At 38.4% G+C, this 57,671-nt stretch carries 48 protein-coding genes, 4 tRNA genes and 6 pseudogenes (1 of these 58 running past the window's edge); 4 read left to right on the top strand and 54 right to left on the bottom strand.

Features of this window, described 5'->3' with window-relative positions:
• From BLP58_RS05070 to BLP58_RS05040, 7 genes are all read right to left on the bottom strand, one after another.
• Positions 1-187 carry the beginning of a type III restriction-modification system endonuclease gene (locus tag BLP58_RS05070; RefSeq protein ID WP_013854592.1) on the bottom strand. Its footprint begins 2,789 nt before the window's first position, so only the first 187 of its 2,976 coding nucleotides appear in the window; its start codon is at positions 185-187; its stop codon lies off the left edge, out of view.
• A 3-nt stretch (positions 188-190) separates the two neighbouring features.
• Positions 191-943, bottom strand: coding sequence for a hypothetical protein (locus BLP58_RS12745; protein WP_404804741.1), 753 nt, complete (start codon positions 941-943; stop codon positions 191-193).
• Positions 944-974: 31 nt separating this feature from the next.
• A complete protein-coding gene (locus BLP58_RS12740; RefSeq protein ID WP_074484249.1) occupies positions 975-2,096 on the bottom strand; it encodes a site-specific DNA-methyltransferase in 1,122 nt (373 codons plus the stop codon).
• 10 nt (positions 2,097-2,106) lie between these two features.
• The gene (locus tag BLP58_RS05055; RefSeq protein WP_013854594.1) at positions 2,107-2,352 is read right to left on the bottom strand and encodes a helix-turn-helix domain-containing protein; all 246 of its coding nucleotides are present in this window, start codon (positions 2,350-2,352) and stop codon (positions 2,107-2,109) included.
• Positions 2,333-3,022 carry a DUF2326 domain-containing protein gene (locus BLP58_RS12320; RefSeq protein WP_013854595.1) on the bottom strand — a complete coding sequence of 230 codons (690 nt, stop codon included), beginning with the start codon at positions 3,020-3,022 and terminating at the stop codon, positions 2,333-2,335. The genes BLP58_RS05055 and BLP58_RS12320 overlap by 20 nt, the downstream gene beginning before the upstream one ends.
• Before the next feature lie 507 nt (positions 3,023-3,529).
• Positions 3,530-3,826, bottom strand: coding sequence for a CPBP family intramembrane glutamic endopeptidase (locus tag BLP58_RS05045; RefSeq protein ID WP_074484248.1), 297 nt, complete (start codon positions 3,824-3,826; stop codon positions 3,530-3,532).
• 551 nt (positions 3,827-4,377) lie between these two features.
• Positions 4,378-4,824, bottom strand: coding sequence for a HEPN domain-containing protein (locus BLP58_RS05040; RefSeq protein ID WP_003674720.1), 447 nt, complete (start codon positions 4,822-4,824; stop codon positions 4,378-4,380).
• Between the two features lie 208 nt (positions 4,825-5,032).
• On the opposite strand from BLP58_RS05040, the gene BLP58_RS05035 reads away from it, so the two are divergent.
• Entirely contained in the window at positions 5,033-5,233 is a 201-nt protein-coding gene (locus BLP58_RS05035) for a cold-shock protein (protein ID WP_013854598.1), read from the top strand.
• Between the two features lie 94 nt (positions 5,234-5,327).
• Here BLP58_RS05035 and BLP58_RS05030 read toward each other — a convergent pair whose 3' ends face one another.
• The 3 genes from BLP58_RS05030 to rlmD form a co-directional block, all read right to left on the bottom strand.
• Positions 5,328-6,659 (bottom strand): ISL3 family transposase, encoded by a 1,332-nt coding sequence (locus BLP58_RS05030; protein ID WP_013854599.1) that lies wholly within the window; start codon positions 6,657-6,659, stop codon positions 5,328-5,330.
• Positions 6,660-6,754: 95 nt separating this feature from the next.
• Positions 6,755-7,678 (bottom strand): IS30 family transposase, encoded by a 924-nt coding sequence (locus BLP58_RS05025; protein ID WP_013854600.1) that lies wholly within the window; start codon positions 7,676-7,678, stop codon positions 6,755-6,757.
• 441 nt (positions 7,679-8,119) lie between these two features.
• Positions 8,120-9,490 (bottom strand): 23S rRNA (uracil(1939)-C(5))-methyltransferase RlmD, encoded by a 1,371-nt coding sequence (rlmD, locus tag BLP58_RS05020; RefSeq protein ID WP_013854601.1) that lies wholly within the window; start codon positions 9,488-9,490, stop codon positions 8,120-8,122.
• 365 nt (positions 9,491-9,855) lie between these two features.
• On the opposite strand from rlmD, the gene nhaC reads away from it, so the two are divergent.
• On the top strand, positions 9,856-11,232 hold the full coding sequence (gene nhaC, locus BLP58_RS05015; protein ID WP_013854602.1) for a Na+/H+ antiporter NhaC: 1,377 nt from the start codon (positions 9,856-9,858) through the stop codon (positions 11,230-11,232).
• 36 nt (positions 11,233-11,268) lie between these two features.
• Here nhaC and BLP58_RS05010 read toward each other — a convergent pair whose 3' ends face one another.
• Complete coding sequence (locus BLP58_RS05010) at positions 11,269-11,610, bottom strand: hypothetical protein (protein WP_003626893.1); 342 nt, start codon at positions 11,608-11,610, stop codon at positions 11,269-11,271.
• Between the two features lie 181 nt (positions 11,611-11,791).
• Between BLP58_RS05010 and BLP58_RS05005 the strand changes: the two genes are divergently transcribed.
• Positions 11,792-12,496 (top strand): Bax inhibitor-1/YccA family protein, encoded by a 705-nt coding sequence (locus BLP58_RS05005; protein WP_003626896.1) that lies wholly within the window; start codon positions 11,792-11,794, stop codon positions 12,494-12,496.
• 43 nt (positions 12,497-12,539) lie between these two features.
• Here the strand turns inward: BLP58_RS05005 and BLP58_RS05000 are convergent, their stop codons facing one another.
• From BLP58_RS05000 to BLP58_RS04910, 19 genes and pseudogenes are all read right to left on the bottom strand, one after another.
• Positions 12,540-13,232: a TMEM175 family protein gene (locus tag BLP58_RS05000; protein ID WP_013854603.1), complete on the bottom strand. Its 693-nt coding sequence runs from the start codon at positions 13,230-13,232 to the stop codon at positions 12,540-12,542.
• Positions 13,233-13,298: 66 nt separating this feature from the next.
• Positions 13,299-14,219, bottom strand: a complete 921-nt coding sequence (locus BLP58_RS04995) for a diacylglycerol kinase family lipid kinase (protein WP_013854604.1) — start codon at positions 14,217-14,219, stop codon at positions 13,299-13,301.
• Between the two features lie 23 nt (positions 14,220-14,242).
• On the bottom strand, positions 14,243-15,673 hold the full coding sequence (gene gatB, locus BLP58_RS04990) for an Asp-tRNA(Asn)/Glu-tRNA(Gln) amidotransferase subunit GatB (RefSeq protein ID WP_013854605.1): 1,431 nt from the start codon (positions 15,671-15,673) through the stop codon (positions 14,243-14,245).
• 4 nt (positions 15,674-15,677) lie between these two features.
• Entirely contained in the window at positions 15,678-17,117 is a 1,440-nt protein-coding gene (gene gatA / locus BLP58_RS04985; RefSeq protein WP_013854606.1) for an Asp-tRNA(Asn)/Glu-tRNA(Gln) amidotransferase subunit GatA, read from the bottom strand.
• The gene (gene gatC / locus BLP58_RS04980) at positions 17,117-17,425 is read right to left on the bottom strand and encodes an Asp-tRNA(Asn)/Glu-tRNA(Gln) amidotransferase subunit GatC (RefSeq protein ID WP_013854607.1); all 309 of its coding nucleotides are present in this window, start codon (positions 17,423-17,425) and stop codon (positions 17,117-17,119) included. The genes gatA and gatC overlap by 1 nt, the downstream gene beginning before the upstream one ends.
• Positions 17,426-17,438: 13 nt before the next feature.
• Positions 17,439-18,587, bottom strand: coding sequence for a CamS family sex pheromone protein (locus BLP58_RS04975; RefSeq protein ID WP_013854608.1), 1,149 nt, complete (start codon positions 18,585-18,587; stop codon positions 17,439-17,441).
• Between the two features lie 13 nt (positions 18,588-18,600).
• On the bottom strand, positions 18,601-20,607 hold the full coding sequence (ligA, locus tag BLP58_RS04970; RefSeq protein WP_013854609.1) for an NAD-dependent DNA ligase LigA: 2,007 nt from the start codon (positions 20,605-20,607) through the stop codon (positions 18,601-18,603).
• Positions 20,608-20,640: 33 nt separating this feature from the next.
• Complete coding sequence (gene pcrA / locus BLP58_RS04965; RefSeq protein ID WP_013854610.1) at positions 20,641-22,887, bottom strand: DNA helicase PcrA; 2,247 nt, start codon at positions 22,885-22,887, stop codon at positions 20,641-20,643.
• An 83-nt stretch (positions 22,888-22,970) separates the two neighbouring features.
• A complete protein-coding gene (locus BLP58_RS04960; RefSeq protein ID WP_013854611.1) occupies positions 22,971-23,618 on the bottom strand; it encodes a glycoside hydrolase family 73 protein in 648 nt (215 codons plus the stop codon).
• Positions 23,619-23,702: 84 nt separating this feature from the next.
• Positions 23,703-23,787 (bottom strand) — tRNA-Leu (locus BLP58_RS04955).
• Between the two features lie 58 nt (positions 23,788-23,845).
• Positions 23,846-24,322 carry a SprT family protein gene (locus BLP58_RS04950; RefSeq protein WP_025084125.1) on the bottom strand — a complete coding sequence of 159 codons (477 nt, stop codon included), beginning with the start codon at positions 24,320-24,322 and terminating at the stop codon, positions 23,846-23,848.
• On the bottom strand, positions 24,319-25,017 hold the full coding sequence (locus BLP58_RS04945) for a glycosyltransferase family 32 protein (RefSeq protein ID WP_013854613.1): 699 nt from the start codon (positions 25,015-25,017) through the stop codon (positions 24,319-24,321). The genes BLP58_RS04950 and BLP58_RS04945 overlap by 4 nt, the downstream gene beginning before the upstream one ends.
• A 3-nt stretch (positions 25,018-25,020) precedes the next feature.
• Positions 25,021-26,451, bottom strand: coding sequence for an oligosaccharide flippase family protein (locus BLP58_RS04940; protein WP_013854614.1), 1,431 nt, complete (start codon positions 26,449-26,451; stop codon positions 25,021-25,023).
• Between the two features lie 4 nt (positions 26,452-26,455).
• Positions 26,456-27,610 (bottom strand): CDP-glycerol--glycerophosphate glycerophosphotransferase, encoded by a 1,155-nt coding sequence (locus BLP58_RS04935; protein ID WP_013854615.1) that lies wholly within the window; start codon positions 27,608-27,610, stop codon positions 26,456-26,458.
• An 85-nt stretch (positions 27,611-27,695) separates the two neighbouring features.
• The gene (locus BLP58_RS04930; RefSeq protein ID WP_025084124.1) at positions 27,696-30,365 is read right to left on the bottom strand and encodes a calcium-translocating P-type ATPase, PMCA-type; all 2,670 of its coding nucleotides are present in this window, start codon (positions 30,363-30,365) and stop codon (positions 27,696-27,698) included.
• A gap of 190 nt (positions 30,366-30,555) precedes the next feature.
• On the bottom strand, positions 30,556-31,386 hold the full coding sequence (nadE, locus tag BLP58_RS04925; protein WP_013854617.1) for an NAD(+) synthase: 831 nt from the start codon (positions 31,384-31,386) through the stop codon (positions 30,556-30,558).
• Positions 31,383-32,860: pseudogene (locus BLP58_RS04920) on the bottom strand (nicotinate phosphoribosyltransferase). Before BLP58_RS04920 ends, nadE begins: the two are co-directional and overlap by 4 nt.
• 97 nt (positions 32,861-32,957) lie before the next feature.
• A complete protein-coding gene (locus BLP58_RS04915) occupies positions 32,958-34,049 on the bottom strand; it encodes a glycosyltransferase family 4 protein (RefSeq protein ID WP_013854618.1) in 1,092 nt (363 codons plus the stop codon).
• A 4-nt stretch (positions 34,050-34,053) separates the two neighbouring features.
• Positions 34,054-34,785: a WecB/TagA/CpsF family glycosyltransferase gene (locus BLP58_RS04910; protein WP_013854619.1), complete on the bottom strand. Its 732-nt coding sequence runs from the start codon at positions 34,783-34,785 to the stop codon at positions 34,054-34,056.
• A 130-nt stretch (positions 34,786-34,915) separates the two neighbouring features.
• Between BLP58_RS04910 and tagD the strand changes: the two genes are divergently transcribed.
• A complete protein-coding gene (gene tagD / locus BLP58_RS04905) occupies positions 34,916-35,302 on the top strand; it encodes a glycerol-3-phosphate cytidylyltransferase (RefSeq protein ID WP_013854620.1) in 387 nt (128 codons plus the stop codon).
• Positions 35,303-35,340: 38 nt separating this feature from the next.
• On the opposite strand, the gene BLP58_RS04900 is transcribed toward tagD, so the two are convergent.
• The 24 genes and pseudogenes from BLP58_RS04900 to BLP58_RS04785 all read right to left on the bottom strand — a co-directional run bounded on the left by BLP58_RS04900 (position 35,341) and on the right by BLP58_RS04785 (position 57,402).
• The gene (locus BLP58_RS04900) at positions 35,341-36,042 is read right to left on the bottom strand and encodes a GntR family transcriptional regulator (RefSeq protein ID WP_025084123.1); all 702 of its coding nucleotides are present in this window, start codon (positions 36,040-36,042) and stop codon (positions 35,341-35,343) included.
• Positions 36,043-36,130: 88 nt separating this feature from the next.
• Positions 36,131-37,249: a hypothetical protein gene (locus tag BLP58_RS04895; RefSeq protein WP_013854622.1), complete on the bottom strand. Its 1,119-nt coding sequence runs from the start codon at positions 37,247-37,249 to the stop codon at positions 36,131-36,133.
• A 137-nt stretch (positions 37,250-37,386) separates the two neighbouring features.
• Positions 37,387-37,458, bottom strand: a tRNA-Gln gene (locus BLP58_RS04890).
• 34 nt (positions 37,459-37,492) lie between these two features.
• A tRNA-Tyr gene (locus BLP58_RS04885) sits at positions 37,493-37,574 on the bottom strand.
• A 176-nt stretch (positions 37,575-37,750) separates the two neighbouring features.
• Entirely contained in the window at positions 37,751-39,283 is a 1,533-nt protein-coding gene (locus tag BLP58_RS04880; RefSeq protein ID WP_013854623.1) for an SLAP domain-containing protein, read from the bottom strand.
• Between the two features lie 284 nt (positions 39,284-39,567).
• A pseudogene (locus BLP58_RS04875) lies at positions 39,568-40,607 on the bottom strand (PTS sugar transporter subunit IIC).
• Between the two features lie 246 nt (positions 40,608-40,853).
• A tRNA-Gln gene (locus BLP58_RS04870) sits at positions 40,854-40,925 on the bottom strand.
• 123 nt (positions 40,926-41,048) lie between these two features.
• Positions 41,049-41,186, bottom strand: a pseudogene (locus BLP58_RS04865) (sugar ABC transporter ATP-binding protein); the annotation flags it as partial.
• Between the two features lie 14 nt (positions 41,187-41,200).
• Positions 41,201-42,493: a glycoside hydrolase family 32 protein gene (locus tag BLP58_RS04860; RefSeq protein WP_013854625.1), complete on the bottom strand. Its 1,293-nt coding sequence runs from the start codon at positions 42,491-42,493 to the stop codon at positions 41,201-41,203.
• Positions 42,493-43,338: pseudogene (locus BLP58_RS04855) on the bottom strand (carbohydrate ABC transporter permease). The gene BLP58_RS04860 and the pseudogene BLP58_RS04855 overlap by 1 nt, the downstream one beginning before the upstream one ends.
• Positions 43,339-43,342: 4 nt before the next feature.
• The gene (locus BLP58_RS04850; protein WP_013854626.1) at positions 43,343-44,227 is read right to left on the bottom strand and encodes a carbohydrate ABC transporter permease; all 885 of its coding nucleotides are present in this window, start codon (positions 44,225-44,227) and stop codon (positions 43,343-43,345) included.
• A 20-nt stretch (positions 44,228-44,247) separates the two neighbouring features.
• Positions 44,248-45,537 (bottom strand): annotated as a pseudogene (locus BLP58_RS04845) (ABC transporter substrate-binding protein).
• 198 nt (positions 45,538-45,735) lie between these two features.
• Positions 45,736-46,707 (bottom strand): LacI family DNA-binding transcriptional regulator, encoded by a 972-nt coding sequence (locus BLP58_RS04840; RefSeq protein ID WP_013854627.1) that lies wholly within the window; start codon positions 46,705-46,707, stop codon positions 45,736-45,738.
• A gap of 301 nt (positions 46,708-47,008) precedes the next feature.
• Positions 47,009-47,704 (bottom strand): glycerophosphodiester phosphodiesterase family protein, encoded by a 696-nt coding sequence (locus tag BLP58_RS04835; RefSeq protein WP_013854628.1) that lies wholly within the window; start codon positions 47,702-47,704, stop codon positions 47,009-47,011.
• A 51-nt stretch (positions 47,705-47,755) separates the two neighbouring features.
• Positions 47,756-48,415 (bottom strand): putative quinol monooxygenase, encoded by a 660-nt coding sequence (locus BLP58_RS04830; RefSeq protein WP_013854629.1) that lies wholly within the window; start codon positions 48,413-48,415, stop codon positions 47,756-47,758.
• Positions 48,416-48,481: 66 nt separating this feature from the next.
• Complete coding sequence (locus BLP58_RS04825; protein WP_025084122.1) at positions 48,482-49,069, bottom strand: histidine phosphatase family protein; 588 nt, start codon at positions 49,067-49,069, stop codon at positions 48,482-48,484.
• On the bottom strand, positions 49,070-49,648 hold the full coding sequence (locus BLP58_RS04820; RefSeq protein ID WP_013854631.1) for a histidine phosphatase family protein: 579 nt from the start codon (positions 49,646-49,648) through the stop codon (positions 49,070-49,072).
• Between the two features lie 69 nt (positions 49,649-49,717).
• Positions 49,718-50,776 (bottom strand): SEC10/PgrA surface exclusion domain-containing protein, encoded by a 1,059-nt coding sequence (locus BLP58_RS04815; protein ID WP_013854632.1) that lies wholly within the window; start codon positions 50,774-50,776, stop codon positions 49,718-49,720.
• A gap of 138 nt (positions 50,777-50,914) precedes the next feature.
• Positions 50,915-51,619 carry an aggregation-promoting factor gene (gene apf, locus BLP58_RS04810; protein WP_013854633.1) on the bottom strand — a complete coding sequence of 235 codons (705 nt, stop codon included), beginning with the start codon at positions 51,617-51,619 and terminating at the stop codon, positions 50,915-50,917.
• Positions 51,620-51,957: 338 nt separating this feature from the next.
• Positions 51,958-52,857 (bottom strand): DUF7916 family protein, encoded by a 900-nt coding sequence (locus BLP58_RS04805; RefSeq protein ID WP_025084121.1) that lies wholly within the window; start codon positions 52,855-52,857, stop codon positions 51,958-51,960.
• Positions 52,858-54,195: pseudogene (locus BLP58_RS12315) on the bottom strand (PTS sugar transporter subunit IIC).
• A 387-nt stretch (positions 54,196-54,582) separates the two neighbouring features.
• A complete protein-coding gene (locus BLP58_RS04795; protein WP_013854636.1) occupies positions 54,583-55,980 on the bottom strand; it encodes an ATP-binding protein in 1,398 nt (465 codons plus the stop codon).
• A gap of 124 nt (positions 55,981-56,104) precedes the next feature.
• Positions 56,105-56,980, bottom strand: a complete 876-nt coding sequence (locus BLP58_RS04790) for a metallophosphoesterase family protein (protein WP_013854637.1) — start codon at positions 56,978-56,980, stop codon at positions 56,105-56,107.
• Positions 56,981-57,018: 38 nt separating this feature from the next.
• Positions 57,019-57,402 carry a hypothetical protein gene (locus BLP58_RS04785; protein WP_013854638.1) on the bottom strand — a complete coding sequence of 128 codons (384 nt, stop codon included), beginning with the start codon at positions 57,400-57,402 and terminating at the stop codon, positions 57,019-57,021.
• Between the last annotated feature and the right edge of the window lie 269 nt (positions 57,403-57,671).

Genomic DNA, 57,671 nt, shown 5'->3' with positions numbered 1-57,671 from the left:
TGCCAGTACCTGTTTCCATCTTGATATCGATATTAGCTTTATCGTTATAACGATATTTAATTAAAGGATTGGCATAAATGTAATTAGCATTAGGATCACTGGACATCGTGTCCATACCAGGAAAAGCTTTATCAATGGCTGCCAGGGCAGCGGTTTGGTGTTGTAAAGTTTCTAATTTAATCTTCATGGCTTAGTACCTCTTGATTAAAGTTACTTTACTGTCTAATTGCTTCAAACCATTTTCAAGTTCACGTAGTTCAGCTACATTAAATGAATAACCAAATAGTACAACAGACTGTATTTCTAATTGGTAAGTTCCAAGTTTATTTAACAGCTCTTTAGTTTGCTCTGCTCTCCAACCTTCATTAATTAAGTACAGACGATTGTCTTCAACTTTGTAAGCAGTATAATTACTAAATTTAATTTCTTCAACATCAGCATCAAATGAATAGCCATCTTTAGCTAACCAAGTTGCTAGAATGGTTTCTTCACCTGTAGCATCCCCATCAACGGCCAAGGCATGACTAGAAAATCCATCCACCATATTAGTGAATAAATTAGTATTATTTGGATCAAAGTCATCAATCTCTTCAAGCGTTTGTTTAACTGGCTTTACTACTCGATAATGTTTAAAACTTCCATCAAAGTTTTCTGGCAGAGTTAATTCGTTATCTTCACGAATCTTTTTGGCAGCACGACGAATACGTTCACGAGAGATTTCGTCGATGGATTTAAAGCCAGCATCATATGCCGCTTGGCCTCCCTTAGTTGGTACTTCTTTACCATCCTTATTAATGTGATAAGTTTTCTCTGGAAGTTGCACCATGATGAATTTGCGATGACCATCATCTTCAGAATTCAGCTGCATAACCGCATCGGCGGTTGTAGATGAGCCTGCGAAAAAATCTAATACAGTAGCATTTTTATTGAAGCATGTAAACATCTGTAACATTTTAATTATTAAGCTTACTGGTTTAGGAGTATCGAAGTAATTCCCCCCCCATCAGCTTTGATAGTCTAGAAGTTGCAGAAGAAGTATAAAACTTTTCGTCCCACCAAGAATCAACAGTCTTCCTCGACTTTTTAGCTTTTGATAAATAATATTTCTGTTGTAAGTTATTATCAGTTTTTACTATTAATCCCTGATCATACATTTTCTGCATACGTTCTTTAGAAAATCTCCAATAACCGGATACACCTAAGAAATTATAAAATGGATTTCCTTTTTTGGCCCCGCCAGGACCATCTACAGGTACCAATTTATATTTACCATTTCCATCTTGATGATTAAAACCATTGAGTTTTGGTGTGGTACCAATTTCTTTTCTACTATCAAATACTAATCTTTCATTTTTTGCGTAAAGTAATATTTGATTATGGCTATTTGATACAATCTTATCATTTGAAATCGATGCTCGGGATTTGTGACATATTTGCGATATTAAATTTGCTTCTCCAAATATTTCATCACAAGCAAAGCGTAAATCAGCTTGTTCATTATCATCAATTGAAATAAAAATTACACCTTTGTCAGTTAAAAGTCTTTTAGCGAGTACTAATCTTGGGTACATAAATGTCAACCAAGCGGAGTGACTAGACTTGCCTTGAATACTCTTTAATCGCTCTACCTGATCATCATCTAAGCCAAACATGTCTTTCAGTTGCTCATCGCTGTATTCAAAAGAATCCGGATATACGAATCCGTCGCTGCCTGTGTTGTAAGGGGGATCAATGTAGATAACATCAATCTTATTTTGGTAAGACGTTTGCAAATGGCGTAAAACTTCCAAATTATCCCCAGTAAAGAATAAATTTTTACTGTTCTTACCTTCACCTTGATTTTGCTTTTCATCGGGGACAATTACAGTACTCGGCATTTCACCTGCCTGACGACGCGCATAATCTTTACCAATGAAATCTAGCTGATAGCCCTCACTCAGCTCATTAACATTTTTATCTTTTAGTTGGTTCCTAAACTTATCTAAATCAAAAGATCCTTCCTTGGTAAAGAATTCAGGCAGCTTTTCTTTAAGTTCATTTAAGAAAGCAGTGTTCGGCTGTACAGTTTCATTGTATTTTTCATTATCCGTTTGCATGAAATTTCTCCTATTCTTCGTTAATTGGTACAGTTTCGCAAATGTCATTAAGGTTGCAATCTAAGCCAGTGCATATTTTCATCAAAAGATCTGTAGTAACATTAGCATCTTTTCCTAACTTAGCAACGGAAGCAGCGCTAACATCGCATTTAGTTTGTAAATCTTTTTTCTGTAATCCCCTATCAATCAATAATTTCCACAATTTCTTGTAGCTAACCTTGTATTTAATTTTTAGGTTATTTGGTTGCTTGCTCATTCCATGATCTCCCAAACAGTTCTTTACCACCACGTTCAAGTGTCAGAACCGTATTCTCTCTAATAATCTCTTGTGCTTTTTCTGATAATACTTCAATACTATCAATTGAAATAAATATCTGCTTAGTTTCTTGAGCATACATTTCAATAATTCTATTTCTACGATCAATCTCAATATTTGAAAATAGTAGTGAATCATGAATAAAGAATGGTAAACGTGTTAAGTCAAGACAAGCTTGATCAAAAATTATTAATCCTTTGAATGATGTCCCTGTACCTTGGTCATTAATCGTTTCAAAATTGTATTCTTTTGGTTTTAATTCAATTCGTGGAGGTTGAAATGAATTAGATCCGCAGACCTGTTCGTTTAAACTGGCCATTTTAGTGTTCAAAGAATGCTGTACTTCTGATAATTCATTATTAACAGTTGCATTTAAAGCATCTCGCTGATCTTTTTTGTCTTGTTGTAGTTTTTTCTTCTTCTGATAATTTTTATTTTCGTCTTCTAATTGCTTTAATTCTGCTTTTTTATCTTCCACATCAGTCTGTGGAGTACGAATAATCAAATCTATTAGGTGACAAAAGAATTTAGGGCGACCTTTATTATCTTTACTCTCATCAGGGTCACCTAAATAAGTCCATAGCATGTCAAAAAAATCAGAAAATTCCATATCAATCACGCTCAACTTTCGGACCAAAAAAGGGGCGATTTTGTCCCAAACTGTCCGAGTTCATATTTTCTTTTCCAATATACTGATTGTGAATTAAAAATAATAAATCCATTCACCATTTAAGTATACCGCTTACATACGCGCTTCTCAATATTAATTCGGCGAACGTGAATTTTGTCTATTTAATTCAGCATGCATCGTCAAGCTAACGGTGTTCCAGCATGCGCATTCAACTGAATACTTTTACTGCAACCAGCCACTGGAAGGTTTGCTGCAGTCCCGAAACGAACAAGTTTTGGACTGTTTTGCACACTACCAGTGGCTCTTTTTGTCCTTTGCCTTCGTTTCGGGAGAGATCCGGAACGGAGTTTTTTTAATGAATTTTAACAACAGCGAGTACGAATTAATCGACGAACAATTAATATGTAATACTAAGGATATGTGGAACTTAGCTATTCTGGCTAGGTGTCGTTTTTTCTTCAAATGATGAACCGGTAAATTAATAAGTTATTTACTACATGCGCAGTAAAACTTGCCCACATACTCTGTGCTGCAACAGCGACTAAGGTAAAGAACATTCCCATTGGCGGTATAAGCGACCACCAGAAAGACAGCATTATACCAAGCGGCCTTGCCCAGCGAAGAGAGGTGAATCAGGCTGAAGATAAAAGACGTTATCCAAATTGTAGCCGTTTGGTTGAAAATATTATCTAAGACACCAAAGATGTAACCACGAAAGGTATATTCCTCAACTAAAGGCGCGCTGATCACCGTGAAGGTTAACTGTAACCACCAATCATTCATTGTTGTCACTGATGAATGGAAACCAGTTCGTACTACCCAAGATACTAGATAAATCAAAACGTCCGCCAAAATCGCGTAAGCAATCGGCCACCATTGAAAGTGCCACTTTATAATCAGGGGGAGTCGCTAGTGAAACAAGAAGCGATTCAGCAGGTAGCCACCACCAATCACAATGATCGGATAAGTAATCGTCATAGTAATTATGGCGGCGTTCTCCGAAAGGTTTAGCTAATCAGCGACGGCCAATGGTGCAACTTGCCCACCAACCGTCAAGGCTAAAATCACGACAGTCATTATTATCACTTTAATGTATTTTTGCATGGTGCGTCACCTCATCGAATGAATACTAATCTCTATTGTTATTTTACACCTCTTTATATCACGAAAAATCACCATCTTTTAACGCTACATGGAGTTCACGTTCAAAAATGGTGAAGTAATTAGAGTTAATATGTGAAATTTATGGTGTACGGCACTCAGCTATTTTGGCTGGGTGCTATTTTAAACATTCTGATCTTTATTAAACCTAATTTACAGTAAGTTCGTGTTACTTAATAGTAATGAGTAGTTAAAACATTCTTAAATTTATTAAGTATCTTTGGTTTATCAATGGTTATCCCTAATTTTTGTAAAATAAATATTCTAACCATAAAGCCGAATATTTTTGTCATCTGCACTAACTTATAAGGATTAGATACCGCCATATTTTCTCTATCTCCGTGTGTTAGGAATACCCTTGTGCTTACAAGCTTTCCAATCCAATCATCTGTATTTCCAACGTGTTCAGATAATAGTTCTCTATAGGATTCAGGCAATTCCTCAATAAATTTGTTTATTTTATCCCTCAAAGTAAGACGTTCATTTCTAAAATACGATTCAATGCCTTGTGTATAATTGACAAGATCATTTTCAATTACCGACCTGTAGTTAACCGTTAACAAATAGTCATCCACCAGTAACTGTAACTCTTTTGAGGAACTTACCCAATTATTTATCACACTGAGCAACTCCGATTGGACATCATTATAGTCATATGAAAAACTGTGCGCTTGAATTATTTAGGGTTGCATACAGCGAATTAAAGTGTTAAAGTTAGTTAAATTGACATATACGGAAGTTATAAGTATCATTCATCTTTGCTATCTATTATTTTCTTAGATGTTAATTCAATTTGGTTACTTTGGTTTGATTCCTAGGAGGATATATATGCAAACTGGTACTGTAAAATGGTTTAATGCTGATAAGGGCTTTGGGTTTATCACTGGTTCAGATGGTAAAGATGTATTCGTACACTTTTCAGCAATTAAAACTGACGGTTTTAAGAGTCTTGAGGAAGGGCAAAAAGTTAGTTACGATGTTGAACAAGGCGGTCGAGGACCTCAAGCGACTAATGTTGTTCCACAATAATTTGTCTAATATTATGAAGAACTGCTTTTGATGGAGCAGTTCTTTTTTATGGCTCTTCGTCAAGAAGTACTGATAGAAAAATTTGAATAACTTTTCAAACAGCTCGTGTCTGAGATTGGACATGAGCTGTTCTTTTATTCTTCCAGTTGATGGCAAAGTATGAGTTAGGAAGGGCAAGCAGGATTCGAGCCCGAAAATTAAAGAAGTTACGAAAGCCATAAGCAGTTCGTTTAATAACTTTGATCTTATTGTTAGTTCCTTCGACTGGACCATTCGTGTAGTCACCATATTTAAAGCTGGTGATAATCTCTTTACGATGCCTCCGGAGAGTCCGTTGAACTTTTTGAAGTGATTGGGGAAGCTGGGTCCATTTAATCGCGAGTAAATGATTGAGTTCATCCTTACTACGATGATTGATCGCGAGAATAAGGTCCTGATAATAACGATAAGCTTGTTTAAGATCATCATTGAAAGCCAGTAAGCGTTGAATAACTTCAACGTCGGTCAACTGAGTATAGCCAAAATTACGACGTGACCAATAGTTATCATATTTGAGTAACCCCGCTGGGGTTAGGATTAATTTCCAGAAATGCTTGAGTGCCCGCCATTGATGGCTCCCATTGCCAGCTTGGTTCATAGCTTTAACCCGAATTTTATTCAAAGCCCGGTAAGCTTGAGCGACCACATGAAAGTGGTCGGCAATAATTATGGCATGGGGAAATAGTCCATGAATAAGATGACGATAAGGCGTATACAGGTCAACCGTAACCGTGCGCACTGCCAGACGAGCCGCACGATCGTAGCGCAGAAAGTAATTACGCAAGTAGCGATTACGTCGTGACAGAATAATATCAATGGTACGATGATTTTCAATGTTCATCAGGATCATACTCATTCCACTGGGTGCAAAGCGACCAGATTTAAAATCATCAAAGGCAATATGGCGAGGTAACCAATGATAGTTTGGTTTGAAAAATTGATCCAGGTTAAAGATAACCCGTCTAACAGTCCAGTCAGAGATTCCCAGTTCCTTGGCGATATCAATTTGGGACTCATTGGCAGTTAGTTGTATCATCACCTGTTGTTTAATTGCTTGGCTGATGTGATGACGATATTTAATGTCCTTGACCTTAGCCAACTCCGTAATCGTTGATGGACAAGCTGATGAAGGTTTACAAAGATACTTTTGATTACGAATCGACCAAATAGTTGGTTGGTAATGTAGACTTGGTCCCAGTACGTTAACTATTTTGAAGCCATTTTTAAGCATTAATTGGCCGCAACGCGGGCAGCGTAAAGGATAAGACTGAATGAGATGAACAACCACTTGGTTATCATGGCTTTCAATCACATTTTTGAAATGGGCAGTATCTAATTCTAAGTGGGAATCTTTAATCCCAAGGGCAGTTCTGGTAGAATAATCCATGAAAGATGGTCCTTTCTTTAAACGAAGACGGGGGTTCGAGCCATCTTTCGTTTTTTATTTTAAATGGCAGATTGCAAGAAATAACTTGAACGAATTTAGTGACGTAGATTAAGCAAGAAGCTCTCGATTGGTGTATGCCAATTAAGACATTTAAGTAGCCGTGAATTCAGATACCAATTAATTTGAACCAGTTGGTAATCACTTAGTTCTTCAATGGCTTGGCCTTTGGAAATAAAGCGCCGCAAAACTCGGTTACGGTTCTCATTACTACCGCGTTCATGTGGTGAATAGGCATGGTCAAAATAAACCTGTGTACCAGTTCGCCGTTCAATTGTCTGATAGTTAGCGAACTCTTTACCATGATCTACGGTAAGCGTCTTGAGCTTGTCTTGAAGTTGACTAGCTAGTTCAAGTACGGCTTGAGTCATGGACTGACTGTCGCGACCATGGAGCCGTTTAACAATTGTCAGGCGACTCTTACGCTCCACAAAAGTAGCCACAGCTTGACCTTTACGTTTACCAGAAAATACGGTATCAGCTTCAAAGTGGCCGAATTCCTGGCGAGTTTCGACTTTATGAGGCCGCTCCTCAATGGAGCGGCCGTGATTGAACGTACCACGCTTTTCTTTAGCACGATGACGACGAATTCCATGATCAGGCAAATCGGGCAACTGTATATCAAGCCATCCTTGATCAATCCAGTTATAGACTGTCTTGTAGGCAATCCCCACCACATGGGCAACTTGTTCAGGGGACCACTTCTGGACTTGAATCTTTTCCTCGATCAAGTGTTTAAGGTTTTTAGTGAGCGAAGACTTCCGCCCCCGTTGACTAACCTTTCGTTCAAAGTCAGTTTGCGCTAGCCCAGCCTGGTACTCACTATTTAGCCGGTGAAGTTCGTTAAAGATGGTGGTCTTACTAAAGCCTAAGTAGTTAGCGATGTATCGCAAGGAACGTCCTTCATTATGAAGCGTTTCAATGACAACACGGTTCTGTAATGATAAAATAGTGGTGCTCATCAAGGTCCTTCTTTCTAATGGATTGTGCGGTAACACCATTAAAGACCTTGATGGGTTTTTCTGTCCACTTAAATGTTCAACTTAAATTTTACAATCTGCCGTATTTAAAAAGAATAATTTTTGTCATATACGTCGAGTATACAACTCTCCTGCGAATTTTCGATATTTTAACCGAATTAGCATAAATTCAATATTATTTTCGTTAACTCACTCCTTAGTACCAAACTGACCGATTCGTACATACCACAAACGCTACCATATCAAGGCTCACTTCTACTTTCACTACCCTAATCGACACGACCTACCAAACTGGACATTCGACTACTCGACTATCGAAATAGGACATAGAACACTCGACCCGCTAGCTTCAAATAGAAAAAGTGTACTATTTCCAATAGTTCAGAAGGGAAAAAGTACACTTTCAATCATCTATAAATGCCGTCAGAGCGCGGTTTGTCGGCTATTTTTTGTACGTTTCAGGACAGTAACGCTCTCAACATGTGGAGTCTGTGGGAACATATCAACAGGATCAATTCGATTAAATTCATAACTTTTTTCTTGGAACAATTGCAAATCACGCACCAATGTTGCTGGATTGCATGAAATATAAACAATCTTCTTAGGTCCTGTCTTAACAGCAGCGTTAATAAATTCAGGAGTTAATCCCTTTCTTGGCGGATCAACGAATACCACATCTGTCTTTAAGCCGCTCTTAGCCCAACGTGGCATAATTTCTTCTGCCTTGCCTAAATAATACTTAGCATTAGTAATATCATTAAGCTTAGCATTATCTTTGGCATCCTTGATCGCATCCCGAACTACTTCAATTCCTCGCACAGCCTTAACATGCTTAGCAACGCTTAATCCAATAGTTCCGATACCTGAATAAGCATCAATTACTACATCATCTGGCTTCAAATCAGCCTGTTTGATTGCTAAATTATACAAACGTGGCGTTTGCAAAGAGTTAATTTGGAAGAAACTTTGAGATGAAATTCTAAACTTCAAGTCTCCAATTTGGTCATTAATTTGATCATTACCAAAGACCAAATAATCCTTTGGCCCTAAAATGACATTAGTCTTCTTAGGGTTATGATTTAGAATCAAGCCAGAAACACCTGGAATTTGACTAACTTCTGCAGCTACATTTGGTAATTGCATAAAATCTTTATGCAAGCAAACTAAAATTACCATCATCTCGCCAGTCGATTTACTACGGCGAACTTCAAGGTAACGCACCTCACCATTATTATTGATCTCATCATAAGCAGGTACCTTGTATTTACGCAAGATATCTCTTACTGCTACTAACACGCGATCAATTTCAGGATCAGTGGTAAAGAAGTGGGTCAAAGGCATCAAATCATGTGAATGACGTCTAAAGAAACCAATTTCTAGTTGACCATTTACTTCACGCACAGGAACTTGCGCCTTATTACGATAACCTACTTCTTCGGGACTAGCTAAAGTTTCCCCCACTTCAATATTTTCAAGATGGGCCTTCTTAAGGAGGTTAACCACTTGATTACGCTTAAAATCAAGCTGCTTATCATATTTAATATGAGCAAGAGAAGCCAAGCCTGATTGGACCCCTTGATTTAACTTAACCTTTACTCGGTCAGGGCTTTCTTTTTTGATTTTTTCAATTTTAGCAAAAGCAAAGTTCTTCTTAACTTTTAAAATTTTGGCACTAACTACTTCTCCTGGAAGAGCATTAGTTACAAATACTGTCATTCCATTGTAATGGGCAACACCCATTGCCTCATATGAAAGATCAGTAATCTCTAAATCGATAATTTGATTTTTTTCCATAAACAACCAGCCTTTTTAATAAACCATTTAATTCTTTATTATTATAATACTTGATCCAAAGCTACTACAAAATTATTTATCCAAAGTATTGACATATTTTTTTAATCTTGCTATTATAATTTCCAACAATCAACGACAAAGTAGCTACTTCGTTAAGCGTTCAGAGATCTGGTGGTTAGTGCGAACCAGTCAGGCGAAGTTAGACGAATTACATCGTGATTCAATATTGTTCGGATAACTTTTCAGAACCGTTACCATCTGATAGAGATTCAAGCTCTTACGCTTGAAAGAGTGGGTGGTACCACGGCTATCGTCGTCCCGTTGACTTAAATAGTCAACGGGATTTTTTATTTGGAGGAAAACATATGAAAAAGGAAAAGGTCTCCTTTACGGAATCAATTATCATCCTCATAGCTTTATTAGCTATTCTAGGTATTTCAGTAATTAAATTCGGTCTTTCACCAGAAGTCCCTGTTTTATTCACGGTTCTTTTGCTCACCTTTTGGGCAAGATTTCGCGGCTTCACTTGGAAAGACGTGCAAGATGGTATTAAAGAGGGAATCGGCGTTGCAATCATTCCGATTTTTATCTTTATTTTAATTGGGGCCTTGATTGGTCTTTGGATTAAAGCCGGAATCATCCCTTCCATCATGGTTCTTGGTTTTCATTTAATCAGTGGCAGCTTCTTTGTTCCATCAGTCTTTATCGCCTGTGCCATTGTTGGTGTCGCTATTGGTAGTGGTTTTACTACTATTTCTACAGTTGGTATCGCCCTTTTTGGTATTGGTGCCAGCATGAACGCCAATCCAGCTTTGGTTGCCGGTGCAATCATCTCAGGTGCCGTTTTTGGCGATAAAATGTCTCCATTATCAGATTCAACTAATTTGTCATCTGCAGTTGCCGAAAGTGAGTTATTTGCCCATATCAAGAACATGATGTGGTCAACTATTCCATCATTTGTTGTTTCCTTGATTTTGTTCTGGATTCTTGGCAATAGTGGTCATATGGATCCAACTAAGATTGAACGTACTTCTCACGTTTTACAAACCAACTTCTCTATTTCTTGGTGGGCAGTTGTACCTATCGTCTTTATGCTCCTTTGCGCTTGGCGTAAAGTACCAGCTATCCCTACTCTTTTCATCAACATTGCAGCAACTGTGATCATGATTTTCGTTCAAAATCCTCATGAATCAGTACAATCATTGAATAATTTAATTATGAATGGTTTCGTAGCTAAAACTAGCGATGCTTCTGTTAACGCTCTGCTTACTCGTGGTGGTATTTCCAGCATGATGGCGACAGTCGCCTTAATCATCTCTACTCTTTCATTAGGTGGGATGTTAATGAAATTTAACGTAGTTCAAAGTGCAATGGAACCACTTGTTAAGCATTTAAGAAAACCAGGTCGTTTAATTACCGTTACTATTCTTTCAGGTATCTGTATCAACTTGTTTGTTGGTGAACAATACTTATCAGTAATTTTGCCAGGTCGTGCATTTAAGCCTGCCTTTGATAAAATTAAGCTTTCACCACTTGCACTTAGCCGCGTGCTTGAAGATGGTGGTAGTGTTATCAACTACTTAATCCCATGGGGTGTTGCTGGTTCATTTGCCGCTACTACCTTGGGCGTACCTGTACTTCAATTCTTGCCATTTGCATTCTTCAGTTTGCTTTCACCAGTATTCTCAATCATCAGTGGATTTACTGGTATCGGTTTGAAGTGGGCTAAGGACAAGAAATAGATTTTAAGACAAAAAGAGTGCCCAAAGCACTCTTTTTTAGTTATTCATATCTTCCATCCTGATTTGAGCCTTCTTATGCTCTTTGCTTTCACGATATGGTTCATACACAATATCCGTAATTACTATCTCTGCACCATTTTTCTCAAAAACAAGTACCTGATCAAGCTCTGCATTAACCTGTTTACTTTTTTGTCTATTTTGATTAAATTTTAAATCGTCTAATTCACGATCAATAAACGTCTTCTGTGACCCTGTTAGTTGTCGATATTTGTCCCAAGCATTTTTGGTAAAACTTAAAGTTAAAGCTTGTTTTTCCACCTGCTTTGGTCGGCTGCTGCGTTCTCCACGCACTTCATTATCTGAATATTTTTTATCCATACAATCACTTCCTTAATCTAACTATACGGGAAATATTGTTTATAAAAAATTTCTTTGCCTCAAATAACTCATTTATAAGAAAACCTTAAAAACTAGTGCTACAAACAGCAATACTATACTTTTTTTCTAAATACGTTAAAATATATAAGACAACTAAATAAAAGAAAGAGTGACATATAATATGGATAACTTTTCAAATCCTGGACGTCGTGAAGTTCATGACGTTTCAGAAGTAAACGGTTTTCTTTCAAAAATGTACGGCTACATGGGACTATCCGTTTTAGTTTCAGCACTTGCCGCATTTTTGACCATGACTGTCTTTAGATCAGCAGTGATGCAAATGCCACCTGCAATGATGTGGATTATTCTTTTTGTTCCAATCGGTTTATCATTGGGCATCAATTTCAAAGCTACTAGAAATCCAGTTGCAGGTTTTGTGATGTTAATGATCTTAGCTGTCATTTATGGCTTTGAATTTGCACTTTTAGCTGGCTTCTATACCCAAGCTCAAATCGGTACGGCATTTGTATCATCTGCCGCTGTATTCGGAGCAATGGCCGTTTTTGGTACATTTACTAAGAAGAACTTGAACAACATGGGTTCTTACCTAAGTGCTGCCTTGATCGGTTTGTTAGTTGCAATGGTTGTTAACATTTTCTTGCGCAATTCCGTTGCCAGCTTCGTCTTCTCAATCATCGGTGTAGTAATCTTCACTGGATTGACTGCTTACGATGCACAAAAGATGAAGGCAATTTACAACAACTACGGTAGCCAAGTTTCAACTAATGGTTTAGCCGTACTTGGTGCTTTGCAACTTTACTTAGACTTCGTGAACATCTTCTTGTTCTTGCTTCAAATTTTCGGCATGGGCGGAGATCGCGATTAATTTTAATAAAAAATAGATGCAGAAAAAATCTGCATCTATTTTTTTATCTAAAGCCACGACTATTATTTGGCATCAAAAATGAAATAAATGGAATAAGAATATATAAGAACATAGCCACCTTAGGCACAACTAGTGATAACAATATTAAAAATAATGTCAAAAGAAACACGAGAATAATTCTATGCACTGACGTTTTTACCATCATTATATTCATCACCTGTGAGCTACGCATTAGTGGCTTTGCTCCAAAGTATTGCACAAAAACCTTTAAAATCTGAGCAATGAAATACACTATCCCAAAATTTGTTACCGCAAAAGCAGAATCACGCATCATGATCCACTTGGTCATCACGGGCAAAAGAGATAAAGTAGCTAACAAACAAAAATCACAAATTGCAGTAATTTTGTCAGGCTTAAAGATGAAATAAGAAAAAGCTATATGCAAATCATACCAAAAATCCGCAATAATAAAGAAAGCAATAATGAAAATTACGATATTTCCTAAAAATTCTAAATATTGACTTGCCTTAAAAGCTGGCTGTATTTGCAAAACAATTATCGTAATAATGATCGCAATCACGGCATCATTGAAAGTTTCGAGGTGTTCTCGCAATCTCTCAGGTTCTTTTTGTTGCGCCTGATGTACTTTATCCCGCGCCTCTTTTAATTCTTCTTTCTGAACTGACGATAATCTTCGATAATGTCGACTATCGAATACTTTATGCAACTTAAACATTTTTCACCTAAAAAATGGAGCTTAGCACGATTGACTAAGCTCCATTTATTTTTACAATTTCAACTTTTATTTACCAACATAGAATTCAATACGTTGTTGCAAGTTCTTGAATTCTACCGGACAATACCCACCAATTTCACCATCAAGGTTAACTGGCAAATCTTGTCCTGCACTCTTACCAATTAGCTCAGCCTTCAAGCTACGCGTCTTGGTATAAATGATGTTCGGATCATCGACGTGCTTCCCATTCAAGGCTAAAGCCATCAGCTTCATCATGCTGACAGGATCAGAAGGCTTAACCACGATCAATTGGAATAAACCATCGCTCAATTCAGCATCAGGCATTACCTGTTCAAAACCACCAATTGAATTGGTCATCCCTAACAGGAACATGGAAAGCTTACCTTCATAAACACCATCATCATAGGTTAAGCGCATCTCATTCTCAGTCAAATGTGGCAACATTTCTGCACCTTTGATTAAGTATGCCGCATAACCTAAAGCTGACTTTACTTCAGATGGCACGCCGTAAGTTAATTCTGTCAAAGAACCGCTGGCAGCAATATTTACAAAATATTGAGTTTGATTGCCAAAAATTGCCTTACCGATATCCATCTTGCGTGTCTTATTCTTTAAGATTACCTTAGCAGCATCTGGAATATTATCACGCGGAATAGCTAATGCACGGGCATAATCATTGGTAGTCCCTGCCGGAATGATTGCCATCTTAGGTCTTTTTTCCAAAAAGACAATTCCGTTAACTACTTCATTGATTGTCCCGTCGCCACCAGCTGCCACGATTAGCTCAAAACCTTCCTTAGCAGCACGAGTAGCTTCATTGCGAGCACTATTTTCTTCAGGTGTTGTTCTAAAAGCACTAGCCTCATATCCGGCCTGCTCTAACACATCTAAAATATCGGCCACATTCTTGGGCATCTGCTCGTGACCGGATACAGGATTATAAATTAATCTTGCTTTACTAGTCATAATTACTACCTAACGTTCTAAAATTAACGACTTTGCAATTCTTGGTTAAGCAACTTGTTAACCATCTTAGGGTTAGCCTTACCACGAGTTTGCTTCATGATTTGACCAACCAAGTAACCAATTGCACGGTCCTTACCATTCTTAAAGTCTTCAACTGATTGTGGGTTATCGTCAACGACCTTCTTAACCATTGGAGCTAAGACTGAAGTATCTGATAATTGAACCATACCCTTGTCTTCAACGTACTTCTTAGGATCAGTACCATTCTTGATAGTTTCGGCAAAGACCTTCTTAGCGATCTTGGATGAAATAGTACCATCCTTGATCAACTTAATCATTTCTGCCAAGTGTTCAGGAGTAAGCTTAATATCATTCAAGCTTACGCGGTGATCGTTCAAGTAACCATTTACTTGAGTGTTCATCCAGTTAGCTGCCAAAGTTGGATCAGCACCAGCTGCAACGGCACTATCAAAGAAGTCTGAGCTTTCCTTAGTTTGAAGCAAAACATTTGCATCATAAGGCTTTAAGCCATACTTGTTGACATAGTCGTCGTAACGAGCAAATGGCCCCTTTGGTAATTCCTTAGCAATTTCATCAATCCAATCTTGACTGATGTGGTCAGGAGCAATATCTGGTTCTGGGAAGTAACGGTAGTCGGAAGCACCTTCCTTAACACGTTCCAAAACAGTCTTGCCAGTTGCTTCGTCGAAACGACGAGTTGAAAGCTGAACGTGACCACCAGCAAGCAATACTTGTTCTTGACGCTTTTCTTCATAAGCAAGTGAACGACGTACGTGGTCAAATGAGTTCAAGTTCTTCATTTCGACCTTAGTACCAAGTTCCTTTTGACCTACAGGACGGATAGAAATGTTGGTATCAACACGCATTGAACCTTCTTCCATCTTAACGTCAGAAGCACCAGTAAATTGAACGATCTTACGTAACTTTTCAAGGTAAGCGTAAGCTTCTTCTGGGTCTTCCATGTCAGGTTCAGAAACAACTTCAAGTAGTGGCACGCCCTGACGGTTTAAGTCAACGTATGAGAAGCCGTTGGTTCCATGAGTGTTCTTACCGGCATCTTCTTCGATGTGCATTTCGTGGATACCGATTCTCTTCTTCTTGCCGCGAACTTCAACTTCGATGTAACCATCACGAGCAAGTGGTTGGAAGAACTGAGTAATCTGGTAAGCCTTTGGGTTATCAGGATAGAAGTAGTTCTTACGGTCGAAGTGAGTAGTTGGCAAAATGTGAGCGTGGGTTGCAATGGCAACCATAATACCTAAACGGTAAACGTTCTTGTTAACCATTGGCAAGGTACCAGGCATAGCCCAGTCAATAACGTTAGTCTCCGTGTTTTGTTCAGCACCATAAGTTACTGGTGAAGGAGAGAAAATCTTGCTCTTTGTCTTTAATTCGAAGTGGACTTCAAGTCCGATAGTCGATTTAAAATTCATTCAATTAATCCTCCATTCCAGTTGGTGTTTTTTTATAAAACTTGTTAGTGCGTTCAATAAAGTCAGCAGTCTTGAAGACGTTGCCTTCATCAAAGCGCTTAGCCATAACTTGTAAGCCAACAGGCATACCATCAACTAAACCAGCTGGAACACTAGCTGCAGGAATACCTGCTAAGTTGGCAGAAATAGTTAAAATATCGTTGTTGTACATCTTGATTGGGTCTGAAACTTCACTACCAATATCAAATGCAGGTTCAGTAGTAGTTGGCCCAACGATAACATCGTTTTCGGCAAAGATCTTGTCAAAGTCATCGCAAATCAAAGTTCTAACCTTGGCAGCTTGTCTAAAGAATCTGTCGTATGAACCAGCAGAAAGTGCAAATGAGCCAAGCATGATTCTACGCTTAACTTCTGTACCAAAGCCTTCAGAACGTGATTTAACGTAAACATCAAGCAAGTTCTTGGTATCCTTAGCACGGTAGCCGTAACGGATACCATCATATCTTTGCAAGTTTGATGAAGCTTCACTTGAAGCGATGATGTAGTAGTCAGGAACAACATACTTAGTATGTGGCAATGATACTTCGTTGATAACTGCGCCAGCATCCTTTAAAGCATCAATTTGCTTCTGGATAACTTCACGCATCTCGCCGCTAACTGCTTCCATATATTCCTTAGGAACAGCAACACGCAAGCCCTTAACATCTTGACCAATGAACTTAGTAAAGTCAGGAACTTCACGAGTTGAAACAGTAGAATCGTGGTCATCTGCACCCGCAATCACATTAAGAACCTCAGCTGAATCCTTAACACGCTTAGTCATCACACCAATTTGGTCAAGAGAAGAACCAAAGGCAATCAAGCCCCAACGTGATACACGGCCGTAGGTTGGCTTAATCCCAAAAATACCGTTGAATGCGGCAGGTTGACGAATTGAACCACCAGTATCTGAACCAAGTGCGGCAACAACTTGACCGCTGGCAACTGCAGCTGCAGAACCACCAGATGAACCACCAGGAACCTTGTCTAAGTTCCATGGGTTGTGAGTAGCACCGTAGTATGAATGTTCAGTTGAAGAACCCATGGCAAATTCATCCATGTTAGTCTTACCAACAAAGGTAGCGCCAGCCTTCTTCAACTTAGAAATAACTGTAGCATCATACATTGGCATGTAGTTGTACAAAATATGACTAGCAGCAGTAGTCTTTACACCGTTAGTGATGATGTTGTCCTTGATAGCAATTGGAATACCTGCAAGCTTGCTCTTTGAATAGTCAAGATTTTCTGCAGGCTTAGCATCAGCTAAAACAGTGATCCAAGCATTTAACTTCTTATCTGTGTCTTTAATGTTTGCCACAGTGTCTTTAGCTAGCTTATCTGCTGATAAGTCACCGCTGGCAAGCTTTTTGTTTAATGAATCAATATTTTCGTTTAAGTAATTCATTACTCGTCCTCATCCTTATTAATAATTACAGGAACCTTAATGTAGCCGTTAGCCTTTTCAGGAACGTTGGCCATTAATGTTTCTCTGTCTTCACCTTGCCAGTGTTCAGGTTTGTCTTCTCTTAAGACAGTATCACGATCAACAACTTGAACCGTTTCAGCAACGCCTTCAGTATCAACTTCGCTAAGTTGATCGGCCATGTTGATAATTGATCCCATTTGATCTGTAAATTTATCTAAATCTTCTTCATTAAACGCAAGTCGCGAAAGAGTCGCAACGTGTTTAATGGTATCTTTTGTGATTTCCACTAAGAAATACCTCCTATTCGCCGCCATATACATGGACTAGATAATCACTATCGCCGGTTTCTTTGGCAATTAATGCTTGTACATCATCAACTGAACCAATCTTAATTTCGATTGGAATATTATTAGGCAAATACTTCTTTGCCGTTGACAGAGCTAAACGCGTAAAACTTTGAATTTGTTCATAACCATAAAACTGGGTCGTAATCGAAATATTCTCTTGCGCCAGCTTGCCATTATCATAACGCAAAGTTGCCGTTACCCCACTAATATTAGGGAAATAATTTTGAATAGCTGTCTTAAAATCGTTGAAGTGCGATGCATCGTCGCTATTAATTGCTTTTTCATTACCAGTGGTCGGCAAAACTTGCATTTTTTCCGACACGGATTTCCATTTAGTTATTTTACTACTATTAGACGCCGCTGTCCCGTAAGCGAAGTAAGTTCCGCCAACTAATGAATCTTTTCCAGTTTTTGAGAATAAACCAATCGTAATCGGAATCTTCTTCAAAGCCTTTTTCTTACGCAACCGAGCAACAATCTCATTGGCCATTTTTTCGCCTTGGGCACGTTGCTCGGCTCTCGAAATATCTGTTTGAAATTCAGCGCCGTTACGCTTCTTTTGGTAATAATCAACGGAATTCATGGCTAAACCTAAGCTCATGCCACCAATTTGATACTTAGATCCTAAACCGGTCAAATAATCTTGCTCAATAATCTCTTCCAAATAAATTGGATTACGCTTATTAGCATCTTTCTTGCCATTATTTACTGGATTTAATCCATTAGGATTAGATTTAGACTTTCTACTTAACCAATCCGTTACCGTTGATGTATCAAGATATTGTCCTTCTTGAAAAACATATTGATTAGGTGAAAACTGGTTTTGGGAAATCTTGATCAGACCTCGTTCTAATTCTCGCGTATCAACAGAATTATCATTATCCGTTGCCGTTAAACCTGCAATTTCACTAATCACATAGCGTCCATTTTTCATCAAAACGGTATAGCCATTCTTACCAGTATTCGTTGTTTGATAACTCTTTTTTCTAGTAGTTGAAGTAGTGGTTGCATTATTGGCTAAACTAGAATCCTTTAACTTACCGCAGCCACTCAAGGTCAGTGCAGCTCCGACTAAAGCCATAATTTGCAAATATTTTTTCACAATGATTGTTCCTTTATTCAATTTGTGCAATTGCTTCTTCTTCAGTTAGAAGCGGTACGCCTAATTGCTGAGCTTTATTAAACTTAGAGCCGGCATCCTTGCCGTAGATTACATAATTAGTCTTATGAGAAACTGATCCTGTAACTTTAGCTCCCAAAGCTTGCAATTTCTTTGTGAATTCGCTTCTAGTATAATGCTCTAATTTGCCAGTCAAAACAACTGTCTGATCCTTAAAAGGATTATCTGGAATTTCTTCAGGCTCATCTTCACCCAAGTAATCCATATTCAAGCCGCTTTCTTTAAGTTCTTCAATTAACTTTTGTGCTTCTGGCTGAGCAAAGTACGTAGTCATTGATTCAGCAATCGTCATGCCTATTGTATCGATTGAAGCAATATCTTGCACGCTTTGTGCCATAATCTTTGCAAGATTTTTAAACTTTTGGGCAATTAAGCGAGCAGCTTTGGCACCAACATGATCAATTCCTAGACCAGTAATCAATAATTCAACTGAATTAGCCTTCGAATTATCGATTGCGGTTAACAAATTATTGATTGATTTTTCTTTAAAATGATCAAGCTGCGCTAAATCATCCGCGGTTAAGTGATAAAGATCGGCTACATTGCAGACTAAGTCTTTAGCAATGAGTTGCTTGACAATCTTAGGCCCCAAGCCTGCGATATTCATTGCAGGACGAGAAGCAAAGTGGATAATGCCTTCCTCAACTTGTGCTGGACAAGATGGATTAATGCAACGCAAAGCAACCTCATCTTCTAAGTGAACTAATTTTTGCCCACAGGAAGGACAAGTTGCCGGAATCAAATATGGCTTGGAATCTGCTGGTCGCTTAGCAAGCACTACCTCAGAAATCTCCGGGATAATATCGCCAGCCTTGTGCAGCTTAACTGTATCACCGATTCTGACGCCTTTTTCATTCAAATAATCTGGATTATGCAAAGAAGCCCGAGCCACGGTAGTTCCAGCTAATTGAACTGGATCCATGACCGCTGTCGGCGTTACTACGCCTGTACGTCCTACTGTCCACACGATATCACGGACAGTCGTTTCTTGCTCTTCCGGTGGGAATTTATAAGCAATTTCCCAGCGTGGCACCTTTACCGTATTGCCTAATTGCTGTTCGATATTTAGATCATCGATTTTTAAGACAATTCCATCAATTCCATAAGTTAGACTATTACGCTTAGCGGTATATTCATCAATAAAGTCAAACACTTCAGCAAGACTAGCCAGCTTACGCCCTGTTTCGTTAGTATGAAAGCCTAATTCATGCATGCGGTTAATGGCCTGATGCTGGCTGGTAATTTCTTGTGGCGGATTAACCCAGGTATAAATAAACGTGCTTAATTGCCGCTTTTTGGTTACCTTAGGGTCTAGTTGGCGCAATGAACCGGCTGCGGCATTACGCGGATTGGCAAAAACGCTTAAGCCTTGTTCTTCTCTTTCAGCATTTAATTTGGCAAAGGCTTCCTTACCCATATAACATTCACCGCGCACTTCTGTGGTTAAAGGTTCTGGCAAGGTCTGCGGAATATCTGCAATATAGCGCGCATTTTGCGTAACATCTTCACCAACATAACCATTGCCACGAGTAGAAGCACGCACTAACTTGCCCTTTTCATACTCCAAGGAAAGCGATAAGCCATCAATTTTTAATTCAACGTTGTATGCGACAGGGTGGCCGACCAGCTTTTGCATCCGCTGATCGAATTCCTTTAGTTCATCTTTAGAAAAAACATCCCCCATCGATAACATCGGAATCGGGTGATTGACCTTGGTAAAATCACTATCGATCTCTCCACCCACTCTTTGCGTAATCGAATCAGGCATAACGATCTGTGGATAAAGTTTTTCAAGTTCCAGCAAACGATTGTAGCTTTGATCATAAACATTATCTTCAACTTCCGGCGCATCTTTAGAATAGTAGGCGTCAGCCCATTCATTTAATTGGGTTCTAAGTGAAGCTGCTTCTTTTTTAGCCTCATCAAGAGTAATTTCTGCCATTTTTACCTCCTGATAAAAAATCTTTTACTTTTATTATACCTTCTTAATCGGTGCAAACGCAGCTAAGAGTCTCTTAATCCCCTTAGCTGGGAAGGCAATATCCAGTTCCATATCGTCACCTGTTCCGTTAACCTTGGTGACCACGCCACGCCCCCAGGCCTTGTGTTCTACTTGATCGCCAACGCTCCAACCCTTCTTTTCAGCACCGACAGCACCAGCGGCTTTCTTAGCAGTATAAACCTGAGCACGAGCACGTTCTTCTTTTCTGGCAAAAGGTGCGGCTTGCGCGGTAAAACTAGACTTAATAAAACTATGTTCTAGCTGTTCATTTTCTTCTTTATGCAAGTCTTTAGCATCAATTTCATCTAAGAATCTTGAAGGTGAGTTATTCTGCATTCTGCCATACATCATGCGTGAATATGCATTCGTCAAAAATAGCTCCTGCTTAGCCCGCGTGATGCCCACATAAGCCAAACGACGTTCTTCTTCTAATTCATTATCATCCATCATTGCCCGCTGAAGAGGAAATAGCCCATCCTCCATGCCAATTAAGAATACCACTGGAAATTCTAGCCCCTTGGCGGCATGCAAGGTCATTAAAGCTACTTGATCATCATTTTCATCCAAGTCATCCTGATCGCTTAATAACGATACTTCAGCTAAGAAATCGCTCAACGGATTAGAATCATCCTCTTCTGGTTCATAATGATCGTCAAAACGCTTGGTAACGGATAAGAATTCATCCAAGTTTTCTAAACGGGTTTCTGATTCAATAGTATTTTCTTTTCTTAATGCATCAGTATAGTCAAAATCCGTTAAGATTTTTTCAGTTAAGCCGGTTACGCCATGATTCTGCGCATAGGCAATGGCATCACGCATTTTCATGCCAAAATCGCTTAATTTCTTGGCTGCCCGCGTATTAATTGGACTTTCGCCCACGTAAGTCATCGCATCTAACATGTCATAATGATTATTATCCGCAAAAGTTAATAACTTTTCCACAGTTGCGGCACCAATTCCTCGCTTAGGAGTATTAATAATCCGGTTCATGCTCATTGTATCCGCTGGGTTAGCTACCAGCTTCAAGTAAGCCATAATATCTTTGATTTCCTTTCGATCATAGAATTTATGTCCGCCCACAATTTGATAAGGAATATTTGACTTAACGAAGGCTTCTTCGACTGTTCGAGACTGAGCATTAGTCCGATACAAAATCGCGAAGTCCTTATAAGAACGGTGCTTGTCTTTTACCTCTTCTTGAATTTTGGCAATAATATAGTGCGCCTCATCATCACCACTTTGAGCTTGATAATAGGTCACTTTTTGACCATCGCCTTGATCAGTCCACAGGTTTTTATCTTTACGATTTTGATTATTCTTAATAACTGAGTTGGCAGCAGACAAGATATGACCGGTTGAACGATAATTCTGCTCTAATTTAACCGTTTTAACGCCATCCTGCTTATAATCTTGCTCAAAATTCATGATGTTTTCCATATTGGCGCCGCGCCAACCATAAATTGACTGGTCAGCATCCCCCACGACGCAGATATTCTTATATTGCGCAGCTAAAGCATGACACAACTCATATTGTGCTTGGTTGGTATCCTGGTATTCATCAACAAGAATATAACGGAACTTATTTTGATAATGCTTTAAAACTTCATGATCTTTTTTAAATAAAACTAAGGTCTGCATGATCAAATCATCAAAATCCATAATTTGATCGCGACGCAATCTGCGTTGGTATTCTTGATAAATCTTAGCCGTCATCTTCTCAAAAGGCGATGAAGCACTCGCAGTAAAGGCCTCCGGAGTCAACAGATCATTCTTACCGTTAGAAATCGCTGATAAGACTCCACGTGGATCATACATCTTAGGATTAATGTTCAGATCCTTTTCAATATGCTTAACTAGAGTCAATTGTTCCGCAGAATCCGCGATTGAAAAATTATGGTCATAGCCAATCTTATCGGCATCCCGACGCAAAATTCTTACGCACAAGGCGTGGAAGGTCGACATCCAAATATTTTCAGCAGCCGGACCCAGCAATTTTTGTTCACGTTCGCGCATCTCAGCTGCCGCCTTGTTAGTGAAGGTAATGGCCAAAATATTCCATGGCGCAACATGATTCTCTTCAACTAAGTAAGCAATACGTCTTGTTAAAACAGAAGTCTTGCCAGAACCTGCTCCGGCAACGACCAAAAGCGGTCCTTCAGTAGTCTCGACTGCTTTTTTCTGTTGCGGATTTAATCCAGCTAAAATAGATTCTTCGCTCATTATTGTCCCCTTCACCTAAATAAAATCTCTAATGTAACTTAAATATTATAGCAAAAAAGCAGCTAAATTTTTGCTGCTTTGAACTACTTGTCATATTTTTCTAAATTAAACTGCTCAATTAAATTAATCAGCTTATCCGCATAATTAGGATCTGTCGCGTAGCCATCAGTAACTAATGCCTTGGCCTGCGTCTGATAATTCTTAGAGGCAAGAACATGCTTATACTGGTCGTGATTCCACGTTGTTCCATTCTGGAATAATCTAGCGTGCGCTCTAATTGAAGCCTCATATGAGTCATATATTTGAAATCTCGCCTTAACCGTGACCCATTTATCCTTGACGTATTCCTTAGTGGTCATCACGGCAGAAGTATTAGGATTGCTGCCTTTTACCCCAAACAAGTTATTATACTTTTGAGACAAAGCACTTTGGTCATAATTACTCTCTAAGCAGGCCTGAGCAATAGTGATGCTGGGCAATAAATCATAAGACTTGTCCACCTCACGTGCAATAGGACCAATCTTTTTAATAAAAGCCTTGCGCTGCTTTAATAATTTCGCTGCCTCTTGCTGGCGCTGCAATTGAGCCTGGCGAATCTGTTCAGACTGAATCGCGTACCTGCGGTAATAATGAAAACCAATAAAAGCAACCAATAAAATAAATAAAATGATGAATACGCGAACAACGATTTTTACGCTCTTGGGTATTCTTGATTTACGCTTTTTTGCCATAATTTCAATTCCTTTAATCCATTAAGACAAGTATACCCGATTTTTTTGTAAAAAAAGAAGTCGCTGACTGCGACTTCTAATTAGTGCGGGCGAGAAGACTCGAACTTCCACGATCTAAAGCGATCACAAGATCCTTAGTCTTGCGCGTCTGCCATTCCGCCACGCCCGCGGAACATTAACTATAATAGCCTAAAAACAGCAGATGTGCAAGGGAAAATTGAAATTAATTATATTTTATTCTTTTTTCTTTCAAAAACTGTAGCTAAACGCAAGGCCCCCTTGCATTTACCGCAGCGATATCTTCGCGTATTGATTTTGCGCATGCGAGGATAATGCAAACCGCAGTTTGCGCAAACATAAAGATAATTATATTTTTTCTGCCTACGCAAGCCGATATCTGGCGCATAACAGCTGCCACCCACTTTTTGCAATAAAGTTTTAAAGTCGCGATCCTTATGCTGATAGCCCAAGCCCAATCGATGCAAATGATAATGACAGAGCTCATGCTTGATAATGCCAATCAAATAATCATGATATTGTGGCGTCAAAAAATGAGCATTGATCTCTAAATGATGATCATCAAGATGATAACGGCCTCCAGTAGTCGTCATGCGGCGATTAATCTTTACTTGATGAATAAACGGTCTATGAAAATACTGCCGCGATATCTGCTCAACTAATTGCTGCAGTTCTTGCTGATTCATCGAATCCACTTGGCGTATCTTCCTGCCCCTTTAGGCGTATTAATGTGGCGCTTCAGAGTCGTTACAATCTTATGCTTAAAAGAGTGCTTGCCATTCATCCAGGTCCCGGTAAACAAATGGATCGATTTAGATTCTGGAGAGGGATTGCACAGGACGCCATCAGGATAAACATGAATCCCCTCTTTTAGCATTTGTTCTTGATTACCGATTTTTAAACCATATTTGTCAATTAAAATATCAGTAACAGAAACACTGTTAACTCCTGCCATCTGATTATTATTATCAAATTCGAAACTGCGATCCTTGTAATAATCTAGAATATCCTGCATGAAAGGATGTTCTTTTTCCGCGCCAAAAATTGCAGCCGACAGATAATCATTATTCTCAAAGCCAATAAAAGCTCGATCATTTAATAGCGGAGTCAAATCAGCAATTACCCGCACATCCGTATCAAGATAAATGCCACCTTGTTCATAAATAGCTCGTGCACGAATATAATCTGACACGAAGGCCCATTTTTTTGCCTTGTAGGCCTGCTCGATATACTTATTTTCATGCATATCGAAGTTATCTTCGTTCCATTCAATAATTTTAAAATCTGGCAAGTTCTTTTTCCAGGTAGCAATGCATTCCTTAATCAAAGGAGATTTCGGATTGCGACCTACCCACACATAATGAATTATTTTCGGAATCATTTTTTATCCCCTTTTACAGAAATTCTTAAGCAATTTAACTATATCTTGATTAAAGTCCAGCTTAAACAAAAACATCAAACCTAGATAAATCGCTAACATGATAATTGACTTGACAGCCATATTAAAGAAAGCAGATGGAATTAAGTTAGGCAAATACATTCCAATTGCTAAAGTAATTACTGCAATTAATAAATATTTGGGCACATCATGGAAAACATAGGTAAATTGATAGCCATCGCGCACAACCCATAAACGCAATACTAAAACTACGGCTTCCGTAATTAAAATGGCAATCATTGCGCCCATCGCGCCATATGGTCGATCAAGCAGATAGCTTAAGACAATTTCAAGTATAGCCCCAATTACCACGGGAACAGCATAATCTTTATCGCGCTGATTAGCTAAAGCAAATTGATTGGCAAAGACGCCACCAGTTGGAATCATGATAATCGTCAGCGTGAACCAAAACATGAGAGGCGTCATCGAAATATATTTATCGCCAAAAAAGAACGGCACGAATTGCTTCGTATTCGCCATAATAATCACCGCAAATAACGTCCCTAGCATCACTGTCGCTTCTAACGATTTTTTCATGACTACCTTCTGAGCTTTTACCCCTTCACTAGCCATTTTCGGCATAATTACCAAAGAAATACTGGTGATTACTCCCAAAATCATATTAGAAATTCTCTGTGAATTATCATAAAAAGATACCTGCGTTGAATTAGAGAAAATACCTAAAATTGGTTTATCTAATGATGTATAAATTTGCGTCGCGATCTGCGGAATCATTAGAGTACCAATCGCAATCGCCGTCTTTTTAAATTTATAAAAATGCGCCACTGGTCCGCCGACATAACGGCGAATGTCAAACCAGAAGACAAAGGAGCCCAGCATCGTAGAGACAGACATAATCAACAAATACTTCCATAGATCCGTTGGACCTTTTACCCACAACAGAATCAAGACTACGCTGACTAGCTTAACCGCAGTATTTTTTAACACCACCCGGCCGAAATCGGCTAGTCCTTGAAAGAACCAGGAGATATCCACTTGGGCACTAATCAAATATGGCACCATTAACAACAAATAGAACCAATATTGAATATGAAAAAGAGTAGTCACTAAAACCGTAATTGCAATAGTAATCAATCCAGCGATTCCCTGAAAGTACCATAAGCCCCAAAAAGCCTGAGTAAGCTCAGCTGGCGTGCCATAGGTGCGCATTCTAGAAATTGTCCGCATCCCTACATAAGAGACAGATAAGATACAGAAGATCATTAAAAATTGCACGGTATTATTAACGCTGCTATAGATACCATAAGTTTTTGGGCCCAATACCCTAGATAAATAAGGAACAGTAATTAGCGGTACAAGAACAATAAAAATCTGGTAAACCGCGTTATAGAGTATATTTAAAAATGTTCTGCGCATGTACTCACCCTCTAAACTCTTGCGTCATGTACTTAAAGACGTTCTCACAATACGAATCGTCTTGCACCTGACTAGTCAAATGAAGCCAATAGAGTCGCCGATTGGCTATTTGCTGGTTGTCCAAATGATCCAAATTATTAATCAAATCTTGTTCAGAATTAATACAGATACCCGGCACAATCTCAGCATAAGGCCCCAGCAGCAAGCCCCGTGTTTTTTCATACTGACGCAAAAAGTTCGTGACAAAGACGATTGGCTTATTTAAATGCAAATAATCAAAATAAATCGATGAAAAGTCTGTCATCAAGAAGTCCGTATCGCCTAATAATTCATACAGATCATAATTATGATCAAACAGATAATCATTGTTTAAAAAAGCGATGTTGGAGTAATTGCTTTTTAAGTTGGCAAATAAGCGCATCTCATAGGGATGCAGCTTGACAATCAGATATTGGTGGCGTTTCTTAAGCTCCCCGTTTAATTTTTCCCCATCAAAGTCAGTAAAAGCAAAGAAGTTGCCTTTTTTAATTTTATCCATAATGGTTTTATCTTCTAATTCATATCTAAAAGTAGGCATGTAGATCCCAATTTGAGCATCCTGATCAGCAATATTAAATAAATCTTTTAGCAGTTGCTGCTTGCTAATCACTGGCTGCTTTAACAGATCTAGTCTAGGGAAACCTAATTTATGGTATTTCTTAGTTTCAATTGCCATGCAGGCACTCATCAATGTCTCGTAAAGATCTGAACTGGAGGCTACGATATCCGCATTTTTATGCCATAATTTTTCATTGCGCTTATTGTCGCGGTAACGAGTATTGTTAGCCATGATACCCATCCGCTTTAGCGGTACGCCGTGCCATAATTGCACGTTGATCTGATGCTTGCGTACCTTAAACGGCTGGTGCGTCGTAATCACGTAGCGTGCTGCCCCAATTTTTTGCCAGGCCTCCCACTTCAAATGCGATGATGGCCAAGGTTCAACTAACGTAGCGTTATATTCGGGATGGTTAAGCAATAGCCATTTATAAAAAGCATAGCCATTAGAACCAGAGCGACCTGAACCATTTAGAATTACCACGTTATTGTTCTCCATCGTGGTAAAACGCGCTCTAAATTTCATGAATGCCAAATAAAGGCGAAATAAAAAACTTTTCATCAATTTACTTCCTCAAAATAATCTGAGTTAAGCATATAAAAAAAGCTTGAGTAAACCAAGCTTTTTTCTTTATTTTTGTTAAACTTTATTCTTTTTCAGCTTTTCTTTGGCAGAACTTGACGATTTCGACAATCAAAATCATGCAGATTCCAGCAATAAGAACGACTGCCCATTGACCGCCATCAAGCTCTGTCACATCGAAGAATCTGGTCATAAATGGCAGTTCAACTCCAGCCATCACTAAAGCTAAGATAATAATCGCACCGTTAAACCATTTATTCACAAAAGTACCCTTGCTGAAAATAGATTGCCGCAAGTGCTTCGAGTTAATCGCATGGAATAATTGAATTAGGCCCAAGGTCAGGAAAGCCATGGTTAAGGCATCCCCATGCTGCAAGGCTGGCTCATTAATATGCGGACCAACATGCAGACCTAATTGGTAAGCGCCTAATACCAAGACCCCTTCCAGGATCCCTTGATAAATAATTGAGCTAGCCACACCGCCACTGAAGAAGTTAGACTTCTTACCCCGCGGCTTGCGTTTCATAATTCCCTGCTCAACCGGTTCAACCCCTAAGGCAATCGCTGGCAAAGTATCCGTTACCAAGTTGATCCATAATAATTGCACTGGTTGCAAGATATCCCAACCTAACATCGTCATCATAAAGACGGTTAAAACCTCACCAACATTACAACTCATTAAGTACAAGATGGCTTTTTGAATATTGCTAAAGACCTTGCGCCCTTGCTTGACCGCTTCTACGATAGTTGCAAAATTATCATCGGCTAGGACCATATCACTGGCACCTTTTGAAACTTCAGTACCTGTGATCCCCATGCCAATACCGATGTTGGCTTGCTTCAGACTTGGGGCATCGTTAACACCGTCACCAGTCATGGCTACGATCTTATCATTGGCTTGCCAGGCCTTTACAATTCTCACCTTGTGCTCTGGTGAAACACGAGCGTAGACATTATAGTCTTGGACGTGCTTAACAAAGTAATCATCGCTTAATTCATCTAATTGTGCACCAGTTAAAACACGTTCGTCTTGACCTGGCTGTAAAATTCCTAATCTTTCCGCAATGGCTTGAGCCGTTGTTTGGTGGTCACCAGTAATCATGACAGTTCTAATCCCGGCACTATGTGCTTCCGCTACAGCAGCCTTAGCTTCAGGCCGTTCAGGGTCAATCATGCCCACTAGTCCAGCAAAAATCAAATCTTGTTCAACATTATCAGTTGTTGGATTATCATACAGCTGGTCAACACGCTTATAAGCTAAGCCTAAGACACGTAGAGCTTTTTTAGCCATTGATCGGTTAGTAGCGAGAATTGCTTGTCGTTGCGTATCAGTAATTGGTGAAAGCTCTCCGTTTATTGCTACAGAGGTTACTCGCTTTAATAATTCATCAGGTGCACCCTTAACTGCAACGAAAAATCTATTTCCATCTTGATTAACGGTGGACATCAATTTTCTTTCTGAATCAAACGGTACTTCTTGAACCCGCTTATATTTGTTAAGCAATGCATCCACATCAATATCCTGATCGAAAGCATATTGAATCAACGAAGTTTCAGTTGGGTCACCTAATAAGTCACCGCCGTTTTCAATCTTCGTATCATTAGCCAAGATCATTGCCAGTAGCGCTGGGTTAGTATCCTCTATTTTTTCAGAATTATCATGAATATTTCCCTGGTAATAAAGTTTTTCCACGGTCATGCGGTTCTGTGTTAATGTCCCAGTTTTATCAGAACAAATGATATCCGTCGCACCCAACGTTTCTACGGCAGGCAATTTTCTAACTAAGGCTTTGTGCTTAGCCATGGTCTGTGTTCCCAGGGCCAAAATAATTGTGACAATTGCTGGCAAACCTTCTGGAATTGCAGCAACAGCCAAGGAAACGGCGACCAGAAACATTTCGATTACCAATTTATCCGTTGGCATCGTTCCTTGCTTGGTGAACATCCCTACGGCAAAGACAATCACACAGATTGCCAAGATCATAATAGTCAGGATCTTGCCTAAGTGGTTCAAATTCTGCTTAAGTGGCGTATCCGTTTCATCGGCATTGTTCAACATCGTCGCAATCTTACCGACTTCGGTGTTCATTCCAGTTTCAGTAACGATCCCTTCACCACGACCATAAGTAACATTGGTGTTGGAATATGCCATGTTGAGTCGATCAGCTAAAGCAATGTCGCCGTCTTGCAGAGTTTCATTGCTCTTTTCAACAGGAACCGATTCACCAGTTAAAGCTGATTCCTCAATCTTTAAACTGTGGGCTTTTACTAGTCGTAAATCAGCGGGGACAACGTCGCCGGCCTCAAGCAGTACAATATCGCCCGGTACCAATTCAGTACTTGGAACAGTGATAATTGCATCGCCGCGCCGAACATGCGCATCTGGCGTCGCCATCTCCTTCAATGCTTCAATTGCGGCTTCTGAACGTGCCTCTTGAATCACTCCTAAGATTGCATTCAAGATAACCACGATCATAATAATTGCCGCATCGATCCACTCATGTGCGACCACGCCACTCAAAATTGCGGCAACGATCAGCACAATGATCATAAAATCTTTGAATTGATCGATAAAACGCATAAACATGCTCTCTTTTTTCTTGGATGTCAGCGCGTTTGGGCCATATTTAGCTAACCTATTTTTAGCTTCTTGGTCAGTTAAACCATTGGCAATAGAAGTAGTTAACTCTTTTTCCACATCGGGAATCGACTCAGTATAATATTTCTTAGCCATCATTTTCCCTCCTTAATTAAAAGAAAAAGAGACTTACATGCTTGTAGCACATAAGTCTCACAAATTAAGATAAATCCAGAAGTGTAAAATCTTCGGCTGTTGGATTTATCGCAAGCAAATTGCCGTTACTCCCTTATGAATAAGTTCATTATAAGAAAGTTTTCACCCATTAACAAGTTTTAGCGAATAATTACTTTTTGTAAAAATCGTCAAATACGGTTACAGGCAAGTGGCGCTTGTGTTTGCTCTTATTCCATAATTTTTCAATTTGTTCAGCTGCCTTGTCGGACACTTCTTTGCCTTCAAGGTAGTCGTCGATCTCTTGATAAGTTACACCCAATGCAACTTCATCTGGCAAATCTGGCTTTTCTTCTTCCAAGTCAGCAGTTGGAGCTTTTTCATAAAGGTGCTTAGGACAACCTAATTCTTTAAGCAAGGCTTTACCTTGACGCTTATCTAAGCGGAATAGTGGCGTCAGGTCAGCGGCACCATCGCCAAACTTAGTGTAAAAACCACTGAAGTTTTCGGCAGCGTGGTCAGTACCGACAACGGCACCCTTGTTAGCACCAGCAATAGCGTATTGAACCACCATTCTTTCACGGGCCTTGATGTTGCCCTTGTTAAAATCGGCAATCTTTTGACCAGTAGCTTCAACTGCCTTAACCATTGCGTCAACTGGTTCTTTGATGTTCACAATTAAATCTTGATCAGGATGTTGAAATTTAACTGCATCGGCCGCATCATCCGCATCGGCTTGGACGCCATACGGCAAACGAACAGCGATAAATTGGTAGGAATCATCGCTAGTTTCTTTGCGCATTTCTTCAATGGCCATTTGACATAATTTTCCAGTCAAAGTTGAATCTTGACCACCAGAAATACCCAAAACATAAGACTTCAAAAATGGGTTAGCCTTCAAATAATCCTTTAAGAAATCAATTGAACGTCTGATTTCCTTCTTAGGATCAATTTCTGGCAAAACATGTTCATAGGCAATAATTTCTCTTTGTAATTCTCTCATCGACCAATGCTTCTTTCTCTAATCTTACGACGAATATCTTGAATCAGATCCATCTTGCTTTCATACAAGTTTTGGGACAAATCAACCGGGTATTCTTGTGGATTCAAGCTACGCTTATATTCATCCCACAAGCCATCAAGATTTTGGACACAAAACTTTTTAATCTCGTCCAAACTTGGCTGTTGGTAAACCAATTTACCATCCTTAAAAATATCGTGTAAAAGCGGAATCGCAGTGTAATTCGTAACCACCTTATTGATATAGGTATATTGTGGGTGGAACATGAACAAGGCATCAAACTTACGTGGATCTTCATTATAGCGAGATACCCAATCGCCTTCATTCTTCTTAGCGGTGTTCGCGCTAATCCGCCATACTTGCTTCTTGCCTGGAGTTGAAACCTTAATGGCATTAGAGAGATCTTCAAGGTATCACGCATGGCATGAACTTCATCTTCCATTGCGACTAGCTTGTAGACGGCTCCCAAAGCTGGCTGGTCATAAGCAGTAATATACTTGGTCCCAATGCCCCAGACATCAATCTTAGCACCCTGCATCTTCAAGTTAGTGATCGTGTTTTCATCCAAGTCATTAGAAGCAAAAATCTTAGCATTAGGATAACCAGCATCGTCTAGTTCTTTGCGAACCTGCTTAGACATATAGGCCATATCGCCAGAGTCGATCCGCACGCCTAAGAAATTAATCTTGTCGCCCATCTCATTAGCTACTCTGATTGCGTTAGGCACGCCGCTACGAACGGTATCATAGGTATCAACTAAAAAGACGCAGTCCTTGTGAGTTTCCGCATATGCCTTAAAGGCTTCATATTCGCTACCAAAAGCTTCAACTAGAGCATGCGCATGCGTACCAGAAATTGGAATGCCAAATAGCTTCCCAGCACGAACATTACTAGTCGAATCAAAGCCACCAATATAAGCAGCCCGGGCACCCCAGATAGCAGCATCCGTTTCTTGTGCACGACGGGAGCCAAATTCCATTAGACTATCATCTTGAACGGCTAACTTGATTCGAGCAGCCTTAGTAGCCAGCAAAGTTTGGAAGTTAATAATGTTCAAAATTGCGGTTTCTACTAATTGACATTGAGCTAGTGGCCCTTCAACTTGCAGAATTGGTTCATTGGCAAAGACCAACTCCCCTTCCTTCATTGAGCGAATAGTTAATTTTAGTTGTAAATTGCGCAAATAGTCTATAAAGTCATCATCGTAGCCTTCCTGCTCTTTCAGATATTGCAGGTCGCTTTCTTTAAATTTTAAATTCTTTAAATATCTAATGACGTGCTCCAAGCCCGCATATACGGCATAACCATTGCCAAATGGCTCTTGGCGGTAAAACGTTTCAAAAACAGCGTTGCGATCAGCAATCCCCTTCTTGAAATAGGTGTACATCATGTTGATTTCATATAAATCAGTGTGCAAAGCGAGTGAATCGTCTTTGTCTAATTCTGGGTAAAACATTGTTTCCCTTTCTGTAATTAAAAATTATCAATTTAGTTTTAATTATACAGCCATTATTATTGTATTGCTATTTTTGAAATCATCTTTATCAAACGATTTACACTAAAGTGTCATAAACTTTTTCAATTGAAGCTAGCTGATTTTTGACAGAAAAATGTTCCTCGGCATAGCGTTTCTCGCGTTCTGCCATAGCTCGCAAATCTTTAGGAGACTTATTCACAGCTGCCTTGATCGCCTCTGCGATTGAATCCACATCTCCTACCTTAGCAATAAAGCCATAGTCTAGACTAGGAATCATCTTACTGATATCGCCAATATTTGTGGATAAAATAGGGATTAAATTATCTGCTGCTTCCAGCAAAACCAGTGGGAAACTCTCCGAATAAGAAGTAAGCACGGCTAAATCAATTCTTTTGTATAAGCCGCTTAATTGATGATGCGTCATAAAACCATGAAAAGTTACTTGTGGGGCCATGTCCAGCTCGCGCATTAGGGCCTTTAGCGGCTCCAGCTGACTGCCATCACCCGCAATATGCAAACGAATATGTTGATCATCTAACTGCTTAACCGCCTTTAATAACAGATCTTGCCCTTTAACTTTCTCGGTACGTGCCACATTCACAATATTAAAGTATGTATGTTCATACTTGGCTGGGATTTCGCTATCGCTGTGGAAAAAAATGCCATTATAGATCACATGCACTTTAGTTTTATCCACATGTGCTTTATTTATTAATAAATTAGCAAAATGCTCAGTTACGGCAAAGATACAATCGGCCTTTCTTAGAGCACGAATATTTAATTTAGTAAAAATTTTGCCTAGTAAACCGCGCCCAGCAAAGTCTAAATAAGGATTAGAATGAACCGTGATGCACCATGTAGCGTGGATTTTTTTGTGAATCAAAGATAAAAACAAATTAGCCCGTGCTCCGTGAGTATGCACAATATCATAATGTCCATCATTAATAAACTTAGTCAGTCTCTTCAAACTGGCTAAGTCATAACGACTGCTTGCTCCCAAGACAGAAGTATTAATTCCCTCTCGCCGAGCTGCTTCAGCCACTGGTCCTTCGGCCAAAGTTAGCAAGTCAAAATCTTTATGTTCAATTTTTGCCTCTGTCAACAAGTTGACAATGTGCGACAAACCACCGCCATTTTCAAGACCAGCATTTACATGCAAAACCTTCATTAAATTATTTCTTCCCTCTCTTCGATTGCTCAACACGTACCACAAATTGTGGTAACACTAACATTCGTCTAAATCGTGATGGATTAGTTATCAACCGATAAAACCATTCCAAATGCGTCTTTTGAAAAGCCTCTGGTGCTCGCTTAACTATACCGGAAAAGACGTCAAAACTGCCACCGACGCCCATCATCAGAGCCGGCGTCTCATTTCTACGCAAAATTGCCAGTAATTTTTCCTGCTTGGGAAAACCTAAAGCCGCAAAAACCATATCTGGTTGAGCTTTCTGAATGCGTCTTGCTACCAGCTCTAGATCTGTCTTAAAGTAACCATCATCAGCACCAACTAGGTTGATATTCGGATATTCCTTAGCCACCTTAGCTTGAACGGCATGAATCACTTGCGGCTTGGCTCCAATTAAGTAAACGCGACTGCCGCGATCATTGGCTACGCTCATTAGCCAGGTAAACAGATCATAGCCTGTAACTCGCTCAGGAAGTGGCTTGCCTAGCATCTTAGCTGCCTTCACAATACCAATGCCATCAGCAGTAATATAGTCCGTATCCTGTTTAAGAATTTTCATAAATTCTGGATTTTCATTAGCAGCCATCACAATTTCCGGATTAGCCGTCACTACAAAAGTCGATAGATGATTGTTTAATCGTTCAATAAATTCATTTTGAAATTGATTAAAAGTCTTATTATCAAAATTAACGCCTAGCACATTAACCTTATCCATTTTTCCACACCTCATGCGTCTTCTAATCTAGTTTCTATTTTACCATTTCAAAAGGCAAGCATAAAAATGAAGCGTAAGTTTTAGCTTTTCTTCAAATATGGTAAGATTATTTGAAGAAAAAGGAGATATTATGAAAAAAGTAATTACTTATGGCACCTTTGACCTGCTTCATTACGGCCACGTGCGCCTGCTTAAGAGAGCTAAAGAATTAGGCGATTATCTAATCGTGGGGCTATCCACCGACGAATTCAACGAGTTCAAGAAGCACAAGGAAGCCTACAATACTTATCCTGAACGAAAATATATCCTAGAAGCTATTCGCTATGTCGACCAAGTGATTCCTGAAAAAGATTGGGATCAAAAAATCGACGACGTAAAAAAATACGACGTCGACACCTTCGTAATGGGAGATGATTGGAAAGGCAAGTTTGATTTTCTTAAACCATATTGCGATGTAATTTACCTGCCAAGAACGCCCGGCATTTCAACTACTAAGATCAAGGAAGATCTGAAATAATCAAAAAACTCCAACTTTTCATCATAGTTGGAGTCTTTTTATTTTGAAAAAGTAAATTCGAAGCGTTCAGCCACGTAGCGCGCACGCGTATATTCAAAAGGCTGACCATTAGCAAGTTCTGTTACCTGTCGTCTTGTAATAAGAGCTTCACCTTTTCTCGCCTTCAATAAGCGTGCATCCTGTTCATTGGCAATGGATGCTGAGATATGCTCGGTTACTCTACCGATATCAAAGCCGCCACGCTTTTCTAGCGTTTCATATAGATGAGTAGAAACATCTTCCTTGGTAAAATTCTTTACCAAATAATAGGGGACAGTAACCACTTCGTAACAGATTGGCGTGCTATCGGCATAACGGATTCTTTCCATCTGCAATACGTTTTCACCTTTTTTCAATGATAAGCGCTCTTTTTCAGATAAAGATGGATTGCCAATTTGATAAGAAATCAACTTGCTAGATGGGACCTGACCATTGGCCTTGGTAATCTCGGTAAAGGACATGATCCCCGACATTCTTTCTTGTACCTTCTGGCTGGCAACATAAGTACCGCTGCCTAGGCGTCGCTCTAATATTCCTTCTTCTTCCAATGTCTTAATTGCCTGGCGCAGAGTCATTCTCGACACGCCAAACTTTACAGACAGCTGCCGTTCAGCTGGAATACGATCTCCTACCCGATAAACGTGGTTTTCAATATCACGCTTAATTTGATTATGGATCTTGATATACATCGGTTCTTCCATGGTCCTACCTCCAAAGTCTAATGCTTAGTTTTATTATAAAATAAATTGGTCTAGATTGCATTTAATATGGAATTAGGATTTTAGCAGATTATTTTTTCTTAGCGGTCCAGTGCATCCCTAAAATATACACATTCGGTCTTTTATCGCATTCCACATTCAAATTATCATTCTTATGATCTGGCAAAATGTTGGCGTTCAACTTGGCATCGTCTTGAACAGCAAGTTCGGCGCCGTTGGGATGTAAAACAAGATCGTGCCCCTTTAACCTGACCGCACCATTTAAGGCTAAAAAGTACTCGTAATCCATGTTGCCCATGAAAGTTACACGAGTAGCCTCACAATCAGCCGTATCTTGAAAATCAGCGTGAGCAATCACTACGGAGTTATTCATTGTTACCTTAGCCTCATTAATCACGACCATGCGATTAATGACAGAATTTTGAATAATCGTATGCGTCTTTTTATCAATATAAATGCCACCATTAAATTTGCAATGAACAATATTGCTCCAGCTGTCATCACTGAGATAGAGGCAGGCGTCATCCTTGGCCTTCACTGTCGTATTAAGCATATTCATCCAAGTCTGACCATGCAATAAAACATAATCAACTTCAGAATTATTAAGATCTAACTCTGCATTGGTCTTGTCAAAAGTATTAATACTGCCATGAACGCGCGAATTATTAATAATTGCAGTGCCGTGACCTTCAAGTGCCAGGGCGCAAAACTTGTCTGAAGGATAATCAATCTCTGAATCATTCATCTCTAGCCGAAAATCGGCACTGGCATACATGGAAACTGAACCGCCAATTATCTTGGTTGAATACAGTTCAATCGTTGCCTTCCCATTAATGGCAATCGCGGCGGTGTCCGTATTGTATCCCTTAACCTGACAATTCCTCAAAGTTAAGTAACCATCGGTCTCAGCTGGCACCGAGAGACAGTTATTGTCTGTATTAGTATTAATACATAGATTTTCTAAAGTAACATAGCGACTATCTTCTGACACGCTAAGATAGCCATAGATTGTAGTTGCTTCTGGTACAGATCCTGTCCCCTTGATGGTAATATCTGTTAAAGTTAGACCTTGAGGCAGATAATAAAATCCGGGACCCAGCATCAAAACATCGTCAGCACGTAAGTCCTTCAAGACTTCATGCCAGCTAGTCTCGCTGCTTGAGCCACCAACTCTAATTATTCTAGGCATTCTATATCCCTTCCTATTGAAAAGTCAGGTACTATTGTACTTGTTTTTTAGTGTTTACGGGTAAAATTTGCATTAACACAAAAAAAGAAACGTCATAATGACGCTTCTTCTTCGGGTTGGGTGTTCTATTAGAACTATTGGGTTAGCTGGATTCGAACCAGCGCATGATAGTACCAAAAACTATTGCCTTACCACTTGGCTATAACCCAGTACCAGCTGAACTTTTTACTTGTCGTTCAACAATGGAGGAGGGTGGATTCGAACCGCCGAACTCAGAGAGAGCGGTTTTACAGACCGCCGCGTTTAGCCACTTCGCTACTCCTCCGTTAGCTGACTTAATTATAATAAGTAAAATCTACAGAAAATGCAAGGGTATTTTTGAATTTTTTTGAAAAAAAGTATTTCCTAATCATTGCCTTGATTTTTAGTAAGCTTTCTTTATTTGTTACAGCAAAAAAGCCGATGCTTTCGCACCAACTTTTCGTTTATTTAGATTCTATTTTAATAGAAGTTTACAGCCTTGATGTAACGCTTATTGTTGTTTCTGCAGCCTTCAATTCTGTAGTATCTCTTACCATTCTTGAATCTGTATGAAGCACCATAAGTGGTTACAGTTTGGCCCTTGTACATCTTGCCAGTACCTGGGGTACGACGGTATGATGACCAGTAAATGTAAGCATTGTGACGCAACTTACGTTGAGTACCAGTAATATTGGTTACACGAACGTATTCGTCCTTGTTGGCTACCTTGTAGTAAGTCTTGCCGTTGATAGTTACAACAGTTGGAACGATGTCAATGTTAGTGTAAGTGTCATACATGTGACCCAAGAAGTTACCATTCTTGTCGTAAGCCTTTGAAGCTACCATTACAACGTGAGATTCACCTTTTTCAGTAGCAGCTGGTTTTACAAGTGATGACGTCTTTACCCAAATGTTGCTTGAGTTAGCATCTGACTTAGACTTGGTTGAAACCTGTGAATAAGATTCTTTATTATAAGTCTTAGTTTGATCAGCAACGTAAACTTGATCACCATCCTTGAAAGTAGTTGAACCACTCAAAGGATTATTACCATAGAAGTTATAGGTTGTAATTGAACTTGCTCCATTAGCATATAAAGTTTGCTTATGGCTGGAAGTAATCAATACAGTATAAGTAGCGGTAGTCTTCTTACCAGTATAACCGGTAGCGGTTATTGTTACATTATAATAACGCCCTGCTTCAGAAGTATTAACAGGATTTGACGTTGCTTCAACACTTGCAAACGTTGTATTAGCTGGACTTTGTTGAGCTGAAATAATAATACTTTCACCATTACTATTAGTAAAATTCAAAGGATTAAAGCTAGAGTTAACGGCCACTTGGAATACTTGTCCATTTAAAGACTTATCTTTTTGTGCTTGACCATTAAAGCTCCAATTGATCTGTGGATTTTGTAAGGTATCAACAGGAGTACTTACACCTTCAGGAACAATTGGAATTTGAACTGAAACTGTTTGATTATTAGCACTTGCACTTAAAGTAATATTGAATGAAGTATTTGGAACACTTTCAATCTCTTCGTAGCTACTTCCTTTTTTATCAACTTTATTATTCTTAGTTGGCTTGCCATCCTTGTCAACATTAATAGTTTTTACAGATACATGGTTAGCCTTTAATTGAGTAATAAAGTTATCTTTGTTAATAGTGATTTTTTGACCAGCATCTTGATTTGCTTCATGGAACAAAACAGCTTTAGAAATTGTATCAATTAAAGATGATACTTTATCACCTTTTTTGATACTTACAGTTGTACGAGCCACGTTACCTAAAGGATTACTTTGACTAGCTTCACCAATAATTTCATTATTGTAAGTAAAGTAAGGTTTATTAACAGGTTTTTGAGTTGATGTATTAGTTGTATTTACAGCAGTACCAGCAGCAGAACCAATATTTACAGCAACATCAGCATTAACAGGCACAGTTGAAGCTACAACTGGAGCAACAGCCAACAAAGCAGCGGCAGCCACGCCTAACATTTTTCTATTCTTTTTCATAAATGTGGTCCCCCATTTTTTGTATAAAAATACATATAAGTAAGCAGTAATATCTCCTGTTCACTTGTGAATATATTATACCATCACGCCTTATCGATTCAAAAGAATCGGCTTTTAGACGAGTACACAATATAAAGATACATGCCTTTATATTGCATATAGTAGGTTAGCTCTCTACTATTAAGCTGTAGTTACCGTACTGTTACAAAATAAAATCAAAGCTTTACAATTTTGTGAACTTTTCCACAAAGTGTTGACTTTCACCCAAAATCAGTCTACACATTTTACTTATCTTCAATAACAAGATCCTCTTCACGAACAAATTGTAACTTTTGAATGAAGATATATCTCATGGCAAATCCTAACAAAATTGGCATCCCCGCAAATAACAACATAATGAATCCAATTGCAAGCGGTCCACCAGCCATCTCTTGATATGCTGCCATCGGACCAATCAATCCTGCAGAACCAAATCCTGCGGAATTAGCTGTACCGCTGATTTCAAAGATTGCACCAACTAATCCAGCAATACCCGCAGATGTAATCACCGGCAAGAACAAGCGCGGATTTTTCAACATATTAGCCATCTGAATCTTAGGAGTTCCAATGAAGTGAGCAATTGTCGTACCAAAGCCGTTCACCTTGCTGCTCATAATAGCCAAAGTGAATGCACATGCAGTAATACCCAAGTTGGCACTACCAGAAGCGATGCCTTCAACACCAATTGCCATGGCAATTCCTACTGAAGAATTGGTGACACAATCAATGCTGCAAAGGCAATTCCCATGAGCATGCCCATCACGAGCGGTTGGAAGTTAGTCAAAGTGCCGATTGTTTGTCCTACAGCTCCAGTTACCATCTTTGTGTAAGGAAGCATGAATTGGCCCACGCCACCAGCAACTACTGCCACGATCAATGGCAACAAAAGCACAGTATAACTGCCCAATTTTGGTGTCAAAAACTTCACCAAGAATGCCGCAAAGAAAATAGTCAATGCAATATTAATTACATCTCCAGAACCCGACAAGATAATCTGACCATTTTTCACCTGAAATGCGCCACTTGCAATCATCGCAGCCGCTGTAATTGAACCTGACTGAATCAAGTTGAACTTAAGCAAATATGACACGCACAATCCCGCAAATACAGCTAGCAAGCTGCCCATCAACGATGTCATTGTCAAAATATTCTGTGCACCAGACCAAGAGTGTGCGATATTCTTCATCAATTCATTAACTAACGCACCAGGCACCAAGGCGATCACTACGCCAGTACTTACACCATTCAATATGTTCAAAAGGTTTTCTTTGAAATCTTTTCGCATATAACTTCCCTCAATTCATTTTAATGAAAAAAGCCCCAGGGACTTACGTCTCTGGAGCTTCACTTGTACTTGAAAAACTAGTCGAGAACGCAGACTCTCTCTGCAATAATATTAAATTCTCATCCTAATTTTTCCCCTGATAAATATTATACTGTACTTTTTATTTTTAATATAGTTAAGATTATTTTAAGGTTAGTTTTTATTTAGGCACAAAAAAAGATCAGGCTTACTACCTGATCTTACTTATTGGGTTAGCTGGATTCGAACCAGCGCATGATGGTACCAAAAACCATTGCCTTACCACTTGGCTATAACCCAATCTTCAAACCTTTTTACTTGATTGGTTCTATTTGAATGACCTCTCAATCACTCAACAGATATTAGTATAGGAGAATCAGGCAAAAAGGTCAAGGGAAAATTTAAATTTTTTCAGTTCTGAATTGTCAATTTACCACAACCTGAAGGACCGACAAAAACGATAAATTCCTTATCCTTGATGTGCAAATCAAAGTCATTTACAGAATACTTGTCATTGCCATCATATTTTTTATAAATATGGTTTAAATCTACTTCTGTCATTTTTCATTTCCTTGCTAATTTATCTCTTTAAGCATTGCTTGTTTTATTCCAGCAACAAAAGTAACAATACTTAAAGTCTTACTTTGACCAAAGAGTTCCAAGCTCGAATTATCAATGACTATTGTCAAATGATGATTATCTGGATTCCATGAAACAGTCTTAATAAATACAGGTGAATGAATTTCAATTACATATTGATCTTCTTTGATACGGTTAATATGAACTTCGCCGTTATCACCTTTCAATATCAGGCTATCATCAACAGGGATTTCTTCTGTCAACTTATAACTGCCCAAACCAATCTTTTCATTATCAGTCAATGATAAATCATTGATTGATCCAATTGTCTTTTGAATTAATTGGCCATCATTTGTTGTTAATCTTCTTGGAATGCCCATCATTCCATTCCAAAGGTGACCTGATTCTTCAAGATAGTTAACATGATCAGCACTTCTCAACCAAGGAATAATAATTCGATTGTCTTTTTCATCTACAAAGCTTTGAGAAGCATAGAAGTCATCGCTATCATCTAAACGATGTTGTTCTTCTAACTTAAACTTAAAGTTTTGCCAATCCATATGCCCCTTAGCAAGATAAACAACACTATTTCTGCCATCACCTAAAATCACACTAAAGGCTAAATAATCTTGACCATTAAGATTAAAGTAATCAGGGCATTCAGTCATAATGCCATATTCTTCACCTTGAAGCAGAACAGATTTAAATGACCAGTGAAGCAAATCATCTGATTCAAATAAAACTAAGCTACCATGCTTTTCCAGTGCAGCGGCAACTACACAATAGTACTTGTCGCCGTGCTTAAAGACCTTAGAATCACGGAAGTTGCTTTCGTCTGTTTCTTCAGGCAAATCTGCTACCGTCATTACTGGGTTATTTTCATATTTCTTAAAATCAACACCATCATCCGAAACAGCTACACATTGAGTTTCCGTGATTTGATCATTTTCATCCACATGTCCCGTGTAAAGGACATATAACTTACCGTCTTTTTCAATTGCGGAACCTGAAAATACGCCAGTCTTGTCATATTCGTGATCAGGCTTCATTGCAATTGGCATGTCTTCCCAATGAAGGCCATCTTTGCTACGAGCATGACCCCAATGCATGTTATCCCAATGAGGTGCATAAGGATTATATTGATAATATAGTTGATAGTAATTCTTATAATGAATCAATCCATTAGGATCATTGATCCAACCCACTGGAGCAGTGAAATGGAAAAGTGGTCGCAATTCATCATTATCAATTTTTCTTATTTTTTCATATAAGTAAGAATTTTCTTTCATTATTTATCACCATTACCTGCAGAACCCATTCCTTGAGTAAGGTACTTTTGGAAGAAGATATAAACTAAAACCAAAGGAACAGTAGAAATGGTCAAAATAGCCATAACTTGATTCATGTAAACTGGGTTCGTGCTGTTAATATTCGTAATAGCCACTTGTAGTGGGAATTGATCAGAATTGGTCAAAACCATTAATGGCCATACATAGTCGTTCCAACTACCTATGAATGATAACGTTCCAACTGTCGCAACTGTAGGAAGCGTCATTGGCAAAAGGATATTCCAGAAAATTCTTAGATTACTTGCCCCATCTAGTTAAGCAGCTTCTGTAATACTATCTGGAATTGCTGCGAAAGCATTTCTAAACATGTAAATATAGAATGGACTAGACATACCTGGCAAAATAACTGCCAAAGGCGTATTCAAAATACCAATAGTTTTAGCAATTTGGAATTGCTGAATCAAAAGCGTAGTACCTGGAATAACCAGTAAAGCAATCAATAAACCGAAAAGTAATTTACGTCCTGTAAAATTAAATTTAGCAAAACCATATCCAGCGAGCACATTTATTACAATTGAACCTACCGTTACACTTGTTGCATAAAATACACTGTTCAAAATATATCTCATTACTGGGAATCTATGGAAGATGCTTACATAAGCTTTACCCCAATCAGAGATATTGCCTAAAGGTAAGAACGCCTTAAAGTTACTAATGTTGGCATAAATTTGAGATTCAGGTTTCATTGAAGAAACGATCATCCAAACCAATGGGAACAAGAAGAATAAAGCTAAAATTGTAATTAACACCGTGGTCCAAATTATATGAAACCTTCTACGTGTCATAAATTTATGCATTCTCGTCACCTCCGGCGTTTGTGATCTTTCTTTGAATAATAGTAAAGATAATAATGATAATGCCGTAGATTACACTCATAGCACTTGCATAACCTAATTGACGGTCAGTAAAACCAGTACGATAAATGTAGTAGATTGGTGTCATTGTGGCGTTTTGTGGTCCACCTTGCGTCATGATCATTGGCTGAATCATCAAGTTGAATGCACTGATGAAAGTAGTCGTTAAAATCATGATTGAAGTTGGTTTAAGCATTGGCAATGTGATGTGTAAAAATCTTTGCCAACCATTAGCGCCATCCAGTTCAGCTGCTTCATAAAGTGAATCTGGAATATTTTGTAATCCTGCTAAGAAGATTAGCATCTGATAACCAGCACCTTGCCAAGCAGATACCCCAATGATGGCAAACATAGCTTGTTTAGGTGAAGTCAAAAATGGTTGGGGTTTAATATGGAAAATACCTAAAATACCATTTAACAAACCTTGATCTGGATTAAGAATGTACATCCAAAGAATAGAAACAACAGTTAATGAAACAACTTGTGGTGCAAAGAATGAAATCTTAAAAAATGTATTTCCAGGTCTCTTTTTATTAACAATTAAAGCTAATCCTAAAGCTGCACCAACCTGAATTGGCATAATAAAGATGACGAATTGTGCAATGTTTTTTAAACTTTGTAGAAATACGGGATCTTTAAAAGTATTAATGTAATTTGTAAAACCTACATATTGTTTAGCCCATGGTGTCAAAATGTTGTAGTTCGTAAAAGAATAGCTAAATGACATCAGGAACGGAATGATTAAAAACGTTAACAGAATCAGAATTGCTGGGAAAACGTACAGCCATCCGATCTGTCTCTTTATACCTTTAGCTTGCATAAAGATTCCCCTTTACTTCTCTATTTCTGAAGGTACTTTTGAATAACTTTAGCTTGTTCGTTCATTACCTTTTGAACATTAGGATTCTTCTTGTACAAAGTTACGTTTTGAACAGTATCAGCAAATGTTCTAGTTACTTGTGGATAGTTTACTAAGACTGGACGAGCGTGACCTGTAGTTTGGTTTTGCTTAATGAAGAATTTCATTTGAGCATTAACCTTAGGAATCATCATCTTTGATACACTCTTACGTGCTGGCAAAACAGTGTTAGCCATGTCACTGCGGTACATGCACTTCTTGCTCATTAAGAAGTTAATCAAAGCACCAGCTGCCTTCTTGTTCTTAGCTGCAGAAGACATTGCGTATTGCCATGAACCAGTTGGTGAAACTTCCTTATGAGTAGCTGGAGATACAGGATATGGCATTACACCCCATTGCAAATGCTTATATTGATTTTGCAAGGTTTGGACTTCCCAAGTACCAGTCATCATCATTGCGTACTTACCAGTTTCAAAGCCTTTATCCTTTGGTGAAATAGTAGTGTAACCATTCTTAACCATGTCTTGAATTAATTGGAATGCTGAAGTGGTTTGCTTTGAGTTAAAGTAACCAACTGCTTTAGTACCTGCGGGGTTAGTAATGCTACCGCCAGCTGACCAAACAAATGGTGCAAATGAGTAAAGAGCCATTTCTGAGTGATCGTTTAAGTTCATATTAATTGCTGGTTCATGGAAGTGATTCTTAAGTCTCTTACAAATACTTTCAAATTGAGTCCAAGTCCATGGATGCTTCAATGTAGCGACCTCTGAATCTTTAATGCCAGCTTCTCTAAACATCTTCTTATTGTAGTAGAAACCAATACTTGATTCTGAATAACCAGCTGCATATAACTTACCTTTATAAGTACCTTGCTTAATAATTGTTGGTAAAATATCACTCTTATTAGTAATGTACTTATCAATAGGTTGAATAATCTTTGAATGAGCATAAGCAGCAGTATTAGGACCATCCAAAGTCAAAACATCTGGTAAACTTCCGGAGTTCAAAGCGGCATTTACTTTATCTTCATAACCACCACCTGAACCGGAACGAGGAATAAATTAAACCTTGGCTTTATAACCATGTTTGTTTTCCTTGTTAAAGTCATTAATGTTTTTTTGAAGAGCCTTACCTTCAGGGTCAGTATTTGAAACGTGTACCCACATTGTCACGTTCTTAGTATTGCTGCTCCCTTGGTTATTGCTACATCCTGCTAAACCTAGTGCTGCAATAGCGGCAACTGTTGCAACTCCTAATTTCCACTTTTTCATAGTCTCTCTCCTTTGAAACGTTTCAATTCTATTCAAAAAAATAAAACGCTTCTTATCTCTAACACAACTCTAATTAATTGAAACGTTTCTATTTTGTCTTAAAAAAATAATTATTAGCACAAAACTATTTTCATTTCCTTTTGGAAGCGTTTCAATTTACACTTAAATAATAATACCGCTTTCATAACTTGTCAACAGTTATTTTGTGGTATTTCCATCAACATATTTTACCGGATACATTTTTGCTTCATTTTTCAAACTAGGATCAGCAATTTTACGCAAAACCAAATCAACTGCACCATTAGCTAGTTGTTCAACAGGTTGCGCAATTGTGGAAATTCCTAAAGGAAGATCAGAGGATAAATTCATGCCATCAAACCCTATCAATTGAATATCTTCTGGGACTTTATATCCATGTTGGGTAAGGATTTTTCTTAATTTCAATAATAGTGAATCTGTATGACAAAAAATCCCATCAATTTCCGGATGAGCTTTTAACATTTCTAAAATATAAGGTGTGAAATCATTAACAGGTTCCTGTAAAAAAATCTCTTTATAATCAATTCCCATATCCTCAAGATAATCTCTAAAACCATCTCTTCTTAACAGAGTCCCGTTAGGATATTTACTGTGACTACCAACATAGGCAAGGTTTCTGGCACCATGCTCTAACAATTTTTTAGCTGCTAGTTTTCCACCCTCATAATTATCTGAAGTAACGTAAGATACTTTTTTATCAAAATAACGATCTAAACTGATAAAAGGAATATTTGAATAAATATACTGTTCAATATCACTATAAGTAATCGCAATAATTGCATCAATTTTATTTTGCTTAAGCATCTTAATATATTTTGCTTCTTCTGCTGGAATACCATTAGAATTACATAATAATAGTTTATAGTCTTCTTTATCTAATCTTTTTTCTACGTAATAAGCAAATTCTGAGAAAAATGGATACCAAACTGAAGGCAAAATAAGAGCTATAGTTCTTGAGGAATTAGTTTTTAATCCTCGGGCATACTCATCCGGAATATAATTCAATTCCTTAATCGCTTGATTAACCTTAATTAAGGTACTTTCCTTAACTCCTGGAACACGATTAATCACACGAGAAACTGTACCAACTCCTACTCCTGCTCTTTGTGCAACATCTTTCATTGTTGCCATTTTTTATCACCTCTTCTGAGTCATCTTTTTCATTATACTTCTAGAATTAAGAATATTAAGCAAAAACATCTTTTAATAATCTATTATTCCATCTTCTTAACTAAAATAAGACCTGTGTATACGACGATTATTTTAGCAGGAAAATATTTTGGCTTTCATGCTATAATGACGCCGAACAAAAAAGCGTGTTGTGGAGACAACACGCCAGGGTATACCGACCATAATAAAGCGGAGAACCTAAATTATATTTTTGGTTTTTAAAATTATATCAAACATAAAATAGCAGGTCATTAACGTCCCGCTATTTTGTATTAACAAACATCTTTCTCTTCACTCTATTCATCAATTCAAAATTATTAGTAAAAATGCCCGCTACGCCCCGCTTAAAATATCGCTTAGCTAATTTAGGATTATCCACAGTCCAAATGCGCTGAGTAATTTTACTTGGCAAATACCAATGTGGATGAATCGCCGCAAAATGATTTTTTCTAACGAATCTTTGTGGAAAAAGAATCGGAATTTTGGTTAAAAAGCAATATTGCTGATGTGGATCAACACGCTGGCAATTTTTCAACGTCTGATAATTGAAAGACGAAAAGATAATAGGATGCGCGAAGTGATACTCTTTTGCCAGTGCCAAAACAATAGCTTCAATGCCCTTATCATGAACCTTATTAGTTTTGAATTCTAAGTTAATGTACAAGTCTTTATCTTGCAAAACTTCAAAAAGTTCTCTCAACATAGGCACAGGTTCGCCATTTTTTAAATGGAACTTTCTGATTTCACTCAACGTATAATCCTTGATATAGCCGCTGCCATCAGTAGTACGATCAATTTCTTCATCGTGCATTACCACAGGCACCTTGTCTTTAGTCAAATGCACATCAAATTCGACGCCTTCAGCCCCATGCGTTGCCGCATAGCGAAAGCCTTCTAATGAATTTTCAGCGAATTTCACCGGCAATCCCCGGTGAGCAAAAATAATTGTTTCTGTCATATTTTATCCCACAAAAAAATGCCGCCTCCCGGCAGCATCCCTTTTTCAAAATTAATCTAATACAATTGCACCTTGAGTTGCCAATGCATCGCGTACAAGAGTCTTAACGTCTCTTCTAATAACCATTCCGTCAGTTTCCTCAATGTATTCCTTATAGTGAGGAGTTTGAACATGGGAATCATATGCTTCATTGTTTGCATAAACTTCAACAAAGTACCATTCGTTAGGATCATCTTTGTTAGTACCCGACATCATAATTTCCATGCCTGGTTCAGATGCAATACTGGTAGTCATTTCCTTCTTAACTGAATGTGAGAACTTTTCAGCATCTTTCTCTTTAACTTCGACAGTTACCAGACGCATAACAAAATTATCTGCATAGCTGTTCAAAGCCTTTTGTGCATGAGTTGTGATTACTTCTGGCTTTAAGTTGACAATCTTCTTATCTGTGCTAATGCTATCCACAGTTTCTTCGAAATCTACTGCTGACATTGATGCAATATGCACATCTTCTGCTTCCTTATTGCGGAACAATTCAATCTTGTAATTATCTTCGCCCTTAGCATCATCATGAGCACTACCGATAACCAAAGTTCCTTCTTCGGCTGGAATAGAATCATGCATATATTTTTCAGCTTTGCGAATATATTCATCGCGATCATTTTCTGCAATATTTAATTTAGTAATTTTAAAAATTGGTGTTTCATCCATTTTTCTTGCCTCGTTTTTATATTATTTACATACTTAATTATAAGCTAACGCTGAAAAATGAACCCTTTATTTTTCAGTTAATTGTTCAATTTTCACTTTTTTTGCAGGCCAATAGCTTTTCACATATTCGACTTCATGACCATTGCTCTTCAGTTGAACGCATTCAGCATTACGAAAGCCATGGAATTTGCGATTACCCGCCTTTTCACGAATGTATTGTCCCATGCTATCGCCGTGACCGACTATTAAAATATTCTCGCCATCTTTAGCATCCCACAAAATCAAATTAATTCCGCGTTCCATCCGCTCAACTACTTCGCGATTATCTTCCATTGAACCTGATCTAAACTTCATTAGTGGCCACCAAAAGTTTTTCTTAGCCTCAAATGGCCCATAATTTTTCTCTTTTAAATCTTTCAAGCGCTCGTAATCCATTTCAGGACCAGCAATAATCTCTAACGTATCACTGGCACGCTCCTGCGTTGAACAATACGCCTTATCAAAGACTATTCGCTTTTTCTTAAAATAATCTCGCAAAGCCTCAGCCTGCTTAATACCTAACTTAGTTAAAGCAGAGTCACAGCTGCCTTGCATTCTTTGTTGAGCATTGAATAATGTCTGTCCATGTCGTACTAAATATAAATTTATCGCCATTTAAATTTGTTTCAAACCCTCCGCAGGCCATACATAAGTATCCAAATGAACATTTTTGCCATCAACTGACAACTTAACAATAGAAGCATTGGCAAAACCAGCAAAGTTAGGATCGGCAACATCTCTAACATATTTAGCTAAAATATCACCGTGACCAACAACTAATGCAGTTTCACCATCATTTACACCCTTCAAGATTTGCGTAATAGCGCGATGCATTCTACCCACAACATCTTCATCTTTTTCCATAGTTGGATCAACATTGGGATTATTGTAGTTCCAAGGAAGCAAAAATTCATCTCGACCTTCAAAAATGCCGTAACATTTTTCACGCAAGTCCTTTAGTCGCTTATATGGCATCTTATGATCTGTAATAATTTCTAAAGTGTCACAGGCACGTTCTTGGGTTGATGAAAAAGCCTTGTCAAAATGAACATCATGCTTTTGGAAATAGTCACGTGCCATCTCTACTTGACGAATTCCCATCTCATTTAATGGAGAATCACATCTTCCTTGCACCTTGTGATAATAATTAAAATATGTTTGTCCGTGCCGCACTAAATATAAAGTTTTTGTCATATCTCTCTCCGTAGTATTTTTTATCTATCATATCAAAAAAGCACGCCTATTACGTGCTTAATTTAATTTTTACGGCCTAAAATTTGTGTTATACTTCTCGCTTTCCACAATGAAATTCGGGACACTAATAAAGTGCATTGAGTAAATCTTGCCCGTCTTAGAAATACTAAAGCCATAATAATTATGATCGCCATCATGGCTTGATCCTTGAGTATTAAACAAATCGCCAGCATGTTCCCATTCACGGTACAAAGACTTGTTTTTACGCTCATCTTCACCAGATCCAGCGAAGCCAAAAATCATTTGTTTCAAGCCAAAGTAGACATTGCGCTTCATTTCACCCATTGGCATAGTGGTTTTATTAATAGTAAAACCAGCCATATCTTCAACATAATTATCATCTAATTCAAGGCCATGCTTTTGACAAGCTTTGACAATACCTTCTACATAATGTCCTTGATCTTTAATGCTACGTCCATGTTCTTCATATTCTTTGGCAATATCATCTGCCAATTCTTGCGTACCAGTACTATAAATCCAAGGTTCAAGTCCTAATTGTTCACGAGCACTATTAATTACTCTTAATGAAAAATCGGCTAATTCATGTTGTTCACTCGCAGAAAGCTTATCCGGATTAATTAGCTTTTTATCGCTTGCACTTTCACCAGTTGCAACCCGTGAGAAATTATTTTCTTCCATGCCTTTCATTGAAGCTGCAATAAATTCTTCACTTGGATGGCCCTTATATGCTTCTAAAAGTGCAGAACGCGTATAGCCACTTGGCAATTTAATGACAGCTTGACTATATCTATCCACTGTCTTCTTCACCAATTTAGCATTTTTAGCTAAAATCCAATGTGAATTATTACCAATTTTATAAGCCAAATGCTTTTTCTTGCCAATTTTTAGATATTTCTTAGCAGAATAGGAATATGTTCTGCTTGTATAAGCGTAATACTTAGATTTTTTACCGCGATTTGTATAAAGACGTACTTTTTTATTTCCTTTTACTCGCAGTTTACCTTTGCTGGCCGCTTGTACTACTTGAGGATGAGTTTGCGTAAGCATGCTAACAGGTCCCATTAAACAGACACTAGTGAGCAATGTCACCATCATTTTCTTTCTCATAATTGTCCTCACTTTCTAGCACTGTCATAGCTATAGTTTAATTATATCGTACTATTTTGAATTACAAAAAAGACACCTCTCCGAATTTGGAAAAAGTGCCCTTTCTTATTATTCAATTGTTATTTAGTTTTTAACTGATTAATACCAGCCGTTTGCTTGCCAGAATGACTTAGCAGCAGTCCATGAACCGTAACGGCTTTGTACGTATTGGTCAGCAACTCTTTCTTGGTTGGCAGCTGAGTAGTCACCGTTCAAGTATGATGCTGAAAGTTGGTACTTACCTACGTATTGACCATTTGAAGCACTGTATGAGCCACCTGATTCTTGACCAGCAATCCATGCCTTGGCACTAGCTTCTGAACCAGTTGCGTTTGAAGTGTATGAAGTACTCTTAGCAGCTGAAGCATAGTTAGTAGTTTGAGTTTGAGCCTTTGGTGCTACTGCAGCTGAAGCTTGTGAATGAGCTTGAGTGTTAGTAGTAGTCTTAGGAGCTGCTTGAGTGGTTGCATTTGTTGCAGCATGGTGACCGCTGGTTACGTACTTAGCACGAACCCATTGATTCTTGCCTAAGTCGTACCACTTGTGACCCTTTGAATCGTAAGCTGTCTTAATAACTTTCCATGAAGTGTTACTTGCTAAAGTTTGACCAGTTGCTACTGGGTTTTCGTAATTGTTGTAAACAGTAATTGAGTTATCTGAAACGTAGTTTACAGTTACTACGCTTGCATCGTTTTGAACTGTAGCAGCGTCTGCTGTTTGAGCAGTAGCTTCAGCTGCTACTAAACCTGTAACTGACAAAGCAGCTACTGCAATTGACTTAACTAAGATAGATTTGATTTTCAAAAAAATTATCTCCTTAAAGTTTAGAAATGTTATTTGGGTAACGAATTTTCACTTATTCGTCTGTCTTGATTCAATTGACAGCTTATATATTACAAGGCTTTCGTTTCAGAATCATAACAGGAATATCACTCCCTGGTTAAGAAAGCATTACTGAATATGTCATTTTTGTAACATTTGTAACATTTATGTAAATTATTTTAGATAATACAAAGCGTTGATAGATCAATGGTTTGCGCCATTTATTTATGATATTTGGTATGTACAAAAGCACGTTCGTATTTAACATCATGACATAAAAATGCAAAAAAATAGGAAGGTCGAAACCTTCCCATTACTGTTTAACGATTAATTGAACGCGCCATTCTCGCAATTGTATGTCTTAATCCGCGAATGGCATTACTTAATTCAAAGATTGTCTCGGTTGGCGGCACTACGCCCCAGCCAGCATCCCCAATATGTTGGATGTCTACACCACAGATCTTGTTTTTCAGTGCAATCTCACGAATAACGTCTCTGCCTGCACCTTCTTGCCTGGTACCAATCGTACTCATTACCAAGCCATTGTGCGCATGAACTAACTTAACAATTTTGATTAATTCATCGCTAATAAAACCTGGAACGGTCCCAACAGCTGGGGTCAAAATTACATCTGCACCAGCGTCAATCATGGCCTTAACTGATTCTTCATCAGCCACCGGTTCATCGACGCCAGCGCCATGCATCTTGCCAGCAATAATCATGCCAGAGAAGTTGGCCTTAGCTGTCTTCACGGCCTCGACAATCATCCTATTAGTCACGCCACTACCTGGATTGCCGGTAAAGCAGACAAAACTAAAACCTAATTCTTCCGCTTTTTTCATCGACTTAGCCGTCGCAATTCTGCCTTCAGGGAGTTTAAACTTAGTCGACTCCATCTTAGCATCGGAATCAACTGGCTCTAAATTGACGCCAATTGGTCGTCCAGTTAATTCTTGCAGTCGCTTAACTGTATCATCAGGATCGTTAACGTCCAAACCACATACTTGCGGATCGAAGACGTTAAATAAATTTAATAGTAGTAAATCAGCACCAAAAGCTGCTGCAATTTCAGACATTGTCAGTCCATCTGGTGCAGGCTGCACTACCACGTTTTCGCTTAAAACCGTCCGGCCTTCGCTAGCTTTGATACTTTGAGCTAATTCTTTCCCGTTCATTTTTAATAGTTCACTAGAACTAGCACTTAATAATCTTTTGACCATTTACTTTACCTTCTCTTCTTGGATCTTTTGTCTCTTATTCAATGCGGACATAAATGGTAAGTAAATTAATACGTCTAAAATAATATTGACTAATTGCAAGATTGACCCGGCAATGCTACCAGTAGCTAAAAAGCCTGAAATAATTGGCGGCATTGTCCAAGCAATAACTGTACCATTACACAATGGTACAATACCAGTCTTCATCGCAATGTAAGTAACAATGGCGTTAACCATTGGTGCCAAAATGAATGGAATAATCAAGCTAACGTTTAAAACAACCGGCAAACCAAACATAGTTGGTTCGTTAATGTTGAATAAACCTGGCACAATCGTAATTGGTGCTAAAACTTCATTTTGCTTACTTGCACGCTTGCGCCATACTAAATAACCGATACATAATACCAAACCGATAGTGGCACCACCACCACCCATGTAAACGAAGTTGTCGATGAATGGTTGCGTAATAATGTGGCCGCCGTGTTCTAAGTCTAGATTGCCTGCTTGGCTTAAGACACGGTTAGCAACAGTCTGCATTAACCAAATTGGTGACATCGCAGTGTTAACCACGTTACCACCGTGGATACCAACGAACCAGAATAAACTTACCAATATAATTGAAACTAAAGTCCCAATTAAAGTATTACCTAAAGCACCTAATGGCTTAGCCAAAATATGCATAATTACGTCGTGGATATTGCCCCAGCCAGTCCAAGCAAAGAGCTAGTATACTAAACCAGCAATAGCAAGAATAACTGCACCTGGAATTAAAGCTGAGAAACTCTTGGAAACTGCAGGCGGAACTGCGGCTGGCATCTTAATTTGAATATTATGGTTAATGAACCATTGGAAGATCCAAGCTGACAAAAGGCCAAAGATAATGGCTACGAATAAACCTCTACTACCTAAGTAAGTGTAAGGGAAACCTTCTACGGGCACTTTGTCGCCACTCATAATACTTGGAGTTAAAATAAAGAATACTGATGCAGAAATAATCCCTGCAGAAACGCCATCTGTTTTGTGTTGGTTAGCATAACTCCAAGCGATTCCAAAAGCTGCAATTAAACCCATGATTCCGAATGAACCATTGGTAATTTTAGCCAAGATTTGTGCAATGCTGGTACCATTAACAGCAGTCTTAGCGAGCCAGTCGGACCAGCCATAAACCGGGAATGAGTTGATGATCATGAATAATGATCCAACGATAATTAATGGCATCGCCATTGCAATACCATCACGCACAGCAATTAATGGTTTAAAACCACCTATCTTGGCAGCGACAGGCATAACATGCTTGTTGACCCAAGCATTCAAGCCCCCACTTGATTTTTTACTAGTCATAGTATTTCCCTCTTCAATCTACAAAAAATTAAGCCCTTTCATTTTGGTATATACCTTTATGACAATATAGCACCATGAAAGCGATTTAATAACTAGCATTTTTTCAAAATTTAATGAAAAATATTTCCCTAATAAATCAAAATAGTTTAACCTTTGCAGCTCCCCACTGAAGTGCTATAGTTAAACTGTATTTTTAAATAAAAGCGAGGAATAAAACTATGAGTAAATATGTTATTAAGTTGAGTGAAGAAGATTTACAAATGATTAAGGACTGCCATTCAAAGAACCCTTCAATCATGAAGGCCATGAACGAAGCTAAGAAAGTGGAAGACTAATTAAATTTTTGGATCTCTAAATCAAAAGGCATCCCGCGTGGGGATGTCTTTTTTACATTTGCTCAAAAGTAATCAGATGACAATTTACTTCCTGGGCCAGCTGTTTACATGAATCTGTAAAACTTACTTTAGAAAATAAGTAATAATATTTTTTAGGATAATTAAAGAGGTTGCTCCTACTAATCAATGTTTCTAAAATTGAACGACTAATTGGTTCATTCTTCCATTTACACTCGCCAAAAAAACCGGCGGAATCATCCATTGAAATTCCCACAACGTCCATTTCAACTTTCTGTTTTATTCTCTGATCCGTGCCCCACCAATAGCCTAAACGCCGAAAGTATTCAGGAACAATTTCCTTATCCATCATATGGTCCCAAAGATATTCTTGACTAAGTTCTTCAAAAGACGGACCTAAAAAGACCGATAGCTGCTGTTTAATTTGTTCAATTACCGGTTCAGAATAGCCCATCTCAATTAAACTAATATTTTTACTAATGAAAGTATACCAAAAACGGAACATCCCATCTTTAATGTAATAAAGTGTCTTTTTAGAATTAGGTTTGTCCTGCTCCGTTACCGGGATTTTTTTAGCAATAATTCCTAAAGAAATTAAATTTTGTAAATATGTCGAAATGGCACCAGAAGCTAAATGGGCTTTAGTTGCAATTTTACTTAATTTAGAAGCTCCAGCTGCAATAGCATTAATTATTGAATTATACGTAGCGGGATCGCGCAACTCTTGCTTTAATAAATTATTAGGCTCTTCAAACAGAATAGAATCAGTATTTAAGAAAGTATTCTTAACATTAGTCATCACATCAACTTGATCAGAAACTAAGCTTAAATATTTAGGAATGCCGCCCATAATTGAATTGATCTCAAAAGCATCCATTTTACTGTAATTAGGTAAAAGCTCTTGTGTTTCCTTTAAGGTAAAGGGATGCAACTTATATTGCACAGTTCTTCTACCATAAAGAGGACTTTTATAGCCTAAAACTTGATATTCCATAAATGACATTGATGAACCACACAAAATCAAAAACATATTAGTCTCAGAATATACATGATCAATATAAGATTGAAGCATCGAACTAACTGCTGGATATACTTGTGCCAAATAAGGATATTCATCAATGACTAAAACTACCCGTTCTTTTTTAGCTACCTCGCCAATTTCCTGAAAAGCTTGCTCAAATGAAGCAAAGGATGAATCATCGTTGATTTGTGGATTGATAAAATGTCGAATTGCTTTAGAAAAACGTTGCAAATTATCATTAGCATTTTCCTCAATTGCCGTAAAATAAATCACTTTTTTATCTTGGACAAATTTATTAATCAATGCTGTTTTTCCAATTCGACGTCTACCGTAAATAACTGCAAATTGAAACTTATTCGTTTGATAATGCTCTGTTAAACTTGTTAATTCTTTTTCTCTGCCCACAAACATCCAATCACCTCAAATTTACAAGATTATCATTTACAATATTATAATATTGTAGTTTATGATTTACAAGATTACGATATTGTAAATTAGCAACAAAAAATAATGCTCCTCCCCAGAAGCATTTTCCTTATTTATTCTTAAATTCCGTGCCTTGTGGATTATCCCAATTATAAACCCGGACAATCTTTCCTTCACTATCTAATACCACTACATTGCCATCATTATGGGGATAAATCAGTGGATTCGAGTGTGAACCACCATCAGTAAAGATTCTCGCTGGTTCACCTGGATACTGCAGTGACCGCACGACACAATGATCAACAGACAAATTGTTGAGTATCCGGCCATCATCAAATTTACCCTCTAATCCAGCGGTTAGCGTATGTCCCGTCACAATTGTCTTGCCTGTTAAATTATGGGCGATTATTTCATGTTCTCGATTAGAGTACCAATACCGTTCGCGTGCCCAAATACGGAAGAAATCATAATCATACTTTAAGCCATAAGTTGTCTCAGTATAAGTTGCCGGATCATTATATTTTTTATCAGGTCGCACCCCAGCATGAACAAAAATCAAATGTGGCGTTTCATACATAATCGGACAGCCGTTTAAGAAGCGATAATACTTGCTATCATGCAAGTCAGTGGCAGAAGCTGTTGGTCCTAATAAATTGGCTAATGTTTTATTGCCACCGTTATAAAACCAAATCCCATCTTGGTGTTCATTTTGATCGGCATAATTAAGCAGCATCTGCTCATGATTGCCGCGTAAAATGATCGCCCCTTCAGCTTTTTGTTCAATTAGATAGTCCAAAACTTCCTTAACGTGACTACGACCATCAACGTAATCGCCACCTGCCACCAATTTAGCTTTAGGGTAATCTTTTTGAGCCTGCTCAATTAAAGTCAATGTCTCCAAATTACCATGAATATCTGAAATAAAGATATAACCATTTTGTTCACGGTCACTGATTAACGTATTATTGATAATTCTCTGGGTCAATTTTATGCCCCTTTCTCTTGACTGGAAAAGAAAATACTCTATTGCATGCGCGCTTCATTCCAAGCCTCCTGCAAAAATGAGATGAAATGTTCTAACTCTTCTTTGTCAAACACAATTAGTAGCCCATTGCGAACAACGTCTAATTTTTCTTCGTTTTGTTTGCTAATTTCCAAACTAGAAACAAATAATTGCTCCTCATCTGGGGCCTTCATCATTACATATTTGGCTTCGTATTGAGCAGCAACATATTTCAAGGTCACCCGATCAAGTAATTGCTGTGAAAAATCAAATGCTTGCACATGCTCTACCTGTTCCTCCTGGGTAATCCAGCCTTGATACTTGTCTGGTGTGATTTCATCCGGCATTTGCACTACTATGAACTGGTTTTGCTCATGATTAATAAATAATTGGCAAAGTGGCATAATTATTCCTTTCTTACCTAACGTTTTTTCTCTTACCTATATTATAAGCTTCTTTGAAACTGCTAGATGACAAATTGATTACAATGTAAGTGTCAATATTTTTGCGGTAGGCTATTAACCATTAGTCTGACCTTAATTTCTTAAATATTTATTTGATTTATTTTTCTGCTAAAATCGTTTAAATAGCTATGTCCTGCTGTTAAGCTTTCAATGGCGCCGTGATGAATGCCCAGATGAGCTTCATGCGTCTTTCTTAGGCTGGCACGAAC

The sequence above is a fragment of the Lactobacillus kefiranofaciens genome (genome assembly GCF_900103655.1).
GTDB classification, from domain to species: Bacteria; Bacillota; Bacilli; order Lactobacillales; family Lactobacillaceae; genus Lactobacillus; species Lactobacillus kefiranofaciens.
Note: the sequence above shows the minus strand (reverse complement) of the source record. Positions and strands in the feature narration are given on the sequence as shown.

What these genes read in the sequence shown, in the direction of transcription:
- BLP58_RS12745 (WP_404804741.1), bottom strand. Translation starts at nt 943, where the DNA reads ATGTTTACATGCTTCAATAAAAATGCTACTGTATTAGATTTTTTCGCA.
- BLP58_RS12740 (WP_074484249.1), bottom strand. Translation starts at nt 2,096, where the DNA reads ATGCAAACGGATAATGAAAAATACAATGAAACTGTACAGCCGAACACT.
- BLP58_RS05055 (WP_013854594.1), bottom strand. Translation starts at nt 2,352, where the DNA reads ATGAGCAAGCAACCAAATAACCTAAAAATTAAATACAAGGTTAGCTAC.
- BLP58_RS12320 (WP_013854595.1), bottom strand. Translation starts at nt 3,022, where the DNA reads ATGGAATTTTCTGATTTTTTTGACATGCTATGGACTTATTTAGGTGAC.
- BLP58_RS05045 (WP_074484248.1), bottom strand. Translation starts at nt 3,826, where the DNA reads ATGAATGATTGGTGGTTACAGTTAACCTTCACGGTGATCAGCGCGCCT.
- BLP58_RS05035 (WP_013854598.1), top strand. Translation starts at nt 5,033, where the DNA reads ATGCAAACTGGTACTGTAAAATGGTTTAATGCTGATAAGGGCTTTGGG.
- BLP58_RS05030 (WP_013854599.1), bottom strand. Translation starts at nt 6,659, where the DNA reads ATGGATTATTCTACCAGAACTGCCCTTGGGATTAAAGATTCCCACTTA.
- BLP58_RS05025 (WP_013854600.1), bottom strand. Translation starts at nt 7,678, where the DNA reads ATGAGCACCACTATTTTATCATTACAGAACCGTGTTGTCATTGAAACG.
- rlmD (WP_013854601.1), bottom strand. Translation starts at nt 9,490, where the DNA reads ATGGAAAAAAATCAAATTATCGATTTAGAGATTACTGATCTTTCATAT.
- nhaC (WP_013854602.1), top strand. Translation starts at nt 9,856, where the DNA reads ATGAAAAAGGAAAAGGTCTCCTTTACGGAATCAATTATCATCCTCATA.
- BLP58_RS05010 (WP_003626893.1), bottom strand. Translation starts at nt 11,610, where the DNA reads ATGGATAAAAAATATTCAGATAATGAAGTGCGTGGAGAACGCAGCAGC.
- BLP58_RS05005 (WP_003626896.1), top strand. Translation starts at nt 11,792, where the DNA reads ATGGATAACTTTTCAAATCCTGGACGTCGTGAAGTTCATGACGTTTCA.
- BLP58_RS05000 (WP_013854603.1), bottom strand. Translation starts at nt 13,232, where the DNA reads ATGTTTAAGTTGCATAAAGTATTCGATAGTCGACATTATCGAAGATTA.
- BLP58_RS04995 (WP_013854604.1), bottom strand. Translation starts at nt 14,219, where the DNA reads ATGACTAGTAAAGCAAGATTAATTTATAATCCTGTATCCGGTCACGAG.
- gatB (WP_013854605.1), bottom strand. Translation starts at nt 15,673, where the DNA reads ATGAATTTTAAATCGACTATCGGACTTGAAGTCCACTTCGAATTAAAG.
- gatA (WP_013854606.1), bottom strand. Translation starts at nt 17,117, where the DNA reads ATGAATTACTTAAACGAAAATATTGATTCATTAAACAAAAAGCTTGCC.
- ligA (WP_013854609.1), bottom strand. Translation starts at nt 20,607, where the DNA reads ATGGCAGAAATTACTCTTGATGAGGCTAAAAAAGAAGCAGCTTCACTT.
- pcrA (WP_013854610.1), bottom strand. Translation starts at nt 22,887, where the DNA reads ATGAGCGAAGAATCTATTTTAGCTGGATTAAATCCGCAACAGAAAAAA.
- BLP58_RS04960 (WP_013854611.1), bottom strand. Translation starts at nt 23,618, where the DNA reads ATGGCAAAAAAGCGTAAATCAAGAATACCCAAGAGCGTAAAAATCGTT.
- BLP58_RS04950 (WP_025084125.1), bottom strand. Translation starts at nt 24,322, where the DNA reads ATGAATCAGCAAGAACTGCAGCAATTAGTTGAGCAGATATCGCGGCAG.
- BLP58_RS04945 (WP_013854613.1), bottom strand. Translation starts at nt 25,017, where the DNA reads ATGATTCCGAAAATAATTCATTATGTGTGGGTAGGTCGCAATCCGAAA.
- BLP58_RS04940 (WP_013854614.1), bottom strand. Translation starts at nt 26,451, where the DNA reads ATGCGCAGAACATTTTTAAATATACTCTATAACGCGGTTTACCAGATT.
- BLP58_RS04935 (WP_013854615.1), bottom strand. Translation starts at nt 27,610, where the DNA reads ATGAAAAGTTTTTTATTTCGCCTTTATTTGGCATTCATGAAATTTAGA.
- BLP58_RS04930 (WP_025084124.1), bottom strand. Translation starts at nt 30,365, where the DNA reads ATGGCTAAGAAATATTATACTGAGTCGATTCCCGATGTGGAAAAAGAG.
- nadE (WP_013854617.1), bottom strand. Translation starts at nt 31,386, where the DNA reads ATGAGAGAATTACAAAGAGAAATTATTGCCTATGAACATGTTTTGCCA.
- BLP58_RS04915 (WP_013854618.1), bottom strand. Translation starts at nt 34,049, where the DNA reads ATGAAGGTTTTGCATGTAAATGCTGGTCTTGAAAATGGCGGTGGTTTG.
- BLP58_RS04910 (WP_013854619.1), bottom strand. Translation starts at nt 34,785, where the DNA reads ATGGATAAGGTTAATGTGCTAGGCGTTAATTTTGATAATAAGACTTTT.
- tagD (WP_013854620.1), top strand. Translation starts at nt 34,916, where the DNA reads ATGAAAAAAGTAATTACTTATGGCACCTTTGACCTGCTTCATTACGGC.
- BLP58_RS04900 (WP_025084123.1), bottom strand. Translation starts at nt 36,042, where the DNA reads ATGGAAGAACCGATGTATATCAAGATCCATAATCAAATTAAGCGTGAT.
- BLP58_RS04895 (WP_013854622.1), bottom strand. Translation starts at nt 37,249, where the DNA reads ATGCCTAGAATAATTAGAGTTGGTGGCTCAAGCAGCGAGACTAGCTGG.
- BLP58_RS04880 (WP_013854623.1), bottom strand. Translation starts at nt 39,283, where the DNA reads ATGAAAAAGAATAGAAAAATGTTAGGCGTGGCTGCCGCTGCTTTGTTG.
- BLP58_RS04860 (WP_013854625.1), bottom strand. Translation starts at nt 42,493, where the DNA reads ATGAAAGAAAATTCTTACTTATATGAAAAAATAAGAAAAATTGATAAT.
- BLP58_RS04850 (WP_013854626.1), bottom strand. Translation starts at nt 44,227, where the DNA reads ATGCAAGCTAAAGGTATAAAGAGACAGATCGGATGGCTGTACGTTTTC.
- BLP58_RS04840 (WP_013854627.1), bottom strand. Translation starts at nt 46,707, where the DNA reads ATGGCAACAATGAAAGATGTTGCACAAAGAGCAGGAGTAGGAGTTGGT.
- BLP58_RS04835 (WP_013854628.1), bottom strand. Translation starts at nt 47,704, where the DNA reads ATGACAGAAACAATTATTTTTGCTCACCGGGGATTGCCGGTGAAATTC.
- BLP58_RS04830 (WP_013854629.1), bottom strand. Translation starts at nt 48,415, where the DNA reads ATGGATGAAACACCAATTTTTAAAATTACTAAATTAAATATTGCAGAA.
- BLP58_RS04825 (WP_025084122.1), bottom strand. Translation starts at nt 49,069, where the DNA reads ATGGCGATAAATTTATATTTAGTACGACATGGACAGACATTATTCAAT.
- BLP58_RS04820 (WP_013854631.1), bottom strand. Translation starts at nt 49,648, where the DNA reads ATGACAAAAACTTTATATTTAGTGCGGCACGGACAAACATATTTTAAT.
- BLP58_RS04815 (WP_013854632.1), bottom strand. Translation starts at nt 50,776, where the DNA reads ATGAGAAAGAAAATGATGGTGACATTGCTCACTAGTGTCTGTTTAATG.
- BLP58_RS04805 (WP_025084121.1), bottom strand. Translation starts at nt 52,857, where the DNA reads ATGGTCAAAAGATTATTAAGTGCTAGTTCTAGTGAACTATTAAAAATG.
- BLP58_RS04795 (WP_013854636.1), bottom strand. Translation starts at nt 55,980, where the DNA reads ATGTTTGTGGGCAGAGAAAAAGAATTAACAAGTTTAACAGAGCATTAT.
- BLP58_RS04785 (WP_013854638.1), bottom strand. Translation starts at nt 57,402, where the DNA reads ATGCCACTTTGCCAATTATTTATTAATCATGAGCAAAACCAGTTCATA.